The sequence below is a fragment of the Variovorax sp. VaC1 genome, from assembly GCF_043658315.1.
GTDB lineage: Bacteria > Pseudomonadota > Gammaproteobacteria > Burkholderiales > Burkholderiaceae_C > Variovorax.
Genome location: NZ_JBIGLT010000005.1, coordinates 493,332 through 547,403 on the forward strand (window position 1 = coordinate 493,332; position 54,072 = coordinate 547,403).

54 protein-coding genes and 1 tRNA gene (2 of these 55 running past the window's edge) are annotated in these 54,072 nt (G+C 68.0%); 23 read left to right on the forward strand and 32 right to left on the reverse strand.

What is annotated here, in order from left to right:
• Window positions 1-38: the beginning of a hotdog fold thioesterase gene (locus tag ACGLHS_RS22345; RefSeq protein ID WP_093242088.1), read on the reverse strand. It extends 385 nt beyond the left edge of the window; only the first 38 of its 423 coding nucleotides appear in the window; its start codon is at window positions 36-38; its stop codon lies off the left edge, out of view.
• Between the two features lie 85 nt (window positions 39-123).
• Between ACGLHS_RS22345 and ACGLHS_RS22350 the strand changes: the two genes are divergently transcribed.
• Window positions 124-1,461, forward strand: coding sequence for a hypothetical protein (locus ACGLHS_RS22350; protein WP_394483299.1), 1,338 nt, complete (start codon window positions 124-126; stop codon window positions 1,459-1,461).
• Here the strand turns inward: ACGLHS_RS22350 and ACGLHS_RS22355 are convergent.
• From ACGLHS_RS22355 to ACGLHS_RS22365, 3 genes are all read right to left on the reverse strand, one after another.
• The gene (locus tag ACGLHS_RS22355) at window positions 1,445-2,830 is read right to left on the reverse strand and encodes a tripartite tricarboxylate transporter permease (protein WP_371126695.1); all 1,386 of its coding nucleotides are present in this window, start codon (window positions 2,828-2,830) and stop codon (window positions 1,445-1,447) included. The genes ACGLHS_RS22350 and ACGLHS_RS22355 overlap by 17 nt on opposite strands.
• Window positions 2,830-3,282 (reverse strand): hypothetical protein, encoded by a 453-nt coding sequence (locus ACGLHS_RS22360; protein WP_394483301.1) that lies wholly within the window; start codon window positions 3,280-3,282, stop codon window positions 2,830-2,832. The genes ACGLHS_RS22355 and ACGLHS_RS22360 overlap by 1 nt, the downstream gene beginning before the upstream one ends.
• 106 nt (window positions 3,283-3,388) lie before the next feature.
• Entirely contained in the window at window positions 3,389-4,675 is a 1,287-nt protein-coding gene (locus ACGLHS_RS22365) for a hydroxymethylglutaryl-CoA reductase, degradative (protein WP_394483303.1), read from the reverse strand.
• Between the two features lie 137 nt (window positions 4,676-4,812).
• On the opposite strand from ACGLHS_RS22365, the gene ACGLHS_RS22370 reads away from it, so the two are divergent.
• Window positions 4,813-6,201, forward strand: coding sequence for a PLP-dependent aminotransferase family protein (locus ACGLHS_RS22370; RefSeq protein ID WP_394483305.1), 1,389 nt, complete (start codon window positions 4,813-4,815; stop codon window positions 6,199-6,201).
• A 10-nt stretch (window positions 6,202-6,211) separates the two neighbouring features.
• Here ACGLHS_RS22370 and ACGLHS_RS22375 read toward each other — a convergent pair whose 3' ends face one another.
• The gene (locus ACGLHS_RS22375; RefSeq protein ID WP_394483307.1) at window positions 6,212-7,768 is read right to left on the reverse strand and encodes a class I adenylate-forming enzyme family protein; all 1,557 of its coding nucleotides are present in this window, start codon (window positions 7,766-7,768) and stop codon (window positions 6,212-6,214) included.
• 44 nt (window positions 7,769-7,812) lie between these two features.
• Window positions 7,813-8,595 (reverse strand): crotonase/enoyl-CoA hydratase family protein, encoded by a 783-nt coding sequence (locus ACGLHS_RS22380; protein WP_394483309.1) that lies wholly within the window; start codon window positions 8,593-8,595, stop codon window positions 7,813-7,815.
• Window positions 8,596-8,673: 78 nt separating this feature from the next.
• On the opposite strand from ACGLHS_RS22380, the gene ACGLHS_RS22385 reads away from it, so the two are divergent.
• Complete coding sequence (locus ACGLHS_RS22385) at window positions 8,674-9,486, forward strand: PaaX family transcriptional regulator (protein ID WP_394483311.1); 813 nt, start codon at window positions 8,674-8,676, stop codon at window positions 9,484-9,486.
• A gap of 18 nt (window positions 9,487-9,504) precedes the next feature.
• Here ACGLHS_RS22385 and ACGLHS_RS22390 read toward each other — a convergent pair whose 3' ends face one another.
• The 4 genes from ACGLHS_RS22390 to ACGLHS_RS22405 all read right to left on the reverse strand — a co-directional run bounded on the left by ACGLHS_RS22390 (window position 9,505) and on the right by ACGLHS_RS22405 (window position 14,768).
• Window positions 9,505-11,313 carry a feruloyl-CoA synthase gene (locus tag ACGLHS_RS22390; protein ID WP_394483313.1) on the reverse strand — a complete coding sequence of 603 codons (1,809 nt, stop codon included), beginning with the start codon at window positions 11,311-11,313 and terminating at the stop codon, window positions 9,505-9,507.
• A 328-nt stretch (window positions 11,314-11,641) separates the two neighbouring features.
• The gene (locus ACGLHS_RS22395) at window positions 11,642-12,607 is read right to left on the reverse strand and encodes a 3-hydroxyacyl-CoA dehydrogenase NAD-binding domain-containing protein (protein ID WP_394483315.1); all 966 of its coding nucleotides are present in this window, start codon (window positions 12,605-12,607) and stop codon (window positions 11,642-11,644) included.
• The gene (locus ACGLHS_RS22400) at window positions 12,604-13,812 is read right to left on the reverse strand and encodes an ABC transporter substrate-binding protein (RefSeq protein ID WP_394483317.1); all 1,209 of its coding nucleotides are present in this window, start codon (window positions 13,810-13,812) and stop codon (window positions 12,604-12,606) included. The genes ACGLHS_RS22395 and ACGLHS_RS22400 overlap by 4 nt, the downstream gene beginning before the upstream one ends.
• A gap of 35 nt (window positions 13,813-13,847) precedes the next feature.
• Window positions 13,848-14,768: a 3-keto-5-aminohexanoate cleavage protein gene (locus tag ACGLHS_RS22405; RefSeq protein ID WP_394483319.1), complete on the reverse strand. Its 921-nt coding sequence runs from the start codon at window positions 14,766-14,768 to the stop codon at window positions 13,848-13,850.
• Window positions 14,769-14,922: 154 nt separating this feature from the next.
• On the opposite strand from ACGLHS_RS22405, the gene ACGLHS_RS22410 reads away from it, so the two are divergent.
• Genes ACGLHS_RS22410 through ACGLHS_RS22425 form a run of 4 tightly spaced genes read left to right on the forward strand, consistent with a single transcriptional unit; the run spans window position 14,923 to window position 17,991 of the window.
• Window positions 14,923-15,306 (forward strand): DUF1090 domain-containing protein, encoded by a 384-nt coding sequence (locus ACGLHS_RS22410; RefSeq protein WP_394483321.1) that lies wholly within the window; start codon window positions 14,923-14,925, stop codon window positions 15,304-15,306.
• Window positions 15,307-15,361: 55 nt separating this feature from the next.
• Window positions 15,362-16,069, forward strand: coding sequence for a Crp/Fnr family transcriptional regulator (locus ACGLHS_RS22415; protein ID WP_394483323.1), 708 nt, complete (start codon window positions 15,362-15,364; stop codon window positions 16,067-16,069).
• Between the two features lie 48 nt (window positions 16,070-16,117).
• Complete coding sequence (locus ACGLHS_RS22420; RefSeq protein ID WP_394483325.1) at window positions 16,118-16,774, forward strand: TetR/AcrR family transcriptional regulator; 657 nt, start codon at window positions 16,118-16,120, stop codon at window positions 16,772-16,774.
• Window positions 16,771-17,991: a glycosyltransferase gene (locus tag ACGLHS_RS22425; RefSeq protein ID WP_394483327.1), complete on the forward strand. Its 1,221-nt coding sequence runs from the start codon at window positions 16,771-16,773 to the stop codon at window positions 17,989-17,991. Before ACGLHS_RS22420 ends, ACGLHS_RS22425 begins: the two co-directional genes overlap by 4 nt.
• 16 nt (window positions 17,992-18,007) lie before the next feature.
• Here ACGLHS_RS22425 and ACGLHS_RS22430 read toward each other — a convergent pair whose 3' ends face one another.
• The 9 genes from ACGLHS_RS22430 to ACGLHS_RS22470 form a co-directional block, all read right to left on the reverse strand.
• The gene (locus ACGLHS_RS22430) at window positions 18,008-18,709 is read right to left on the reverse strand and encodes an ABC transporter ATP-binding protein (protein ID WP_394483329.1); all 702 of its coding nucleotides are present in this window, start codon (window positions 18,707-18,709) and stop codon (window positions 18,008-18,010) included.
• A gap of 1 nt (window position 18,710) precedes the next feature.
• On the reverse strand, window positions 18,711-19,460 hold the full coding sequence (locus ACGLHS_RS22435; RefSeq protein WP_394483331.1) for an ABC transporter ATP-binding protein: 750 nt from the start codon (window positions 19,458-19,460) through the stop codon (window positions 18,711-18,713).
• 139 nt (window positions 19,461-19,599) lie between these two features.
• Window positions 19,600-20,550 carry a branched-chain amino acid ABC transporter permease gene (locus tag ACGLHS_RS22440; protein WP_394483333.1) on the reverse strand — a complete coding sequence of 317 codons (951 nt, stop codon included), beginning with the start codon at window positions 20,548-20,550 and terminating at the stop codon, window positions 19,600-19,602.
• Window positions 20,547-21,419 carry a branched-chain amino acid ABC transporter permease gene (locus ACGLHS_RS22445; protein WP_394483335.1) on the reverse strand — a complete coding sequence of 291 codons (873 nt, stop codon included), beginning with the start codon at window positions 21,417-21,419 and terminating at the stop codon, window positions 20,547-20,549. The genes ACGLHS_RS22440 and ACGLHS_RS22445 overlap by 4 nt, the downstream gene beginning before the upstream one ends.
• Window positions 21,420-21,563: 144 nt before the next feature.
• Entirely contained in the window at window positions 21,564-22,751 is a 1,188-nt protein-coding gene (locus tag ACGLHS_RS22450; protein ID WP_093242038.1) for an ABC transporter substrate-binding protein, read from the reverse strand.
• A complete protein-coding gene (locus tag ACGLHS_RS22455) occupies window positions 22,748-23,557 on the reverse strand; it encodes an alpha/beta fold hydrolase (protein WP_394483337.1) in 810 nt (269 codons plus the stop codon). The genes ACGLHS_RS22450 and ACGLHS_RS22455 overlap by 4 nt, the downstream gene beginning before the upstream one ends.
• Window positions 23,558-23,702: 145 nt before the next feature.
• Window positions 23,703-25,250: a benzoate-CoA ligase family protein gene (locus ACGLHS_RS22460; protein WP_394483339.1), complete on the reverse strand. Its 1,548-nt coding sequence runs from the start codon at window positions 25,248-25,250 to the stop codon at window positions 23,703-23,705.
• 35 nt (window positions 25,251-25,285) lie between these two features.
• Complete coding sequence (locus ACGLHS_RS22465) at window positions 25,286-26,836, reverse strand: 3,4-dehydroadipyl-CoA semialdehyde dehydrogenase (RefSeq protein WP_394483341.1); 1,551 nt, start codon at window positions 26,834-26,836, stop codon at window positions 25,286-25,288.
• Window positions 26,833-27,336: a DUF4863 family protein gene (locus ACGLHS_RS22470; protein ID WP_394483343.1), complete on the reverse strand. Its 504-nt coding sequence runs from the start codon at window positions 27,334-27,336 to the stop codon at window positions 26,833-26,835. The genes ACGLHS_RS22465 and ACGLHS_RS22470 overlap by 4 nt, the downstream gene beginning before the upstream one ends.
• 213 nt (window positions 27,337-27,549) lie before the next feature.
• Between ACGLHS_RS22470 and ACGLHS_RS22475 the strand changes: the two genes are divergently transcribed.
• The 5 genes from ACGLHS_RS22475 (at window position 27,550) to ACGLHS_RS22495 (ending at window position 33,991) form a co-directional block, all read left to right on the forward strand.
• Window positions 27,550-28,500, forward strand: a complete 951-nt coding sequence (locus ACGLHS_RS22475; RefSeq protein ID WP_394483345.1) for a helix-turn-helix transcriptional regulator — start codon at window positions 27,550-27,552, stop codon at window positions 28,498-28,500.
• A 472-nt stretch (window positions 28,501-28,972) separates the two neighbouring features.
• Entirely contained in the window at window positions 28,973-30,649 is a 1,677-nt protein-coding gene (gene boxC / locus ACGLHS_RS22480) for a 2,3-epoxybenzoyl-CoA dihydrolase (protein ID WP_394483347.1), read from the forward strand.
• Between the two features lie 33 nt (window positions 30,650-30,682).
• The gene (gene boxB, locus ACGLHS_RS22485) at window positions 30,683-32,110 is read left to right on the forward strand and encodes a benzoyl-CoA 2,3-epoxidase subunit BoxB (RefSeq protein WP_093242023.1); all 1,428 of its coding nucleotides are present in this window, start codon (window positions 30,683-30,685) and stop codon (window positions 32,108-32,110) included.
• Window positions 32,111-32,241: 131 nt separating this feature from the next.
• The gene (boxA, locus tag ACGLHS_RS22490; protein ID WP_394483349.1) at window positions 32,242-33,537 is read left to right on the forward strand and encodes a benzoyl-CoA 2,3-epoxidase subunit BoxA; all 1,296 of its coding nucleotides are present in this window, start codon (window positions 32,242-32,244) and stop codon (window positions 33,535-33,537) included.
• A gap of 10 nt (window positions 33,538-33,547) precedes the next feature.
• The gene (locus ACGLHS_RS22495) at window positions 33,548-33,991 is read left to right on the forward strand and encodes a MaoC family dehydratase (protein ID WP_394483351.1); all 444 of its coding nucleotides are present in this window, start codon (window positions 33,548-33,550) and stop codon (window positions 33,989-33,991) included.
• A 61-nt stretch (window positions 33,992-34,052) separates the two neighbouring features.
• Here ACGLHS_RS22495 and ACGLHS_RS22500 read toward each other — a convergent pair whose 3' ends face one another.
• The 3 genes from ACGLHS_RS22500 to ACGLHS_RS22510 all read right to left on the reverse strand — a co-directional run bounded on the left by ACGLHS_RS22500 (window position 34,053) and on the right by ACGLHS_RS22510 (window position 37,108).
• Window positions 34,053-34,562: an adhesin gene (locus ACGLHS_RS22500; protein ID WP_394483353.1), complete on the reverse strand. Its 510-nt coding sequence runs from the start codon at window positions 34,560-34,562 to the stop codon at window positions 34,053-34,055.
• A gap of 178 nt (window positions 34,563-34,740) precedes the next feature.
• On the reverse strand, window positions 34,741-35,784 hold the full coding sequence (locus tag ACGLHS_RS22505) for an alpha/beta hydrolase family protein (protein ID WP_394483355.1): 1,044 nt from the start codon (window positions 35,782-35,784) through the stop codon (window positions 34,741-34,743).
• 115 nt (window positions 35,785-35,899) lie between these two features.
• Entirely contained in the window at window positions 35,900-37,108 is a 1,209-nt protein-coding gene (locus ACGLHS_RS22510; RefSeq protein ID WP_394483357.1) for a helix-turn-helix domain-containing protein, read from the reverse strand.
• Between the two features lie 113 nt (window positions 37,109-37,221).
• On the opposite strand from ACGLHS_RS22510, the gene ACGLHS_RS22515 reads away from it, so the two are divergent.
• The 3 genes from ACGLHS_RS22515 to ACGLHS_RS22525 all read left to right on the forward strand — a co-directional run bounded on the left by ACGLHS_RS22515 (window position 37,222) and on the right by ACGLHS_RS22525 (window position 38,781).
• Window positions 37,222-37,683 (forward strand): RrF2 family transcriptional regulator, encoded by a 462-nt coding sequence (locus tag ACGLHS_RS22515; RefSeq protein WP_394483359.1) that lies wholly within the window; start codon window positions 37,222-37,224, stop codon window positions 37,681-37,683.
• Window positions 37,673-38,581: an NAD(P)/FAD-dependent oxidoreductase gene (locus ACGLHS_RS22520; RefSeq protein ID WP_394483361.1), complete on the forward strand. Its 909-nt coding sequence runs from the start codon at window positions 37,673-37,675 to the stop codon at window positions 38,579-38,581. Before ACGLHS_RS22515 ends, ACGLHS_RS22520 begins: the two co-directional genes overlap by 11 nt.
• Window positions 38,582-38,705: 124 nt before the next feature.
• Window positions 38,706-38,781 (forward strand) — tRNA-Gly (locus ACGLHS_RS22525).
• Window positions 38,782-38,852: 71 nt separating this feature from the next.
• Here the strand turns inward: ACGLHS_RS22525 and ACGLHS_RS22530 are convergent.
• From ACGLHS_RS22530 to ACGLHS_RS22565, 8 genes are all read right to left on the reverse strand, one after another.
• The gene (locus ACGLHS_RS22530) at window positions 38,853-39,893 is read right to left on the reverse strand and encodes an RNA ligase (ATP) (protein ID WP_394483363.1); all 1,041 of its coding nucleotides are present in this window, start codon (window positions 39,891-39,893) and stop codon (window positions 38,853-38,855) included.
• Between the two features lie 367 nt (window positions 39,894-40,260).
• A complete protein-coding gene (gene fahA / locus ACGLHS_RS22535; RefSeq protein ID WP_394483365.1) occupies window positions 40,261-41,586 on the reverse strand; it encodes a fumarylacetoacetase in 1,326 nt (441 codons plus the stop codon).
• Window positions 41,587-41,638: 52 nt separating this feature from the next.
• The gene (locus tag ACGLHS_RS22540) at window positions 41,639-42,445 is read right to left on the reverse strand and encodes a cyclase family protein (protein WP_093241999.1); all 807 of its coding nucleotides are present in this window, start codon (window positions 42,443-42,445) and stop codon (window positions 41,639-41,641) included.
• 43 nt (window positions 42,446-42,488) lie between these two features.
• The gene (locus ACGLHS_RS22545) at window positions 42,489-43,280 is read right to left on the reverse strand and encodes an ABC transporter permease (RefSeq protein WP_394483367.1); all 792 of its coding nucleotides are present in this window, start codon (window positions 43,278-43,280) and stop codon (window positions 42,489-42,491) included.
• Window positions 43,277-44,047 carry an ABC transporter permease gene (locus ACGLHS_RS22550; protein ID WP_394483369.1) on the reverse strand — a complete coding sequence of 257 codons (771 nt, stop codon included), beginning with the start codon at window positions 44,045-44,047 and terminating at the stop codon, window positions 43,277-43,279. The genes ACGLHS_RS22545 and ACGLHS_RS22550 overlap by 4 nt, the downstream gene beginning before the upstream one ends.
• Window positions 44,040-44,897, reverse strand: coding sequence for an ABC transporter ATP-binding protein (locus tag ACGLHS_RS22555; RefSeq protein WP_394483371.1), 858 nt, complete (start codon window positions 44,895-44,897; stop codon window positions 44,040-44,042). The genes ACGLHS_RS22550 and ACGLHS_RS22555 overlap by 8 nt, the downstream gene beginning before the upstream one ends.
• Window positions 44,894-45,841: an ABC transporter substrate-binding protein gene (locus ACGLHS_RS22560; RefSeq protein ID WP_394483373.1), complete on the reverse strand. Its 948-nt coding sequence runs from the start codon at window positions 45,839-45,841 to the stop codon at window positions 44,894-44,896. The genes ACGLHS_RS22555 and ACGLHS_RS22560 overlap by 4 nt, the downstream gene beginning before the upstream one ends.
• A complete protein-coding gene (locus ACGLHS_RS22565; RefSeq protein WP_394483375.1) occupies window positions 45,838-46,569 on the reverse strand; it encodes a TetR family transcriptional regulator in 732 nt (243 codons plus the stop codon). The genes ACGLHS_RS22560 and ACGLHS_RS22565 overlap by 4 nt, the downstream gene beginning before the upstream one ends.
• 100 nt (window positions 46,570-46,669) lie before the next feature.
• Between ACGLHS_RS22565 and ACGLHS_RS22570 the strand changes: the two genes are divergently transcribed.
• Entirely contained in the window at window positions 46,670-48,664 is a 1,995-nt protein-coding gene (locus ACGLHS_RS22570; protein ID WP_394483377.1) for an acetoacetate--CoA ligase, read from the forward strand.
• Between the two features lie 8 nt (window positions 48,665-48,672).
• A complete protein-coding gene (locus ACGLHS_RS22575; RefSeq protein ID WP_256327345.1) occupies window positions 48,673-49,122 on the forward strand; it encodes a YbaY family lipoprotein in 450 nt (149 codons plus the stop codon).
• 12 nt (window positions 49,123-49,134) lie between these two features.
• On the opposite strand, the gene ACGLHS_RS22580 is transcribed toward ACGLHS_RS22575, so the two are convergent.
• On the reverse strand, window positions 49,135-51,093 hold the full coding sequence (locus ACGLHS_RS22580) for an adenylate/guanylate cyclase domain-containing protein (RefSeq protein WP_093241979.1): 1,959 nt from the start codon (window positions 51,091-51,093) through the stop codon (window positions 49,135-49,137).
• A 359-nt stretch (window positions 51,094-51,452) separates the two neighbouring features.
• On the opposite strand from ACGLHS_RS22580, the gene ACGLHS_RS22585 reads away from it, so the two are divergent.
• From ACGLHS_RS22585 to ACGLHS_RS22610, 6 genes are read left to right on the forward strand one after another with little or no spacing between them, the layout of a single operon-like run.
• Window positions 51,453-51,680, forward strand: coding sequence for a hypothetical protein (locus tag ACGLHS_RS22585; RefSeq protein WP_093243385.1), 228 nt, complete (start codon window positions 51,453-51,455; stop codon window positions 51,678-51,680).
• 53 nt (window positions 51,681-51,733) lie between these two features.
• Window positions 51,734-52,042 carry a hypothetical protein gene (locus ACGLHS_RS22590; protein WP_394483380.1) on the forward strand — a complete coding sequence of 103 codons (309 nt, stop codon included), beginning with the start codon at window positions 51,734-51,736 and terminating at the stop codon, window positions 52,040-52,042.
• A 43-nt stretch (window positions 52,043-52,085) separates the two neighbouring features.
• Complete coding sequence (locus ACGLHS_RS22595; RefSeq protein ID WP_394483382.1) at window positions 52,086-52,295, forward strand: hypothetical protein; 210 nt, start codon at window positions 52,086-52,088, stop codon at window positions 52,293-52,295.
• Between the two features lie 48 nt (window positions 52,296-52,343).
• Window positions 52,344-52,907, forward strand: coding sequence for an RNA polymerase sigma factor (locus ACGLHS_RS22600; RefSeq protein WP_394483384.1), 564 nt, complete (start codon window positions 52,344-52,346; stop codon window positions 52,905-52,907).
• Window positions 52,904-53,350: a hypothetical protein gene (locus tag ACGLHS_RS22605; protein ID WP_176801153.1), complete on the forward strand. Its 447-nt coding sequence runs from the start codon at window positions 52,904-52,906 to the stop codon at window positions 53,348-53,350. Before ACGLHS_RS22600 ends, ACGLHS_RS22605 begins: the two co-directional genes overlap by 4 nt.
• Window positions 53,347-53,871 (forward strand): periplasmic heavy metal sensor, encoded by a 525-nt coding sequence (locus ACGLHS_RS22610; RefSeq protein WP_394483387.1) that lies wholly within the window; start codon window positions 53,347-53,349, stop codon window positions 53,869-53,871. Before ACGLHS_RS22605 ends, ACGLHS_RS22610 begins: the two co-directional genes overlap by 4 nt.
• Window positions 53,872-53,937: 66 nt before the next feature.
• On the opposite strand, the gene ACGLHS_RS22615 is transcribed toward ACGLHS_RS22610, so the two are convergent.
• A protein-coding gene (locus ACGLHS_RS22615; RefSeq protein ID WP_394483389.1) for a 2OG-Fe(II) oxygenase crosses the window boundary here: on the reverse strand, window positions 53,938-54,072 show its 3' end. The gene runs 576 nt beyond the window's last position; 135 of the gene's 711 nt are visible here — the last part of the coding sequence; its start codon lies beyond the right edge, outside the window; its stop codon occupies window positions 53,938-53,940.

Sequence of the window (54,072 nt, forward strand, 5' to 3'; positions counted from 1 at the left end):
AGTTCTTCGACGGTGATTTCTTTTTTCCAGATACGCATTCGGTTCTCTCCGGTACAGGGTGTCGGGAAACTATAGCGATGGCGGCTGACAACGGCAGTCGCCTTTGCGTGCTACCTTGGGCCGATGAAGCACCCGGCCCGACCTTGGCTCATCGGCATCGCCGCCGTGCTGGTGCTGGGCGTCGGGGTGCTGGTGCTCGTGGTGCGCGCCAAGTTGCCCACCGGCGCCGAGGTGGCCGCGCAGGTTGCCGCCAGCTTCGAAAAGCGCTTCGGCGTCGCGCTCAAGGTCGGCGGTGCTCACTGGTCGTTGCTGCCGGCGCCCGTGCTGGTGCTGACCGACATCGCCACCGAGCAGCCGCGCCCCATCACCCTGCGCCGCATCGCGCTGCAGCTCAAGTTGGCGCCGCTGCTGCACCGCGTCATTGCCGTCGACGACGTCGAGATCGACAGCCTCGTGCTGCCGCGCACCTCCGTGCAGGCCTTTCGCGGCAAGGGCCCCAAGCCGGCGGAGGGCGACGGCAACCTCGTCGCGCTGCCCACGCCCTGGACGCTGGCGCCCGTCCCCGTGGAACTGCTGCGCTGGCGCGACGTGGTCTGGATCGACCGGCGCGACATCTCACTGGCCTACGACGGCGAGATCGCCTTCGACCCCGAATGGCGTCCGCGCCAGGCCCGCATCGAGCGGGCCGGCGTGTCGCCGCCGGTGCGCCTGCGGCTGGACCGCGAGGCCGGGCAGGACCGCTGGCGCACCCGCATCGACGCGGGCGGCGGCACCTGGAACGGCGTCGCGCGCTTCGAGACACTGGCCGACGGCAAGCTGCGCGCGTCGGCCGAACTCGATCCGCACCAGATCGACATCGAAAGCCTGGTGCAGGCCTTCGGCCGCAGCACCCCGGTGGCGGGCAAGGTCTCGGGCCATTCCACGCTGGAGGCGCAGACCGACAAGGCGCAGGACCTGGGCGCGCTGATGCGCAGCCTGCACACCCGCACCACCTTTTCGGTCCAGCCCGCCACGCTCACCAAGCTGGACATCGCCAAGGCCGTGAGCACCGCCGGCATCAGCCGCGGCGGCCGCACGGCACTGGACGAACTTACCGGCACGCTCGACACCCAGTCCACCGACGACGGCGTGGTGATGCAGTACAGCAACCTCCAGGCGCGCTCGGGCGTGCTCAGCGCGAGCGGCAAGCTGCGCCTGTTCAACCGCAAGATCGATGGCGAAGTGGCGGTCGATCTGGTCGACGGCGTGGTCGGCGTGCCGCTCAAGATCGGCGGCACGGTGAGCGACCCCGAGCTGTCGTTGACCGGCGCCGCGCTCACGGGCGCGGCCATCGGCAGCGCGGTGCTGCCGGGCGTGGGCACCGCCATCGGCGCGCGCGTGGGGCAGCAGGTCGAAAAGCTGTTCGGCGGCGGCAAGCCGGCACCCGCCAAACCGCAGCCCAGACCTAGCCGAAAGCCTTGAGCACCGCCGGCACCGTCAGCACCGCCGTGTAGTAGCCCATGAACTGCACGCCGGTGTTGAAGCCGATGGCACGCGAGAGCAGCCCGCCGAGCAGGCCCATCGTCAAGATCACCAGCAGGCCGAGCAACTGGCCTTCCCACACGCTGATCACCACGATCAGCCCGACGAAGGTCGCGATGATCGCCTCGTGGCTCACCTTGCGCGACACGAACAGCGCCGCGCGGCGCGCGAAGTTCATCGTGAACGGATACGCCACCAATGCCGCGAGCACCACCGCCAGCATGCCGTAGCCCAGAAACTCCCAGTGGTTCAGCAGGTTGTGCAGGTTGTGCGTCTGGCCCGTGGCCGAGTCGATGGTGAACACCGGCGGCGCATTGAAGAGCGGCGCCGCCGGGCCGGCCGCCACCGGGCTCAGCGGCAGGCCGATGGCGATCAGCGGGATCAGCGCCTCGGCGATGTAGGTCGCCTCGGTCACGCCGTTGCGCGCGGCCAGCGTGGTCGTGAGGCGGTGGTACGCATGCTTGATGCGCGAGCCCACCAGTTCGCCCAGCACCACCGTCATCGCGACCGGGCTGAACACGAAGGTGGCGCTGGAGATCGCGGCGGTGGCAAAGGTCCACTTCACCTGGCCCCGGTCGAGCACCTTGAACGGATTGGGAAAGTAGCCCGACCAGCCCTTCACGTCCGGCGCGAGCGAAAAGGTGCGGACCTTGTCGCGCTTCATGCGCGCACGCGCGGCCGGCGAGATCACCGAGAACAGGTCGGCCACCAGCGGCCCGATCGCAATGCCCAAAAAGTAGCTGATGCTCAGCTTCACGCCGTACTTGCCGGTGAGCGCCTGCAGCGCCACGATCACCATCACGAACGGCACCAGCGTGGCCACCGAGGCCCAGCGCCCGCTCGAAAAATAGGCAATGGCCACGGCCGCCACCACGAAGATCCACGGCGCCGCCTTGGTGATGGCCGCGCCGTAGGGCGCCAGCAGCACCGCGAACAGCACGGCCAGCGGCACGGCGATGAAGGCCGCGATGATCGCGCCCGACACCATCTTGCGCAGCGCGATGTGCGGCACGCCCAGGTTGCGCAGCACGTTCGCGTCCTGCAGCAGCGGCGTGGCCATGGTGTCGCCCGGAATGCCGAGCAGGGCGGTGGGCACCGCGTGCGTCATGTGCTTGGCCACGGCGGCCGCCAGGAAGAAGGTGAACACGCCTTCGGGCGGCACGCCGAGCAGCACCACCAGCAGCGTGAGCGGTGCGAGCGTGGTGGTTTCGTCGGTGCCCGAGACAAGGCCGATGGCCGCGAACACGACGGCGCCCACGAGGCCCATGCCCGTGGCGACGAGGATCTGGTTGAGGAGCGCGGCTTCGATCACGGTGCGGCTCCTTCGGTATTGCGAGCACGGGGCTTGTACGACGCGAACAGGCCGTAGATCTCCAGCTCCTTCATCTCGCGCACCACCGACGGCGGCAGGTCGTCCACCGAGCCCAGGTCGCCGTGCTCGCCGGCCAGTTCGGCCAGTACCTCTTCGCGCCAGCGCGGATCGGCCTCGGCGCCTTCGACCACCTCGCGCTTCGGCGTGAAGAGCTTCGCGCAGAGCAGGCCTGACACCACGCAGCCGCCCAGGCCGGCGAGCATGGCGTAGGCGCGCGCCAGCTCGGGCGTGCTCACGGTGCTCATGAGCACGCGGCTCGCCGCGAGATAGCCCGCCAGGCTCACCACGACGCCGATGACGATCGACCACGCGAGATGGCCCAGGTCGGCCGTGTCGCCCCATATCTCCACCAGCCGCCAGCGGGTGGGCGTTGCACTGTCTGCGCTCATTTTTCGATGTCTCCGTCTGTGGTTATCCGACGGCCGCGTGTGCGGCCGCCGCGGTATCGGCCGCGGTCCGTTGCGCGGGGCTCTCCCGCTTGGTTTTCTGGTGTGCCTACTTCTTGCGCAGCGCGTCGAGCAGCGCCACGGCGCGGTCGGTGCGCACGTCGTGCTCGGCCGCCATCTGCTTGGCGATGCTGTCGATCTCGTCGCCCGTGGCGCCCGCGACCAGTGCGATGTTGCGGGCATGCAGCGCCATGTGGCCGCGCTGGATGCCTTCGGTGGCGAGGGCGCGCAACGCGCCCAGGTTCTGCGCGAGGCCCACGGCCACGGCGACTTCGCCGAGTTCCTGCGCCGACTTCACGTCGAGGATCTTCAGCGCGAGCCTTGCGAGCGGGTGCGTCTTGGTGGCGCCGCCGACCAGGCCCACCGGCATCGGCATCTCGATGGTGCCGACCAGCGCGCCGCTCGTGTCCTTCTCCCACGTGGTCAGCGAGGTGTAGCGCCCGCTGCGGCAGGCGTAAGCGTGTGCGCCGGCTTCGACCGCGCGCCAGTCGTTGCCGGTCGCGACGATCACCGGATCGACGCCGTTCATGATGCCCTTGTTGTGCGTGGCTGCGCGGTACGGGTCGATGGCCGCGAAGGTGTAGGCATCGATCACGCCCTCGACCACTTCTTCGCCGCTGCGCTCGCGCGTGGCCAACACGGAAGGCGCGAGCCGCACGCGTGCACGCGCCAGCCGCAGGTCCGCCAGATTCGAGAGGATGCGAAGGCGCACCGTGCCGCCCGTGAGCTTCTCGACCAGCGGCGACACCGCCTCGGCCATCGTGTTGACGGTGTTCGCGCCCATCGCGTCGCGCACGTCGACGACGAGGTGCATCACCACCATCGCGCCGCGCGGCGTGTCGCCGAACACATGCACCTCGATGTCGCGGCAACCGCCGCCCAGGCCGATCAGCACCTTGTCGCGGCTGTTCGCCACGGCCAGGATTTCGTCGCGCGCACGCAGCAATGCGAGCCGCGCGCCGTACGGGTCGGTGATGCCGATTACCTGCACCTGCGCGCGCATCAGCGGTCCGGTGCTCGACGCCTCGAAGCCGCCGCCTTCGCGCGCCAGCTTGGCCATGAACGATGCGGCCGCCACCACCGAGGGTTCTTCCACCGCCATCGGCACGAGGTAGTCGCGCCCATTGACGGTGAAGTTGCCGGCCACGCCCAGCGGCAGCTCGAAGGTGCCGATCACGTTCTCGACCATGCCGTTGGCTCGGTCCACGCTCAATGCGCCGGGTTGTGCGAGCAGCGCCACCTCGTCGTCGGTGAGCGACGCGGCCTGTGCAATGTGGGCGAAGCGCTGCACGGGCGTGAGCGCGCGAAAGTTGGGAATGCGGGAGTCGGCGACCATCGTTGCTTGTCTCTTCGGAAGATGAATTCGGGAGCAGGCAATTTAGGTCGGCTGTACCGCCGGCGGAAGGCACAGTTTGGCGGGACAGTGCGGACAGTGGTGCGCGAAGGCAGGGCGCTGTGTCACAGTCGGCGCCCATGACTTCCATTGCCGATTCGCTCGCCGACACCCTTGCGCGCCAGATCGCCAGCGGTGCCTACAAGGCCGGCGACAAGCTGCCTTCGTTGCGTGAACTCGCGCAGCTGCACCGTTATGCCAAGAACACCGTCGTGGCCGCCTTCGAGCTGCTGGTGTCGCGCGGGCTGGTCGAGCCGCGCCGTGGCTCGGGCTACTTCGTGCTGCCGCAGAAACAGGCGACCAGGCCGATGGAAGAAGACGCGGGCAGCCTTGGCCGCGCCATGGACATCGTGTGGCTCATGCGCGAGCAACTGAAAACGCAGCCCGACGCCATCGCCGTGGGCGATGGTTTTCCACCGGTCGAATGGCTGGCCGACGTGCGCCTGGACAAGTACCACCCGAAGGTGGTGCGCACCGGGCTCGGCGCCTTGTTCCGTTATGGCAGCCGCTTCGGCTACGGGCCGCTGCGCGATCACCTCGTGCGCAAGCTCGCCGACTTCGGCATCGGCGCCGAGCCGAGGCAGATCGTGCTGACGCATGGCGCCAACGAGGCGATGGACATCGTCATCCGCTACTTCGTGCCGCCGGGCGGCAAGGTGCTGGTGGACGACCCTGGCTACTACCCGCTGTTCGGCAAGCTCAAGCTCGCGGGTGCGCAGATGCTCGCCGTGCCGCGGCTGGCCGACGGCCCCGACCTCGACGTGCTCGAGCAGCTGCTGATCGCCGAGCGGCCGCGCCTCTTCTTCACGCAGTCGCTGGCGCACAACCCCACGGGCTCCGACATCTCGCCGGCCAAGGCGTTTCGCGTGCTGCAGCTGGCGCAGAAGTACGACCTGCTGATCGTCGAGAACGACCCGCTGGCGGACTTCAAGCCCACGGCCTTGCCCCGGCTCTCGGCGCTGGACCAGCTCGAACGCACCATCTACATCGGCAGCTTCTCGAAGTCGTTCTCGGCCGCGCTGCGCGTCGGCTTCATCGCCTGCGGTGCCGATCTGGCGAGCGACCTTGCGGACCTGAAGGCGCTGATCCACGTGAGCAGCTCGGAGTACAGCGAGCGCACGGTCGACGTGATCCTTCGCGAAGGTCATTACCAGCGGCACCTGAACCGTTTGCAGAACCGGCTCGGCGAAGCGACGCGCAATGCGCTCAAGCTGTTCGACGCGGTGGATGCCGAAGTCTTCGCGCGCAGCCCGCAGTCGCTCTACGTCTGGGCCGCGCTGCCGGGCGTGGACGATTCGCTGGCCTTCGCCAAGGCGCTGCTGCCGCGCAAGATCGTCATGGCGCCGGGTCGCATCTTCAGTGTCGATTCGACGCAGGTGTCGCGCTGGTCGCGCTTCAACGTGGGCGCCATGGCCGACCCGCGTTTCGCGAAGGCACTGCGCACCGCGTTGCGGCGGCGCGGCGGCTGATCGACCCCAATCAACCCCGGAAGCGCTCGCGCAACTGCTTGCGGTTGAGCTTGCCCACGGCCGTCTTCGGAATTTCGTCGGCGAACAGCACGCGCTGCGGCTTCTTGTACGAGGCGAGCTGGTCGGCCACATGCGCGATCAGCTCGGCTTCGCTCGCCTGTTGCCCCGCGCGCAGCACCACCACGGCGGTGACGATCTCGACCCACTTCTCGTGCGGCAGGCCGATCACCGCGCATTCGCGCACGGCCGTGTGCGTCATCAAGGCGTTCTCGACCTCGCGCGGATAGACGTTGTAGCCGCCGCTGATGATCATGTCCGAGGTGCGGTCCTTCAGGTGCAGGAAGCCGCGTTCGTCGAACACGCCCACGTCGCGCGTGCGCACCCAGCCGCCTTCGACGAAGGTCTCGGCATTGAGCGCGGCCGCGTTGTAGTAGCCCGCCACGGCGGAGGGCGCGCGCACCGCGATCTCGCCGGGCGTGCCCGGTGGCACGTCGTTGCCTGCTTCGTCGATCAGCCGCATCTCGATGTCGAGCGCCGGCTGGCCGCAGGCGTCGAGCAGGTCGTCGGTGTGGTCCTCGGGCCGCAGCACCGCCAGGCACAGCGGCGCCTCGGTCTGGCCGTAGTACTGCCAGAAGCGGTGCCGGCCCCACGCCGCCATGGCGCGCTGGATCACCGTGCGCGGCATCGGCGAGGCGCCGTAGATCACGTAGCGCAGGGCCTCGACGTCGGTGGTGGCGATGTCGGCGTGCTCGAACAGCATCTGCAGCATCGTCGGCACCAGGTTGATGGCGGTGATGCGCTCGGCCTGCAGCGTGCGCAGGAACAGGCCCGGCTCGAAGCCCGGCAGGATGACCGTGCGCCCGCCGCGCAGCCAGAAGGGCAGCACGAACACGCCGCTGGCGTGGATCAGCGAAGCCGCATGCAGCATCGCGTCGTCGGGCGTGGCCGGCAACAGGTTCAGCAGCACGTTGCGGCAGATCGCGGCGTAAGAAGCCTGCGTGTGCTGCGCCGCCTTCAGCGTGCCGGTGGTGCCCGAGGTGAAGAGCGTGAGCACCACGTCGTCGTGCGAAGGCGTGAAGGCGGGCGCTTCAGCAGGACACGACGCAGCCTGCGCGAGCAGGTCGGCGGCGCCGGGCAGGGCCGCGCCCATGCCCATGCACACCAGCGTGGGCACGGCCTCGCGCAGGGCGGCCGCGCGTTCGGCGAGGTCGGCGCCGAACACCAGGTGCGTGCTGCCGGTTTCCGCGAGCATGCGCGCGTGTTCCGCCAGCGACAGCCGCGAATTGAGCGGCACGCGGTTGATGCCGGCCTTCACGCAGGCGAAGTCCAGCGGCACGCTGTGCAGGCCGTTGTTCAGCAGCAGCGCCACGCGCGTGTGCGGCGCCGCACCGGCCGCGTGCAGCGCATGCGCGAGCTGGCTGCTGAGGCGATCGACCTCGGTGAAAGTCAGCGTCTTGTCGCCGAACACGATGGCCGTGCGCGGACCGTGCTGCAGCGCGCCGCGCCGGATCAGGTCGAGGTAGGTCGGGCCACGGGCGGGTGGGGTGGCGGACGGCGTGGAATGCAAGAGGAGTCTCCTGTCGTTTCTATGGAGGGGGAGGGCGGTGCGGCTCAGCGCCTGAACTCGCCATGGCGCCCGGCGCCGCCGGCGAAGCGCGCGGCACCGGCCTGGCCTTCGGCAAAGACGATCGGCACGCCCTGCGCGCCTTCGCGGCGCAGGGCCTCGGCCAGCGGCAGGTCCCACTGGCCGTAGGCGGAGTCGCGGTCGGTCAGCATGCATTGCTGCGGGAAGCCGGCGATCTGGCGCGCCAGTTCCTGCGCGGCCGCGAGCGCGCCACCCGGTGGCGTGACGCGGTTGACCAAGCCCATCGCCAGCGCCTCGGCGGCGCCGACCGGGCGGCCCGTGAGGATCATGTCGAGCGCACGGCCCATGCCCACGATGCGCGGCAGGCGCACCGTGCCGCCGTCGATCAGCGGCACGCCCCAGCGGCGGCAGAACACGCCGAGCACGGCGTCGTCGTCGGCCACGCGCAGGTCGGCGAGCAGCGCCAGCTCGAGCCCGCCCGCCACCGCATAGCCGTTCAGCGCCGCGATCAGCGGCTTCGACAGCGCCATGCGGGTCGGCCCCATCGGCCCGCTGCCACCGCCATCGGGGTCGAGTTCGTTGCGGCGCGCGGGGTCGCCCACGGCGGTGAGGTCGGCGCCCGCGCAGAAGTTGCCGCCCGCGCCGGTCAGCACCGCCACGCGCAGCGCATCATCGGCCTCGAAGCGCTCGAAGGCTTCGCGCAGCCCGACGGCCACGGTGCCGTCGACCGCATTGCGCTTGTCGGGGCGGTTCAGCGTGATGGTGCAGACCGTGCCGTCCGCGTCGTAGTTCACATAGGGGGAGACCATGAGGGTTTCCTTTCGGGGCAAAATTACATGCTCAATTGTTCGTGGCCATCGTAGGAAATATTTCAAAATTACGCAAACATGGACAAGATATGTAATGTTCCGGTCGATGTTCCGAGCGCGTCCGACCTGATTCTCGACCTGCTGGTGGCCCACGGCGACACGCTGACTTCGCAGGCCCTGTGCCGGGCCGGGGCGCTCATGGGCATCGGCGAGACGACGCTGCGCGTGGGACTGACGCGCCTGGCAAGCGACGGCAAGATCGGGCGCGGCGAGCGCGGCAGCTACAGCCTCAACCGCGCGGGGCCGGCCTTGTCGCGCGCGGTCGACGACTGGCAGCACAAGCAGGCGCAGGCCATCGCATGGCAGGGCGACTGGCTCGCGGTGCATGACGCCAGCGTGCCGCGCACCGAAAAGACGGCCTGGCGCCACCACAGCCTGGCGCTCACCTTGCGCGGCTTTGCCCCGCTGCGCGAGCGCCTGCACATCCGGCCCGACAACCTCGCGGGCGGGCTCGCGGCCGAACGCGTGCATCTGCAGGCACTGGGCCTGTCGACGCAGGCGCTGGTGTTCCGGCTGGCCGATCTCGACGACGCGGCGCAGGCCGCCTCGCGCAAGCTGTGGGACGTGCGCACGCTGGCGGCCAACTACCGGCGCCTACAGACGGGGCTCGAACGCAGCGAGAAGCGCCTGCGCACCCAGCCGCTCGAAGTCGCGGTGCGCGAATCTTTGTTGCTGGGGCGCGCCGTCATCGCGCACCTGATCCGCGATCCGCTGCTGCCGGCCGAACTCATGTCCCCCGAGCCGCGTGCCGCGCTGCTGGTGGCGACGCGGCGCTACCAGGCCAAGGCGCTGCAGTTGTGGCGCCAGTGGCTGGCACAGCCCACTGCCTGAAGCGCGCGGCAGCCGGCTTCAGCGCAGCCGCACCACCTGCGCATCGCCGGGCACGCGCGCATGCAGCCGCGCTACCTCGGCCGCACGCCGGGTCAGCACCGCGCGCTGGTTGATGTAGCCCTTGTCGGTGATCTCGCCCGCGTCCAGGCTCGGCGGTTCGGCCAGCACCAGCGCGCAAGCCGGGTATTGCGACGAACCCGCGCCTTCGTCGCGCAGCGCGCGCAGCACCTCGACGATGCGCGTGCCCATTGCCTCAGAAGACAGCGCGGCGCCTTGCGGGCTGGCGAACACCAGCATGCCGATCTCGTCGCGGTCGTGGCCGGTCAGCACCACGTCTTGCACGTGCGGCGCGAGCAGCGACACCAGCTTCACGCGCAGCGTGCCCACCGACACCCAGGTGCCGGTCGAGAGCTTGAAGTCTTCGGCCACGCGGCCGTTGAAGATCACGCCGTGCGTCGGTTCCGCAGGGTTCGCGAGAAAGCCGGCATCGCCGATGCGGTAGTAGCCTTCCTCGTCGAAAGCCTCGGCGGTTTCACGTGGTGCATCGCGGTAGCCGGGGAACACCGAGACGCCTTTCACCCGCATCTCCAGCTTCTCGCCGTTGGGCACGAACTTGAGTTCGAGCCCCGGCAGCGGCGCACCGATGCAGCCGGCACCGTCGAGCTTCCAGTGCGCGGAGGTGATGGCGGGCGAGGTCTCGGTCGCGCCCCACGAGGTGGTGAGCCACAGCGGCCGCGTGGGCCGCACACGCTGCGCCACGGCTTCGAGCCGTTGCCACGTGGAAGGCGCGAGCGCCGCCGCCGCATAGAAGGCCAGCCGCAGCCGCGAGAACACCTCGGTGGCCAGCGCGTCGTCGGCTTCGAGAAAAGGCAGCAGCATGTCGAAGCCGCGCGGCACGTTGAACAGCAGCGTGGGCTTCACCTCGCGCAGGTTGCGCACCGTCTTCTCGATGAGGCCCGGCGCGGGCCGTCCTTCGTCGATGTAGAGCGCACCGCCGTGGCACAGCACCATGTGCAGGTTGTGGTTGGCGCCGAAGGTATGGCTCCATGGCAGCCAGTCGACCAGCACCGGCTTTTCGTGCGACAGGAAGCGCCAGGTTTGCGCCATCATCTGCTGGTTGGCGCACAGCATGCGGTGCGTGTTGATGACCACCTTGGGCTTGCCGGTGGAGCCGGAGGTCAGCAGGTACTTGGCGTGGGTGTCGGGCAGGACGGCGGCGAAGGCTTCCATCACCGCCGGCGTTTCGTGCGTGGCGAGAAGTTGCTCGAAGGCCATTGCACCGGGGTGCGATTCCGCATTGCGGCTGAACACCGTGACCGCCTCGACACCACAGCCTGCGAGTGCACCGCCGTAGACCTTCGCATCCGATGCATAGATCAGCGAAGGCCCAAGTGCCTTCAGCATGCCGTGCAGCCGCGACGGGTCCTTGGCCATGCGCGAGTACGCGCTCGACAGCGAGCAGGCGGTGCGGCCGATGTGCATGGTTGCCAGCATCAGCACCGCGTGGTCGATGGCGTTGTCCGAGAGGATCACGACCGGCTTGCCCGTTGGCAGGTTCAGGTCGAGCAGGCCTTGCGCGACCGCGCCGACGGCCTGGCGCAGGGCGCGGTAGTCGAGCTTGCGCCAGCCTTCGCCGCTGTCGTCGCGTTCCGCGAAGGCCAGCGCATCGGGGGTTTCGCGTGCCCAGCGCTCCAGCCATTCGCCGATGCAACGCGCATAAGGCTTGAGCGCCATCGGCGAGCGCAGCGCGAAGGAGCCGTCGTCGAAATCGATGCGCACCGTGCGGGGTGGGGCGATCAGGTTTTCATCGAGGAGGAAGTCGGTCATTTCAATGTTCCATGGGGGCGTTGCTGTTCCTGCGACGCTTTTGTTCGGGGTGCGTGCGAATGACACCGGGTACTCCCCTCCGCGAATGTCCCCCGCTTCGCTCCTCCTTTATTTCGCTGCGGGGAGCACCCGATGCCATTCGCACATGAGCGCGGTTGTTGTGCTGGCCGATCAACCGCCGCGTCTATCGATCACGTCGATGGTGTGTTCTGCGCAGCGAAATAAAGGAGGAGGCCGCAGGCCGGGGGACATTCGCGGAGCAGAGCACGCCGTCGGCGTGAGCACACCCCGAACGCACTGCGCAACGAATCGAAGAAGCAGGTTGCATCTAGTCGAGCTTGCCCGTATCGGCCTTGGCGCGAATCAGGTCTAACAGCAGGGTGTCGCGTGCGGCTTCGAGGTCGGCCGTCTTGCGTTGACCCAATTCCTCAGCCACGCCTTGTGCCACCTTCTGCTTGAGTTCATCCGTCATCGACGGAGCCCCAAGGTCCTTCCACCAATCCTCGATCGGCCCACCCAGATGCGCAAGCACATGCGCGATGCCACCCGCGCCACCCGAGAGATGCAGGTTCATGAACGGCCCCATCACCGCCCAGCGCAAACCCGGACCGTGCGCGATGGCCGTGTCGATGTCGGCCACGCTTGCCACGCCCTCGTTGACGAGATGGAAGGCCTCGCGCCACAGCGCAGCCTGCAGGCGGTTCGCGATGTGGCCCTTGACCTCGCGCTTCACGTGGATCGGCCGCTTGCCGATGGCCGCATAGAACGCCATCGTGCGTTCGATGGCTTCGGTGGAAGTCTTCTCTCCGCCGATCACTTCCACCAGCGGAATCAGGTGCGGCGGGTTGAACGGATGCCCCAGCACCACGCGCTGCGGATGCGCGCAGCCCGACTGCACGCCGCTGATCGCCAGCCCCGACGAACTCGATGCGAGGATGGTGTCGGGCGGCGCGGCCGCATCCATGCGGCGGAACAGGTCGATCTTGAAATCCATGCGCTCGGGGCCGTTCTCTTGCACGAAGTCGGCGACCGACACGGCGTCTTCCAGGCTGTCGTGAAAGCGCAGGCGATCGACCGACGCACCTTCGGCCAGGCCGAAACGCTCCAGCGTCGACCAGTGCTGCGCCACCGCTTCGCGCAGCCGATCTTCCGCGCCCGGCGACGGGTCGGTCGCATTCACGTCGAGCCCGTGCGCCAGGAAGTACGCGGCCCAGCTCGCGCCGATCACGCCGGTGCCGACGACGGCGACGCGCTTCACGTCGGTGGAGGTGATGGGAGTAGATGCAGGGTTCATGACGACTTCCATCGCGTGCAGCGGCTCTCGGCCCGGGTGGTCCATGCGGCCTCGCCGGGAATCGGCTCGACGACCTTGTAGTAGTCCCACGGCTCCTTCGATTCGGCCGGCGTCTTCACCTGCATCAGGTGCATGTCGTGCACCATCAGCCCGTCGTCGCGCAGCCAGCCGCCCTTGACGAACATGTCGTTGAACTTCGTCTTGCGCAGCTGCGCCATCACCTTGTCGGCATCGTCGCTGCCCGCGGCCTTGACCGCCAGCAGGTACTGCAACGCGGCCGAGTAGTCGCCGGCGTGGAAGGACGAGGGCATGCGCTTGTGCTTGTCGAAGAAGCGGCGCGCCCAGGTGCGCGATTCGGGGCTCTGGTTCCAGTACCAGCTGTCGGTGAGGTACATGCCCTGCGAGGCCTTCAGGCCCAGCGCGTGCACGTCGTTGATCGTGATGATCATGCCCGCGAGCTTCATGTTCTTGCTGATGCCGAACTCGGCCGCCGACTTGATGGCGTTCACCGTGTCGCCGCCTGCATTCGCGAGCGCCAGCACCTGCGCCTTCGAGTTCTGCGCCTGCAGCATGAACGACGAGAAATCGCTCGCGCCCAGCGGATGCTTGACCGAGCCCGCCACCGTGCCGCCGTTGGCCTGGATGACCTTGACCGCATCGCTTTGCAGCGCGGCGCCGAAGGCGTAGTCGGCCGCCACGAAGTACCAGCTCTTGCCGCCGGCCTTGACCACCGCGCTCGCGGTGCCGCGCGCCATGGCCACGGTGTCGTAGGCGTAGTGCACGGTGTAGGGCGAGCAGTATTCGTTGGTCAGGCTCGACGCGCCCGATCCCACCACGAAGTACGGCTTTTTCTTGTCCGCCGCCACGCCCGCCATGGCAATGGCCGCGCCCGAGTTGACGCCGCCGATCAGCATGTCGACCTTTTGCACGTCAAACCATTCGCGCGCCTTGGCGGCCGCGATGTCGGGCTTGTTCTGGTGGTCGGCCGTGACCAGCTCGATCTTCTTGCCGTCGATGGCGCCACCCATGTCGGCGATGGCCATGCGGATGGCCTCGGCGCCGGCCGGGCCGTCGTAGTCGCGGTACAGGCCCGACATGTCGCTGATGAAGCCGATGCGGATCACGTCGTCCGACACCTGGGCCGAGGCGCTCGCTGCGAAGGCCGCGCCTAGCGCCATGGCCAGTGCGGTGCGGAAAATGTTCATGTGCTCTTGTCTCCGTTCGTTGTTCTCGTCGGCCGTCAGCCCAGCGCGAATTCGGGGCGTGGCAAGCCCGCGCGCGGCAGGCCCATCATCTGCCGCGCCTCGGCGGGCGTGGCCACTTCCATGTCCAGCTCGCGGATCACGCGCACGATGCGCTCGGTGAGCTGCACGTTGGTGGCCAGCTCGCCGTGGCGAAAGTACAGGTTGTCTTCCAGCCCCACGCGCGCATGGCCGCCCAGCAGCAGCGCCGCCACGTTGGCTTCGAGCTGCGACATGCCGATGCCGCTCACGCCGAAGATGCTGCCCTTGGGCAGCGTGTCGACCATCATCTGCAGGTTGCGCGGCGAGTACGGCATCGCGTTCTGGAAGTTGCGGTGCACGTTCATCACGAGGTTGATGAAGTAGGGCTCGTCGTCATGCCCTTCTTCGATCAGCGTGGTCGTGTCCTGCAGGATGTGCGTGGGACTGAACACCTCCCACTCGGGCTTGATGCCGCGCGCCTTCATGCCGGCGGCCAGCTCGCGCCCGCGCGTGAGAGGCGTGTCCATCAGGATCTGCTTGCCTTCGAAGCTCAGGTTGAGCGTGGTCGCGTCCAGCGTGCACATCTCGGCGCCGGCGTCCATGCCCTTGATGCGCTCTTCCCACGCGATCTCCCAGCGATCGCCCGCCAGTGGCTTGACCATGTCGCCGTGCACGCCACCGCCGGTGGAGTTGTTGATGACGATGTCGCAGCCGCCCGCGCGGATGCGGCTGTTGATGTCGCGGTACACGTCGGCGTTGCAGGTGGCGCCGTCGTCGGGGCGACGTGCATGGATCGCCGCCACGCTGGCGCCGGCGTTCCAGCAGCGCAGCACGTCGGCGGCGATTTCGGCGGGCTGCGTGGGCAGGTGGGGGTTCTGCGATTTGTGCGCCATGCCGCCGGTGGGGGCGATGGTCACGATCACTTTGCGCTTCGACATGCTCGGGGACTCCTGGTGTCTTTCGTGGGGGCGTGCCATTATTTTTTTGAAGGGCCTTCGCACTCAGTCATCGCGACGACATTTGGGGGCAGGGTTTACGCTGCGCCAGCCGCTAAAGTCGGCGGTGCGCCGTCGCGCATCCGAAGGAAAACCGATGAAACCATTGCCCCTTTTGCTGGCCGTCGCAGCCGCGCTGACCTCGACCTGGACGCTCGCGCAACCGGCGAGCGCCGCCACCACCTGCGAAGCCAAGCGCGAGGCCATCGGCCGCGACATCGAGGCGGCCAAGGCGCAGGGCCAGGAATACCGCGTGCGCGGCCTCGAAACCGCGCTGGCCGAGGTGCGCCGCAACTGCAGCGACGCAAAGCTGGCGGCGGAACACCAACGGCGCATCCGCAACCAGGAGCGCAAGGTGGCGGAACGCGAGCGCGACCTGCGTGAAGCCCAGCGCAAGGGGCGCGCCGACAAGATCGCCGACCGCGAAGAAAAGCTGCGCGCAGCGCAGTCGGCGCTGCAGCAGCTCAAGGGCGTGCAGTAGTCGACGAGCAAATAGATAAACAAACAAGCAAGCACACACGCAAGCAAGAAAGAAGATGCCAGCGGCCAAGCCCGTCGTTCAGGCGGCCTCTCTCACGATCCCGCAACTGCTGCGGGGATCGGCCTGGTTCCCGTTGCTCGACGTGAGCGCGGGCGAGCGCGTGCTCGACGAGATGCGCGAGGTCGAGGTGGCCGCCGGGGCCGCGCTGTGCCGGCGCGGCGACACGCCCGCGCACTGGTACGGCACGCTGGAGGGCTTGCTCAAGTGGTCGATCACCTCCAGCGACGGGCGCTCGGTGACGCTGGGCGGCCTGTCGGTGGGCAGCTGGTTCGGCGAAGGCACGCTGCTGCGCGCGCTGCCGCGCTCGGCCGACATCATCGCGCTGCGGCCGAGCCGCGTTGCCCAACTGCCGCTGGAAACCTTCGAGTGGCTGCACCGCACGCAGCGCGGGTTCGATCACTTCCTGCTGCAGCAGATCAACGAGCGGCTGCACTGGTTCATGGGCAGCTACGCGGCGCACCGGCTGCTCGATGCCGACAGCCAGGTGGCGCGCGCACTGGCGGGCCTGTTCCATCCGTGGCTGCATCCGGGCAGCGAGCCGCACCTGCAGACCTCGCAGGAAGAGATCGCGAACCTCTCGGGCGTGTCGCGGCAGCGGTGCAATGCGGCGCTGAACCGGTTGAAGGAGGCGGGCTTTCTGCGCATCGAATACGGGGGCATCACCGTGATCGATCTTGAAGGGCTGCGGCGGTTCATCGAGTAATTGAACGTCGTATAAACTTGTACGACGTTCAAACTTGAGGGCTGAACCTTGCCGGAACCCGAACTCCCAGGCCGCCGCGAACGGCGGCGCGTCCAGACGCTCGACCACGTGGCCGCCACGGCCATGCGGCTCTTCGAGGCGCAGGGCTACGACGCGACCACGATGGAGCAGATCGCCCAGCAGTCGGACCTTGCCAAGGGCACGCTCTACAACCACTTCCCCACCAAGGACGCGATCCTTGCGCACTGGGTTCATCTGGCGCTTGCGGCCGACACGCAGCGCCTGCATGCCACGATCGACTGGCACGCCGGTTTCGCTGCCCAGCTCGCCCACCTTCTCGAAGCGTCCGCCGAGTGGACCGAGAGCCATCGCAGCTACCTGCTCGATTACTTCCGCTTCAGGTTCCTCAACATCGAGAGCGAACTTCGCGGCGGCGGTGACAGCGACGGCGAAACGCCGCGCGATCTCTCGGGGCTCTTCGAGACGCTGATCGCAGCGGCCCAGCAAGACGGCACCTTGCGCACCGACGTGTCGGCGGCGCACTTCGCTTCGCTGTTGCATCACCTGTACTTCGGCGCCCTGATGCGCTGGCTCACGCTGCCCGGCCTGGTGCTGCGCGACGAGTTCGCGGTGATCGCCGATCTCTTCATCGCCGGTGCACGCGCAGGCGCAGGCGCGAAGTCCCCGCGCAAGAGGCAGCCATGAAGATCGCCGTCGTCACCTACGGCACCGAAGGCGATGCGCGTCCGCTCGCGGCGCTGTGCCGTTCGCTCGACGAAGCCGGCCATGCATCGGTCCTGCTGGCGGACGCATCGACGCTCGGTGCCGCGCAACGGCTCGGCGTGCGCTCCCAGGCGCTGGCGGGCGACATGCAAGGCGCGCTCGCCAACGTGATCGCGCTCGGCGACCGCCCCTCGGCCGCCATGAACGCGCTGGCCGCCATCGCCAACACCCACGCGGCAGCGTGGCTGCGCCAGACCGTCGATGCTGCGAAGGGCTGCAATGCCATCGTGTGTTCCGGCCTCGCGGCGTTCGTCGGCCTCTCGGCAGCCGAGGCGCTGCGCGTGCCGGCCATCGGGGCGGGGATGTTTCCGCTCACGCCGACGGCCGAGTTCGCATCTCCCTTTCTGCCGCCGGCCCGCGTGCCGCGCTTTCTGCGCCGCGCGAGCCACCACTTCGTCAATGCCATGCTGTGGCGCGCGTTCCGGCCGGCGGTCAATGCCGCGCGCGCCGAGGTCTGCGGGCTGCCGGCGCGGCGCGCGATGTGGAACACGCATCCGATGCTCTACGGCGTTTCCCCCAGCCTGGTGCCGCAACCGGCCGATTGGCCCGACAACGCCATGGTCTGCGGCCAATGGATTCCGGGTGCGGAAGAAAGCTGGCGCGCACCGCCCGCGCTGAGCGAATTTCTTGCGGCGGGCGAGCCGCCGGTCTACGTGGGCTTCGGCAGCATGACGGGCTTCGACAAAGACCGCTTGCGCGCCGCCGTCATCGAAGGCGTCGCGGGGCGTCGTGCCCTGCTCAACCCGGGGTGGGGCGGCTTTGACACGCAGGGCCTGCCGTCCAACTTCCATGTCGTGGGCGACACGCCGCACGACTGGTTGTTTCCGCGCACTGCGCTGGTCGTGCATCACGGCGGTTCCGGCACCAGCCATTCGGCCGCGCGCGCGGGAGTGCCGTCGGTGGTGGTGCCGTTCGCGGGCGACCAGTTCTTCTGGGCGCATCGTCTCGCCGAAGCCGGGGTGGCGCCGACAGCGGTGGCGGCTTCGCGCTTGCGGGCGGACGATCTCGCGCGCGGCATCGCCTTCGCCGGCGATGCGCAGGTCCGTGCGCGTGCCCAGGCGCTCGGCCAGCGTATGCGTTCGGAAGACGGCCTCGGGCAAGCGGTGCGCGCCATCGAGCGCAGCGTGGCGACGGCCTGAGGGGCGGGCGCCAGCGCTAGACGCCCAGCAGTTCTTCCAGCGTGTGCGGCTCGGCCAACAGATCGGCCGACGCCCCATGCCGCACGATCTGCCCCTTCTCCATCACCACCGCCAAATCGGTATGCGCCAATACCTTGCGGTAGTCGCGGTCCACGATCAGCGTCGCGATGCCGGTGCTGCGGATCTCGCTGATCACGCGCCAGATCTCGGCCACGATCAGCGGCGCCAAGCCTTCGGTGGCTTCATCGAGGATCAGCAGACGCGGGTTGGTCATCAGCGCGCGGCCGATGGACAGCATCTGCTGCTCGCCGCCCGACAGTTGCTGCCCACCATGCGAGAGCCGTTCGGACAGCCGCGGAAAAGTCGCCATCACGCGGTCGAAGGTCCATTCGCGCTTGCCGTCGATGCCCGCGCGCTCGCTTATCACGAGGTTCTCGCGCACCGACAGGTTCGGGAAGATGCCGCGCCCTTCGGGCACGTAGCCGATGCCCAGACGCGCCATCTTCTCGGGTGGCAGGCCAGTGACGGTGCGGCCGTCGACCTGCACTTCGCCCGAAGCGGGGCGCACATAGCCCATCACCGTGCGGATCAGCGTGGTCTTGCCCATGCCGTTGCGTCCGAGCAGGCCGACCGAGGTGGCCGCCGGAATGCCGGCGTGCACGCCGCGCAGGATGTGGCTGTTGCCGTAGTAGGTGTTGAGGTCGCGAACGAGCAGCATGTCAGTGTTTCTCTTCGCCCAGGTAGGCGGTGCGCACTTCGGGGTTCTCGCGGATCGAGGCCGGGTCGCCGGTGGCGATGACGGTGCCGTTCACCATCACGGTGATGCGGTCGGCAATACGGAACACCGCGTCCATGTCGTGCTCCACCAGCAGGATGGCGTGCGTGGCCTTCAGCCGCACGAGCAATGTGAGCATGCGGTCGGTTTCTTCGGCGCCCATGCCGGCGAGCGGCTCGTCGAGCAGCAGCACGCGCGGGTGGGTGGCCAGGCACATCGCCACTTCGAGCTGGCGCTGTGCGCCGTGGCTGAGCGTGCCGGCGATGCGCAGTGCCTCGTTCGACAGGCCTGCGGCTTCGAGTGCCGCATCGGCCGATGCATTGCTGGTGGCACAGCGCTGCGACGACTGCCAGATCGCCCACGGCTTCGCGGTGGCGGCCTGCGCGGCGAGGCGGCAGTTCTCGTGCACGCTGAATTCCGGAAAGATGGTGGTGCGCTGGTAGCTGCGGCCCACGCCGTCGCGGGCGCGGCGCGATTGCGCGCGGCCGGTGATGTCGACGCCATCGAGCGCGATGCGGCCTTCGGAGGCTTCGATCTCGCCCGAGAGCATGTTGATGAGCGTGGACTTGCCGGCGCCGTTGGTGCCGATCACTGCGTGGACTTCGCCGACGTGCAGGTCGAGCGTGACGGCGTTGACGGCGGTGAGGCCGCCGAAGCGGCGGGTGAGGCCTTCGACAGAGAGCAGTGCGTTCATGGTCTTGCTCCTTCCCCTTCCGGGGGAAGGTTGGGATGGGGGCAAGCGGCCCTGGATGCTGTGCGGCGTTGGAGGCCGCTTGCCCCCACCCCGGCCCTCCCCCAGAGGGGGAGGGAGAAAGACAGGCAGAGGGAGCAGGTCATGCAGCCCCCTTCGGCGACAGCCGCTGCACCAGCCCGATCAAGCCCTTCGGCAGCAAGGCCACGAACACGATGATCGCGATGCCCAGCGTCAGTTGCCAGTGGTCGGCCAGCGGCCCCATCACCGCATGCGTCGAGAAGATTTCCTTCAGCAGCGTGAAGGCGATCGCGCCGATCACCGCGCCGCGCAGGTGGCCGAGACCGCCGAGGATCACCATCAGCAGCACCTCGCCCGAGTTGTGCCAGGCCATCAGCTCGGGGTTGACCACGCCGTCGCGCGAAGCCAGCAGAAAGCCCGCGAGCCCGGCCAACGCACCCGCCAGCACGAAGGCCGCGAGCTTGTAGCCGTACACCGCGAAGCCCGCCGCGCGCATGCGCTGCTCGTTCACGCGGATGCCCGCAAGCGCCGCGCCGAAGCGCGAGCGGCGAACGAGCGCGAGCAGGCCGTAGGTGAACACCAGCGAAGCCAGCACCACGTAGAACAGCGCCGTGCGGTTCTCCAGGTCGAGCGCGCCGATGGCGGGGCGCACGTACATGTAGATGCCGTCGCTGCCGCCGCCGACCTTGGTGTCGTGGAACACGAAGAAGGCCATCTGCGCAAAGGCCAGCGTCACCATGATGAAGTACACGCCGCGCGTGCGCAGGCTCAAGGCGCCGACGAACAGCGCATACAGCGCCGCGGCGCCCATGGCCAGCGGCAGCAGCAGCGCGAAGTTGCCGCCCTCGCTGCCCGAGGCCAGCACGGTGACATACGCGCCGATGCCGTAGAAGGCCGCATGGCCCAGGCTCACGAGGCCGGTCATGCCGACCAGCAGTTCGAGGCTCAACGCGAAGATCGACAGGATCATGATCTTCACGACGAAGTCGGACACGTAGTTGCCCATGAACGGGCCCGCCACGCCGATGAGCACGGCGCACAGCAGCGGCACGAGAAGCGCGCTCTTTTTCATGGCCGCCTCCCCATCAGCCCTTCGGGCTTCCAGATGAGCACGATGGCCATCAGCAGGTAGATGCCGATGCCGCTCAGGTCCGCGAAGAACACCTTGCCGAAGGTGTCGACGAAGCCCACCAGCAGCGAGGCCAGCAGCGCACCGGTAATAGAGCCGATGCCGCCGATCACCACCAACACGAAGCAGATGATGAGCACGCTGGCCCCCATGTTCGGATACACCGAAGACATCGGCGCCGCGATCATGCCGGCCAGCGCCGCGAGCGCCACGCCGGCCGCGAACACGATGCGGTACAGGCGCTTCACGTCGATACCCAGGCCCCGCACCATGTCGCGGTTGCTGGCGCCGGCGCGGATCATCATGCCCAGGCGCGTGCGGTTGACCACGAAGTACAGGCCCACCGCCAGCACGATGCAGGCGGCCGACGCGAACAGGCGATACCACGGGTAGCTCATGACGTTGCCCAGCGCGAAGCTGCCGTCGAGCCATGCCGGCACCTTCACGCCGTGCACGTCGTTGCCCACGAGGATGGAGCGCAGCTCCTCGAACACCAGGATGAGCCCGTAGGTCATCAGCACCTGCTGCAGGTGGTCGCGCTGGTAGAGGTAGCTGAAGAAGGCCCATTCGAGCAGGTAGCCGAAGATGGCCGCCAGCACCACGCCGGCCACCAGCATCAGCAAAAACTGGTCGCCGAACAGCGGCGCGAGCGCGAACGCCATGTACGCGCCGATCATGTAGAAGCTGCCATGGGCAAGGTTGATGACGCCCATGATCCCGAAGATCAGCGTCAGCCCCGAGGCCACGAGAAATAGCAGCAGTCCGTACTGAACCGAGTTCAGGCACTGGACGAGGAAGGTTCCGAAATCCACGTTGGAGGTTCTCTCAGGGCGGGATCGTCAAGAAGGAGATGCACTGCGGGAGACACCGCGGAACCGGCTTTGCCGGGCCGCAGGTGTCGCCCCTGCAAAGGGGTTGGCGCAGCGAAACGAAGTGCGCGAAGCCTGGAGGCGTGCTTACATCCGGCAGCCGCGCGCGGGGTCGGCCAGACCCTTGATCGCGGTGCTCACCAGCTTGTTCTCTTTGCCTTCGACCTTGCGCAGGTAGATATCCTGCACCGGGTTGTGCGACTTGCTCACCGTGAACGCGCCGCGCGGGCTGTCGATCTTCGCCTTCTCGATGGCGCTGGTGAACTCGGCCTTCTTCGAGATGTCGCCCTTGGTCGCGTTCAGGCCCACGCCCAGCATCTGTGCCGCGTCGTAGCCCTGCACCGCGTACACGTCGGGCTGCAGCTTGAACGACTTGGCATAGGCCACGCGGAAGGCGTTGTCGCGCGCGGTGTTCAAGCCGTCGGCGTAGTGCAGCGTGGTCAGCATGCCTTGTGCCGATTCGCCCTGTGCGTCGAGCGTGCCGTCGGTCAGGAAGCCCGGGCCGTACAGCGGAATGGTCTTGTTCAGGCCCGCGGCCTGGTAGTCCTTGACGAACTTCACCGCGCCGCCGCCCGCGAAGAAGGCATACACCGCATCGGGCTTGGCCGCCGCGATCTCGGTCAGCAGCGCCTGGAACTCCACGTTGGGAAAGGGCAGCGTGAGCTGCTTGTCGACCTTGCCGCCGGCCTTCTCGAAGCCTTCCTTGAAGCCGTTGACCGACTCCTCGCCGGCCGCGTACTTCCAGGTGATCGTCATGACCTTCTTCTTGCCCTGCTGCTTGGCCGCGACTTCGCCCATGGCGTAGGCCGGCTGCCAGTTGCTGAACGAGCTGCGGAAGATGTTGGGCGCGCACATCGGGCCCGTGACGGCGTCGGCGCCGGCGTTGGGCACGATCAGCACGGTGCCGCTTTCCTTGGCGGCCTTGGCCATGGCCATCGCCACGCCCGAGTGCACGGTGCCGACGATCACGTCGACGTTGTCGCGCTTGATGAGCTTGTTGACGTTGTCGGTGGCCTTGGCCGGGTCGGACTCGTCATCGACCTTGAAGTACTCGATCTCGCGGCCGGCCAGCTTGCCGCCCTGCTCGTCGACATAGAGCTTGAAGCCGTTCTCGATGGCCACGCCCAGCGCGGTGTAGGTGCCGCTGTAGGGCAGCATCAGGCCGACCTTGAGCTTGCCGGTGCCTTGCGCGCCGGCCGTGCCGCACAGGGCGGCCGCGAAGGCGAGGGCGGTCAGCGCAAGGCGCGCGGTGCGAACCGGGGTGGGGGTGGTCATGGTGTTTGTCTCCTGTTTTTGGTGATGAAAGAAGCGGTTGCGACGGTGACACGTTCCGGCTGATCGCGATGTGGGGAATGCCCGCATTCAGGGATTTCGAGCAGCTCGCAAGTACCACCCACGCGCGCCGCGATGCCGCGGATCTGCGCCAGCGTGCCGTACTCGTCGTCGATGCCCTGCACGGCCAGCACCGGGCAGCGGATGGCATCGAGTTCGGCCTCGATGTTCCATTGGCGAAAGGGCGGATGCAGCCAGATGCGGTTCCAGCCCCAGAAGGCGGAATCGGCGTTGTCGTGGTAGCGGCCGAGCTTCTTCGGCAGGTCGGTGTTCAGGTACGCGGTGCGGGCGATCTCGATGTTCGCGACGGTCTTGTCTTCCACGAAGATGTGCGGCGCGAGCACCACGAGGCCTTCGACCTGATCCGGAAAGCGCGAGGCATACAGCAGCGCGATGGAGCCGCCGTCGCTGTGGCCGAAGAGCCAAGGCTTTTCGTCGCCGAGCTTCAATGCGGTGAAGAGCGCGGGCAGCACTTCGTGCGCCTGGCGGTGCATGAAGTCGACGTCCCAGATTTCATCGTCGGCGCGCGGGGTGGAGCGGCCGTAGCCGGGGCGCGAGAAGACAAGGCCGCGCGCGTTGGCGGCGTTGCAGACCTGTGCGGGGAAGTCCTTCCACATGGCGATGGAGCCGAGGCCTTCGTGGAGGAAGACGATCAGCGGCGCGCCGGTGCGCTCGGGGGAGAGCCATTGGCATTCGATCTGCACGGGGCGGTCGCGCCAGGTGATGGTGGCGAAGTCCGTTGTGCTCATCGCGTGGCTCCCGGCCGTTGCTCCTTCCCCCTTTGGGGGAAGGCTGGGATGGGGGCAAGCGGCGCTTGAAAAGGCTGTGCGTGTGCGAAGGCCGATGCCCCCACCCCGACCCTCCCCCAGAGGGGGAGGGAGAAAGACGGGAACCTCATGCCTGCTTCTCCCGTTCGCGCAACCTGAACCGCTGGATCTTCCCCGTCGCCGTCTTCGGCAGCTCCGCCACGAACTCCAGGAACCGCGGGTACTTGTACGGCGCCAGGCGTTCCTTCACGAAGGCCTTCAGCTCTTCCTCCGTCACTACGCCGCCGTCCTTCAACACCACGAACGCCTTGGTCTTCGTCAGGCCCTCGCCGTCTTCCTTGCCGATCACCGCGGCTTCGAGCACGGCCGGGTGCTGCATCAGCGTGGCCTCGACCTCGAACGGCGAGACATAAATGCCGCTGACCTTCAGCATGTCGTCGCTGCGGCCCGCATAGGTGAAGTAGCCGTCGGCGTCGCGCGTGTACTTGTCGCCGCTCTTGGTCCAGCCGCCCTGGAAGGTCTCGCGCGACTTTTCGCGGTTGGTCCAGTACATCAGCGCCGAGCTGGGGCCGCGGATGTAGAGGTCGCCCACTTCGCCATCGGGCACCGGGCGGCCGTCTTCGCCGCGCAGCTCGACCTCGTAGCCGTCCACCGGCTTGCCGGTGGTGCCGTAGCGAATGTCGCCGGGCCGGTTGGAAATGAAGATGTGCAGCATCTCGGTCGAGCCGATGCCATCGATGATCTCGCAGCCGAACTGAGCCTTGAAGCGTTGCGCGATCTCGCCGGGCAGCGCCTCGCCGGCCGACGAGCACATGCGCAGCGCCACCGCATCGCGTGCCGGCAGCTTCGGCGATGCGAGCATGCCCGCGAAGCCCGTGGGCGCACCGAAGAAGACGGTGGGCTTGTGTTCGGTCCAGCGGCGGAAGGTGGCGTCGGGCGTGGGCCGCTCGGCCATCAGCACGACCGTAGCGCCGACCGACAGCGGAAAGGTCAGCGCATTGCCCAGGCCATACGCGAAGTACATCTTGGCGGCCGAGAAGCACACGTCGTCTTCGGTCAGCGCCAGCACCGGCTTGCCGTACAGCTCGGCCGTCCACCACAGGTTGGCGTGCGTGTGCACGGTGCCCTTGGGCTTGCCGGTGGAGCCGGAGGAATACAGCCAGAAGCCCGGGTCGTCCGATGCCGTGGTGACGGGCGCGGCCAGCGGCTCGGCGGCGGCGAGCGCGGCCTCGAACTCCTTGGCGCCCTCGGGCAGCGGGCCGGTGGGTTGCGACACGATCAGCGTGTGCACTTCATGGCCGCCGCGCGCCATCGCGTCCTGCAGCGTCGGCAGCAGCGCGCCCGACACCAGCACGGCCTGCGCGCGGCTGTGGTCGAGCATGTAGGCGTAGTCGTCGGGCGTGAGCAGCGTGTTGACGGCCACCGGCACGATGCCGGCGTAGAGGCAGCCGAGAAAGCTCACCGGCCAGTCGCTGCTGTCGAGCATCAGCAGCAGCACGCGTTCTTCGCGGCGCACGCCGGCCGCCTTCAGCGCGGCGGCGAGGCGGCGCGCGCGGTCTTCGAGCTGGCCGTAGCCCAGCGTGCCGCGATCGTCGATGTAGGCGGTGCGTTCGGCGCGGCCACGGTTGAGGGCGAACAGGTGTTCGGCGAAGTTGAATCGTGCGGGCAGGGTCATGGTTCTTGTCTCCTTCGGCCGTGTCTTCGTTCGTTCTAGAGGCCGAGCGCGGCGAGCACGCCGGGGCTCGCCTGCACGGCGCTGCGGCGGTGATAGAAGTCCAGCGCGCGCAGGCCGCCGAGTTCGGCGCCGCCGCCTGCGCGGCCGGGGCCGCCATGCATCGACATCGGCATCACGTTGCCGTGGCCGGTGTGGGCCTGTGCCACTTCGGGCGAGATCACGTGCACGCGGCCGTGGCTTGGCGCGACGGCCAGCGCGGCCTGGGCCAGCGCCGCGTCGTCGCTGCCATAGAGAGAGGTCACGAGCGAACCCTGGCCGCGATGCGCTAGCGCAATGCCGTGCGCGAGATCGCGGTACGGCAGCAGCGCGGCGACGGGGCCGAACACTTCCACGTCGTGCACGCGCTGCGCCGCATCGGCATCGCGCGCGCCCAGCAGCACCGGGCCGATGCAGGCGGCGATGGCCGGGTCGGCATCGACCAGCGGCTTGTTGCGGCTGTCGTGCAGCACGGTGGTTTGCGCAGCCAGCGCGTCGAGCCCTTCGCGCACTGCGTTCAGTTGCGCGCGGCTCACCAGCGAACCCATGCGCACGCTCTCGTTGCGCGGGTTGCCGACGGTGACGCCCGCGAGCTTGGCGCCGATGGCTTCGGCGGCCGCGTCGTACACCTCGGCCGGCACCAGGATGCGGCGGATGGCGGTGCACTTCTGGCCCGACTTCACCGTCATCTCGCGCACCACTTCGCGCACGAGCAGGTTGAAGGCGTCGCTGCCGGGCGCGGCACCGGGCAGCAGCAGGGCGCTGTTGAGGCTGTCGGCCTCGATGTTCGCGCGCACCGAATGCCGGGCCACGGCAGGGTGCGAGCGGATCACCGCGGCCGTTTCGGCCGAGCCGGTGAACGAGACCACGTCGAAGGGCTGCAACGCATCCATCAATCCGGCCGAACTGCCGCAGATGACCGAGAGCGCGCCGGCAGGCAGCACGCCCGCATCGACCACGTCCTTGACCATGCGCTGCGTGAGCCACGCGGTGGCCGTGGCGGGTTTCACGATCACAGGCACGCCCGACAGCAGCGCCGGCGCGGCCTTTTCCCACAGGCCCCACGAAGGGAAGTTGAAGGCGTTGATGAAGAGCGCGACGCCGTGCGTCGGCACCTGCAGGTGCTGCGACTGGAACACCGGTTCCTTGCCGAGCTTGACCGCGTCGCCATCGCGCAGCGCACGCACGTCGCCGAGCGCATCGCCCCACTTGGCGTACTGGCCGAGCGTGAAGATCGCGCCGTCGATGTCGACGGCCGAGTCGTTCTTCACCGTGCCGGAGTTGGCCGTGGCGATCTCGTAGTACGCATCGCGGTTGGCCTGCAGCACTTTGACGATCGCGCCGAGCAGGCCGGCGCGTTGGCGGTAGGTGAGGGCGCGCAGCGCATTGCCGCCCTGTTCGCGCGCAAAGGCGAAGGCGGCGGGCAGGTCGAGGCCGGTGGCGTCGACGCGAACGAGTTCGGTGCCGAGCACCGGGTCGAACAAGGGCGTGCCGGCGCCCGATCCGCTTTGCCAGCGGCCGGCGACGTAATTGGAAAGAAGCTCGGTCATGGGGTGAACTTGATCTGCCCTTCGGGCAGGAGATAGAGAACGAGCGCGCGGCCGTGCGCCACGGTCGGGCGATGCGCGGTGCCGGGGCCGTAGACGCACCAGCCCGCAGGGCGGCCGTCGAAGGTGGCGGCGCTGTCGTCGAGCGGCATGATCAGATCGATCTCGCCGTTCGGATGGGTGTGGTGCGGGCCCGCGATGTCCTGCATGTCGACCACGTCGACCGAGAAACGGTGCAGCGCGTCTTCGGCCTTGAAGACCCGGCCGTACTTGATGCCGCCGCCTTCGCGGTCGCACAGCCAGCCTTCGGCCACGCCGCCGATGCAGGCCTGGCGCAGCTGCTCGAAGCGCGCACTGCCCGCGCCGTGCGTGGCGTTGAGCCACTGGTCGAGCGCGGCGTCCAGCGACTTGCCGGCGATCTCGGCGGTCAGGCCGGCAATCAACTGGTGAAATGCGGGCTTGCCGTTCGTGGTGGCGGTGGGGCTGCTGCTGCTGTCGGACATCGTGGCGGGCTTCTTGGTGGAGGCTGGCTGGGCGAACATCCAGGGCCCTGTGGCGGGCCATGAACTTATGAACTACCTTGCAGGATCGCTGCGCGTGCAGTATCTTGCTTGTGGCCGAACAATAAGCAGCGAGACAATCAGTGTCAAGCAATATAGTGCATCTATGGTGTTTACCCTGAGCGCGCACAATCCCGGCGAAGAACGAGGAATTGCATGAATGAGCATGTAGCGGTGCTGGCCACCGCGCCAGAAGACGGCAATGGCGGCAACGCCGGCGCCACCGCACCGGCCGGGGAGGCCAGGAACCCGCTGCTCGCGGCGCTGGGCGATCGCGTGCGCAACCTGCGCGCGCAGCGCGGCCTCACGCGCAAGGCGGTGGCCATTGCGGCCGACGTGTCGGAGCGTCACCTGGCTAACCTCGAATACGGCATCGGCAATGCCTCGATCCTGGTGCTGCAGCAGGTGGCCGGCGCGCTGCATTGCTCGCTGGCCGAGCTGGTGGGCGACGTCACGACCAGTTCGCCCGAGTGGCTGCTGATCCGCGAGCTGCTCGAGAACCGCAGCGAAACCGACCTGCGCCGCGTGCGCGTGGCGCTCGGCGAACTGTTGGGCACGGCCTCGGTCGATCCGGCGCGGCACCGCCGCATCGCGCTCGTGGGGTTGCGCGGTGCGGGCAAGTCGACGCTGGGGCAGATGCTGGCCGAAGACCTGGAGATTCCCTTCATCGAACTGAGCCGCGAGATCGAAAAGCTCGCCGGCTGCAGCGTTCGCGAGATTCACGACCTGTACGGCACCAATGCCTACCGCCGCTACGAGCGCCGCGCGCTCGAAGAGGCCGTGCAGATCTACAGCGAGGTGGTGATCGCCACGCCGGGCGGCATCGTCTCCGACCCGGCCACCTTCAACGAACTGCTCGCGCACTGCACTACCGTGTGGCTGCAGGCAGCGCCCGAAGAGCACATGGGCCGCGTCGCCGCGCAGGGCGACACGCGCCCGATGGCGGCCAGCAAGGAAGCGATGGAAGACCTGCGCCGCATCCTGAATGGCCGTGCAGCCTTCTATTCAAAGGCCGATCTGTCGGTGGACACCAGCGGCAAGACGCTGGCGCAGAGCTTCCAGGCCTTGCGCGGTGTGGCTCGCCAGTCGATGGGGTTGGGCGCCTGACTGTCTGCTCTGTTTGTCGTTGAGGTGCTGCTGTTCGGGGCGGCGCTCACGCCGACGGGGTGCCTTGCTCCGCGAATGTCCCCCGGGGCTTCGCCCCTCCTCCTTTATTTCGCTGCGCAAGGCACCCCGCCAGCGTGAGCGTTGTTCAGAGCGCAGGTTGATCGGCCAGCACGACAGCCGCGCCCACTGTGCACAGGGCACTGGGTGCTCCCCGCAGCGAAATAAAGGAGGAGGCCGCAGGCCGGGGGACATTCGCGGAGGGGAGTACCCGGTGTCCTGTGCACGCACCCCGAATGACCCCGCATCAAAACCCCGAGCCCTCGTGCCCAGAGCACCAGCGAAATCTGAAAAAAAGCGCTACAGGCATTGACTTGCCTGTTTGCATGCAGTATGATGCATGTCATCGGAGCAAGAAAGTGCATTATCTTTCCTGTTCACGGTTTCCGAACACTGCCCCACAGGAGACTTCCGCATGACCGACACCACCACGCTCCAGGCGCCCCCGCGCGTCGACTACCGCACCGAGCCCGGCCAGTACCGTCACTGGTCGCTGAGCTTCGACGGCGCCATTGCACGCCTCGTGCTCGACATCGCGGAAGACGGCGGCATTCGCCCCGGCTACAAGCTCAAGCTCAACAGCTACGACCTGGGCGTGGACATCGAGCTGAACGACGCACTCAACCGCGTGCGCTTCGAGCACCCCGAAGTGCGCAGCGTGATCGTCACCAGCGGCAAGGATCGCATCTTCTGCTCGGGCGCCAACATCTTCATGCTCGGCGTCTCGGGCCATGCGTGGAAGGTCAACTTCTGCAAGTTCACCAACGAAACGCGCAACGGCATCGAAGACTCGTCGAAGCACTCGGGCCTGAAGTTCCTCGCGGCCGTGAACGGCGCCTGCGCCGGCGGCGGCTACGAACTGGCACTGGCCTGCGACGAGATCTTGCTGGTGGACGACCGCTCCTCCGCCGTCTCGCTGCCCGAAGTGCCGCTGCTTGGCGTGCTGCCCGGCACCGGCGGCCTGACCCGCGTGACCGACAAGCGCCACGTGCGCCACGACCTCGCCGACATCTTCTGCACCAGCGTCGAAGGCGTTCGCGGCCAGCGCGCGGTCGACTGGCGCCTGGTCGATGCCGTGGCCAAGCCCGCGCAGTTCGCTGCCGCCGTGCAGGACCGTGCTTCGCAACTCGCCGCCGGCAGCGACCGACCCGCGAGCGGCAAGGGCGTGGCGCTCACGCGCCTCGAACGCACTGACAGCGCCGACGGCATCGCCTACTCGCACGTCAACGTGCAGATCGACCGCAGCAAGCGCACTGCCACGATCACCGTGAAGGCGCCCACCGGCACGCAGCCGGCCGACATCGCCGCCATCGAAGCCGCGGGCGCCGCATGGTGGCCGCTCGCGATGTGCCGCGAGCTCGACGATGCGATCCTCAACCTGCGCACCAACGAACTCGACATCGGCACCTGGCTGCTCAAGACCGAAGGCGATGCCGCTGCCGTGCTCGCATCCGACGCCGTGATGATCGCCAACAAAGACCACTGGCTGGTGCGCGAAACCATCGGCGCGCTGCGCCGCACACTGGCGCGCCTCGATGTTTCTTCGCGCAGCCTCTTTGCGCTGGTCGAAGCGGGTTCGTGCTTTGCCGGCACGCTGGCCGAACTGGCCTTTGCCGCCGATCGCAGCTACATGCTTGCGCTGCCCGACGACGCCGAGCGCGCGCCGAAGCTCACGCTCAACGAATTCAACTTCGGCTTCTTCCCGATGGTGAACGACCAGAGCCGCCTGCAACGCCGCTTCTATGAAGAAGCCGCGCCGCTCGAAGCCGCACGCGCGGCGGCCGGCAAGCCACTCGACGCCGACGAAGCCCTGAAGCTCGGCCTCGTCACTGCCGCACCCGACGACATCGACTGGGACGACGAGATCCGCATCGCCATTGAAGAGCGTGCCGCCATGTCGCCCGACGCGCTCACCGGCCTCGAAGCCAACCTGCGCTTTGCCAGCAAGGAAAACATGGCCACCCGCATCTTCGGCCGGCTCACCGCCTGGCAGAACTGGATCTTCAACCGCCCGAACGCCGTCGGCGAGAAGGGCGCGCTCAAGGTCTACGGCACCGGCGAGAAAGCCGGCTTCGACATGAACCGCGTCTGAGAACTGGCAGTCCGCACAACCCAAGGAACAACGATGAGCACGATCAACTACAGCGAGAAGATCCCCAACAACGTCAACCTCGGCGAAGACCGCACGCTGCAGCGCGCGCTCGAAGGCTGGCAGCCCAACTTCATCAACTGGTGGGACGACGTGGGCCCCGAAGGCTCCATCAACCACGAGGTGTACCTGCGCACGGCCGTGAGTGTCGATCCGCAGGGCTGGGCCCAGTTCGGCCACGTGAAGATGCGCGACTACCGCTGGGGCATCTTCCTGAACCCGGGCGATGCCAACCGCGAGATCCACTTCGGCGACCACAAGGGAGAGAAGGCCTGGCAGGACGTGCCCGGCGAGCACCGCGCCAACCTGCGCCGCATCATCGTGACGCAGGGCGACACCGAGCCCGCGTCGGTCGAGCAGCAGCGCCACCTGGGCCTCACGGCGCCGTCGATGTACGACCTGCGCAACCTGTTCCAGATCAACGTCGAAGAGGGCCGCCACCTGTGGGCGATGGTCTACCTGCTGCACAAGCACTTCGGCCGCGATGGCCGCGAAGAAGCCGAGGCGCTGCTGCAGCGCACCTCGGGCGACGAGAACAACCCGCGCATCCTGGGCGCTTTCAACGAACGCACGCCCGACTGGCTCGCGTTTTTCATGTTCACGTACTTCACCGATCGCGACGGCAAGTTCCAGCTCTCGGCGCTGGCCGAGAGCGCGTTCGATCCGCTGGCGCGCACGACGAAGTTCATGCTGACCGAAGAGGCGCACCACATGTTCGTGGGCGAGAGCGGTGTGTCGCGCGTCATCGCGCGCACCGCGCAGGTCATGAACGAGCTGAAGACCGACGACGTGCAGAAGATCCGCGCGGCGGGCTGCATCGACCTGGGCACGATCCAGCGCTACCTGAACTTCCACTACAGCGTGACCATCGACCTGTTCGGTGCCGACCAGTCGAGCAACGCCGCCATCTTCTACAGCTCGGGCCTGAAGGGCCGCTATGAAGAAGGCAAGCGCACCGACGACCACATCCTCAAGGGCCAGACCTACAAGGTGCTCGAGGTGAAGGACGGCCAGCTCGTCGAAAAAGACGTGCCGATGCTCAACGCGCTGAACGAAGTGCTGCGCGACGACTTCATCAAGGACTCGGTGGCCGGCGTCGGCCGCTGGAACAAGGTGCTGGAAAAGGCCGGCATCCCGACCCGCCTGGTCGTGCCGCACAAGGCCTTCAACCGCCAGATCGGCGCGCTCGCCGGCATCAAGATGTCGCCCGAAGGCCGCGTGGTGAACGAGGTCGAATGGGCCGCCAAGCGCGACGAATGGCTGCCGAGCGCCGAAGACTTCGCTTTCGTGGCATCGTTGATGGGCCGCGTGGTGGAGCCGGGCAAGTTCGCCGGCTGGATCTCGCCGCCGGTGATGGGCATCAACCGCCAGCCGGTCGATTTCGAGTACGTGCGTTTCGGTTGATGGGTATCGAGGTATTGCTCCTTCCCCCTCTGGGGGAAGGCAGGGATGGGGGCACCGCAGCGTGACCACGACAAGCGCCGCTTGCCCCCACCCAACCCTCCCCCAGAGGGGGAGGGCTCTAGGAGAACAACATGGACATGGCCGTTGAAGCCGGAGTCATCAAGCAGCACCTGATCGACCCCGAGATCTGCATCCGCTGCAACACCTGCGAGGCCACCTGCCCCGTCAACGCGATCACGCACGATGACAACAACTATGTTGTGCGTGCCGACATCTGCAACGGCTGCATGGCCTGCATCTCGCCGTGCCCGACAGGCTCGATCGACAACTGGCGCACCATGCCGCTGGTGCGTGCGTACACCATCGAAGAACAGCTCACCTGGGACGAACTGCCCGCCGAGCTGACGCCCGAACAGCTCGAAGCCGCGGGCGTTTCCGCCGCGGCGGCCGGCGACCCGGCAGCGGCCGCGCCCGCACTGACGCAGGCGCAAGCCCAGGCGGCCATCGAGCCCGCCGAAGCCGTCTTCTTCAATTCCGCGCAGTACGGCGCCACCGTGCCGCCGTGGTCGGCCGCGCACGCGTACACCAATCTCTTTCCGCCGAAGACCCCGACGACCGCCACCGTGGTCGGCAATTTCAATTGCACCGAGGCTGGCTTCGACAGCGAGACGCACCACATCGTGCTCGACTTCGGCGTGGTGCCGTTCCCGGTGCTCGAAGGCCAGTCCATCGGCATCGTGCCGCCGGGCGTCGACGCCATCGGCAAGCGCCACCATGCACGCCAGTACTCGGTGGCCAGCCCGCGCAACGGCGAGCGGCCCGGCTACAACAACGTCTCGCTCACCGTGAAGCGCGTGACCGAGGACCACGAGGGCGACCCGGTGCGCGGCGTGTGCTCCAACTACGTCTGCGACCTGAAGGTGGGCGACACGGTGCAGGTGGTGGGGCCCTTCGGTGCCTCCTTCCTGATGCCGAACCACCCCAAGTCGCACATCGTGATGATCTGCACCGGCACCGGCAGCGCCCCCATGCGCGCGATGACCGAATGGCGTCGCCGCCTGCGCAAGAGCGGCAAGTTCGAAGGCGGCAAGCTGATGCTGTTCTTCGGCGCGCGCACGCAGCAGGAGCTGCCGTACTTCGGCCCGCTGCAGTCGTTGCCGAAAGACTTCATCGACATCAACCTTGCCTTCTCGCGCACGCCGGGCCAACCCAAGCGCTATGTGCAGGACCTCATGCGCGAGCGCGCCGCCGACCTGGCCGCCTTGCTGAAAGACGGCAGCAGCCACTTCTATGTGTGCGGCCTCAAGAGCATGGAAGAAGGCGTGGTGCTTGCGCTGCGCGATGTGGCGAAGGATGCGGGGCTCGATTGGGACACCGTGGGCGCAGCTCTCAAACGCGAAGGCCGCCTGCACCTCGAAACGTACTAAGCTGCGGCGGATGAAGTTCGCCGACTTCCACGCGGGCCAGGTCATCGAGGCCGGCCCCTACGTGCTCACCGAAGCCGAGCTGCTGCAATTCGCGCGGGCCTACGACCCGCAGTGGTTTCACACCGACCCCGAAGCCGCTGCCGAAAGCCCTTTCGGCGGTTTGATCGCCAGCGGCTGGCACACCTGTTCCATCGCGATGCGGCTCGTGGTCGAGGCGGCGCTCGCGGGCTCGGAATCTTTCGCATCGCCGGGGCTCGAGCACGTGCGCTGGCCGAATCCCGTGCGGCCTGGCGACGCCTTGCGGCTCGTGGCCGATGTCATCGAGGTGCGGCGCTCCGAGAAGCGGCCCACGCTGGGCATATTGCTGTGGCGCTGGCGGCTCTTCAATCAGCGCGAGCTGATGGTGCTGGACGTGGAAGTCACCAGTCTCTTCAGGCTGCAGGCCACGGCCTGACGCAAAGCAGAAAACCCGCAACGCGCGAGCGCTGCGGGTTTTCTTTTTTTGCCGACGGGGATTACTTCGTGATGTCCACGGCGCTCGAGCCCTTGGCCTTGGCGCCAACGCCGGTGCCCGCTGGCTTCACGGCGCCGCCGACCGAGCCCACGGCACCGGTCGCGCTGTTCAGGGTGCCACCCACGGTGTTCGTGAGACCGCTGGCCGCGCCGGTCGCGCCACCCACGGCACCCGTTGCGCCGTTGACGGCCCCGGTGGCCCCGCTGACGGTGTTGGTGGCATTGCCCACGGCACCTGTTGCGCCGCCGACCACGCCGCCCACTGTGCCGCCGAGCCCGCTCGCCGCGTTGCCCGCGCCGCCATTGGTATGGGTGGATGCGCCCGCGGCTGCCCCGGCACCCGCGCCTGCGTTGCCTTGGGCTGGTGCGGCCTTGACGGCACCCGATGCGTTGACATCGGCGTTCACGCCGACGCCCACGCTGGCGTTCTGCGCCTGGGCGGCGCCGCTCATGGCCAGAAGGCCTGCGAGCAAGGCGCTGGAGACGATCGATGCAATGTGTTGTTGCTTCATGTGTGACGGTTCCTTTCGTTGAATGGTCACTGATCAACGAACCGGCTTGGGGCCAGTTCGGGTCTCACCCTGAGGGGTTCGGCGCATGTCGCCGTGTGCGCGACTGTCGTCCACGCGTGTGGGACAGGTCCGTCGTCCGGAACGCGGGCTCGCGCGTTCGTTCCGCGCCTTTTCCGGCTCAGGGCAGCAGGTGCGCGCTGAAGAACGCGGTGGTCTTGCGATTCACCTCCGGCAGCACGCTGGCACGGTCGAAGCCCGGCTGGTCATTGAGCATGTCGCCGATCAGCCCCGTGAGCCCGGGTGGCGGTGGCGACAGCAACGCGCCATGCCCGCCCGTCGGCATGTCGGCGATCAGCTCGCAGCGCGGCAGGCAGGCCGCGAGCACGCGGTCGCTGTGAAAGCGCGGGATCAGCCAGCGGTCTTGCCGCGCGGTGATCAGGCCCAGCGGCACGCGCGGTGCGGCCAGCGAGGCCATGTCGAAATCCGCCGCAGCGGGCACGCCCGCCACGATGGCCGCGATGCGCGGGTCGTCGTGTTCGCGTGGCGTGGCGTCCTGGAAGCGGTGGCCGATCACGAGCAGCGCGCCCCATTTCTTGATGCCGTCGAGCATGCCGCCCGTCAGCCGCGTGATGAGGCCGACGCAGGATTGAAAGTCCGCCTCCAGATCCTCTTCGCAGTGCTGCTTGAACGCGGCGGGCGACCAGCGTCCACCGGCCAGGCTCAACGCCGTGTGGCCGCCGGCCGACATGCCGTACATGCCGACCTTCTCGAGCTGGAGCAGCGGCGCGAAGCGCGCATCGCGCCCCACCGCATCGATGGCGCGCGATACCTCGGCCGGCCGCATCGTCCAGCTGTCGGGGCCGGGGTCGCTGTCGTCCTTGTAGTTGTCGGCGCGGTGCTCGGGCATGGCGACGATGAAGCCGGCATCGACCAGGCTGCGTGCCAGGTCGGCATGCACCCACGGCGCGCCGCCCGAACCGTGCGAGACCACGACCAGCCGGCCGTTGCCGCGAACGGGCGTGCCCTGCACCGCCACGTCCAGCATGAAGCGCGCGCGCCGGGTCGGCTGCGCCGCGTCGCTCGATGGGTAGAAGACCGTGACCGGGCCGTCGGCAGCGGTCGCGGGAATTTCCGCCAGCCCCATCGCCGCCCGCGCCGGGCCCGAAAGAAAGGCCAGCAGCAGCACCACGGGCCAGAAGAAGAGAAAAGAAAAGCGTCGCATGGCGGATCGAACTCCTTGTCATCGAAGGCCCATGCCCCCGGCGACACGGACGATGCCGCGGCGTGTCCGCCACGTCTTGCCGAAAGCCGCAAACGCGGTTTTCGGCTGGCCGATTTCAGGATTCGGCCAGCTTTTGCCTGCGGAATTCGGTGGGCGTGAGGCCGGTGGCGGTCTTGAAGGCGCGGTTGAACGGGCCGATGGACTGGAAGCCCGCCGTCAGCGCGATGGTCAGGACGGGCAGTTCGCGCTTGAGCGGATCGGCCAGCGCGGCCGTTGCCTCGGCCAACCGGAAGCCGTTGACGAAGGCGTTGAAATTGCGATGGCCCAGGCGCTGGTTGATGAGCCGCCGCAGCCGGTACTCGGGCACCGCCAGCCGCGCGGCGAGGCTGGCGATGCTCAGGTCTTCGCTGCGGTAGGCGCGGTCGACGGCCATCGCGCGCTGCAGGGATTCGGCGAGGCGGTCTTCGGCGGGGTCGGGTTCGGCGTCGGGGCTTGGCGTGGGTGCTGGTTCGGGGGCGGGATGCGGTGGGGGCGAAGGCTCGGCCGCGGCGGGCGTGGCAGCTTCTTCGGGCGGCATGCGTTCATCGGCCATCGGGATCGGAACCGGTGGCGCGTCCGGCGCGGCGAGCGGAATCGCCACGTGCCCAAGCGCAGCCGGGAACAGCTCCGACCCCGCCAGCCGCAGCATCCGCCACGCGACGACTGCCACGATCAGCAGCAGCATCGCCGCATCCGCCGTGGCCGAGAGTTGTGACAACTGCCCGCGCGGCGATGCCAGGCGAACGACCAGCATCCCGATGCTGTAGCCGACGCCCGTCACCACGATGAACACGCGCAACCGCCGGCGCCCCTCCACCAGGTCGGCGCGCCACTGCGCCGCCGCGGCCATCGCGGCGAGCACCGCAAACACCAGCGGCACCGCGCGCTGCAGGCCCATCGTGACCGGCGCCAGCACCGAGGCGCTGCCGGCCACGACCGCGCAATTGAGCGCCGCCAGCGCCGCGACCGCGAGCCACGCGATCACGTGCCGGGGGCGCAGCACGAAGTCGTCGTCGAACAGCGCCTGCACGAACACCCAGAACAGCACCGCATTGCCGACCGAGACGGCGACCAGCGGCGCCTGCCAGAGGCGCGGCACCAGCGCCTCGAACAACGGCGTGGCACCGATGACCTGGATGCCCAGGCCCAAGGTCAGCGCCACGCCCGCACGCGCGGCCGGCAGGCGCGGGCGGTCGCGCGCCAGCACCACGGCGAGCACGAAAAGCAATGCCAGCAGGACGCCGCGCAGGGCAGCGTCGAGCAGGGTGGCGGGGGCAGATGTCATGGCGTTGAGTGACGGGCGACCGGATGGATTCTCGTAGCAGCGGGGCGACTTGAGGCGGAAGCGGAAAAACCCCGCGAGTCGCCATGTCAAACACACGCAACTCATAATGTTGCATGAAACGAGACAGCAAGCTTTCAGCCGTTCTCCACGTGCTGCTGCACATGGCCGAGATGGATGGCCCCGTCACTTCCGAAACACTGGCCAAGGCAATGCACACGAACCCCGTCGTCGTGCGCCGGGTCATGGCCGGCCTGCGGCAGGCCGGGTTCGTGAGTTCGGCCAAGGGCCACGGCGGCGGCTGGGTGCTGTCGTGCACCTTGTCCCGCGTGACGCTGGGCGACATCCACAACGCGGTCGGCGCGCCTGCGCTGCTGGCCATGGGCAACCGCACCGAAAACCCGGGGTGTGTGGTCGAGCAGGCCGTGAACGCGGCGCTCGACGGCGTCTGCGACGAGGCCGAGGCCCTGCTGCTCAAGCGCTTCAACAGCATCACGCTGGCCGATCTTTCCAAAGACTTTCATCGCCGCATGACGGGCGGCGGCCTCACCTTGAAGGACATTGAACATGCGCTATGACGCTCTTGTCGTGGGCGGCAGCTTTGCCGGCCTTTCCGCTGCGATGCAACTCGCCCGCGCGCGCAAGAAGGTGTGCGTGGTGGACGCCGGCGCGCCGCGCAACCGCTTCACCGCGCAGTCGCACGGCTTCTTCGGGCAGGACGGCGTGCCGCCGCTGCAGATGATTGCCCAGGCGCGCGCCAAGGTGCTGGCCTATCCGTCCGTCACTTTCGTCGAGGGCAGCGTCGTTGCCGCGAAGGCCGACGCCGCGGGCGGCTTCACGGTGTCGCTGCAGGGCCGCGACGCGCCGCTGTCGGCCGACCGCCTGTTGCTGGCCTTCGGCGTGCAGGACGGCCTGCCCGACATCGACGGTGTGCGCGAGCGCTGGGGCACGAGCGTGCTGCACTGTCCCTATTGCCACGGCTACGAGTTCAGCGACCGGCGACTGGGCGTGCTCTTCGCCGCCCCGATGCCGCCCGACCATGCGCTGCTCATCGCCGAATGGGGGCCGACCACGCTCTTCCTGAATGGCAACGCCGATGCAATCGACGGCGAGACGCGCCAGAAGCTGCAGTCGCGCGGCGTGACCATCGAGCCGGGGCGCGTGGTCGGTCTCGAAGGTTCGGCGCCCGATCTTGCGGGTGTGCGCATCGACGACGGCCGGCTGCTGCCCATCGACGCGCTGTATGTGGCGCCGCAGCCGCGCATGGGCAGCCCGCTCGCGGAGCAGCTCGGTTGCGCAATCGACGACGGCCCCTTCGGCCCGATGGTCCGCACCGATGCGTTCAAGGCGACCACGGTGCCGGGCGTGTACGCCGCGGGCGACATCGCGATGCCGTTCCAGAACGCCACGCGCGCGTCTTCCGACGGCGTGCTCGCGGGCGTGGCGGTGCATCGTTCGCTGGTGTTCGGCGCCTGATTTCCAGAGGGCAAGATCGAGCCCACGTGCCCTCAAGACGGGCAGGACATCGCCACAAAACGCCTTTGATGTGCGGGGTCGGAAAAATGAGCCAAAAATTCCCCTATAATTCGAGGCTTGTCACGCGGGAATAGCTCAGTTGGTAGAGCGCAACCTTGCCAAGGTTGAGGTCGAGAGTTCGAGACTCTTTTCCCGCTCCAAATCGCATGAAAAAGGCCACCTCACCGGTGGCCTTTTTCTTTGGGCGCCTTGCACGCCCATGGCGCATGGCTCAACGGTCCGAATGCTTCAGCAGGTAGCTGTTCGAGATCGCCTTGAAAGACAACCCGCCGTCCAGCCGCTTGAACACCAGGCCTTCGCGGGCGCAGGCCGGGTTGAGCGACGGCCCCTCGGCGAACGCCAGCACCTCGGCCATCGATCCGCCGAAGCGATCAAGCGTGGTCACTTCGAGCAGCGGAACGGTGCGAACCGTTGCGCCCAGCTCGCGCAGGAGGTCGAGGAGGGCACTGCGCTCTTCCATGCCGCAGTAGCGGCTCCGGTCGATGTCGAACACGTCGAAGACGTGGAACGCCTGGCCGCGCAGCTTTTCCGGGTTGCCCTGGATGCCCTCGCCAATGATCTCGCCCTGCAGCGCCACGTTGCGACCCAGCGTCGCCAAGGCTTCGAGCAGGCGGTCTTGCCGCGCCACGCGCCACAGGCTGTTGCCGGCCGTTTCGCGAAGCTGCCAGTTGCGGCCGCAGACCCCGAGCGCGCCTGCGTTGTGGAACACGGTCATGCTCGATCCATCGAGCTTGACCGTGACTTCGAACGCGTGCCCGCCATCGGCGGCAAGAACCTCGGGCAGGTTCTGGATCCGTTCCTGGTCGGTCTTGGCGATGAAGGACGGGAATGCGCCTTCCACCTCGCCCGACAGGCAGGCGGGGATCACGGGCTCCCATTTCTCGACGCCGAAAAGCGCGGCCCAATCACGTTGACGCAGCGCCGGATCGGCCAGTGCCAGCGCGTCGATCTCGGCGAACTGCGACAGCGGCAGGATCAGTCCTTGCGAGATCTGGCCGCGCAGCTTCATCGTGCGAAGCCGCATGCCGCGTCGCTCGTTCCAGGTGATCGCGGACTTCTCCAGAAAGGCGAAGCGTGGATCGTCGAGCGGCAGGAATGCGTCGATCTCGAAGAAGAGGCCCCGGTCGCCGACGGCGAACTCGCCCTTCTTGATGACGACGGTCCAGCCTTCGACAACCGCGCATTCGATCGCATCGGCGCCGGGGATCGGGCGGATGGTGTCGACAGTGCGGACGGTGGCAAGTTTGCGCATGGTTGTTTTCTCCCTGTGGTGATGAATGATGGTGACGAAAAATGAAAAGAGGCCCGGAACCATTAGGTTGCCGGGCCTCTGAAGAAAGAGAGTCGAAGAGGTGTGCGCGCTACGCGCCGCCTCCGCCCGGTATGGCGTGATGGTCCTGCTGATTGATCGCGCCCTGATAGGCCGCGCCGCGCGCGAACGCTCTGCCCGATGTGGGGCAGGCGTTGTGGGCGATGGCGATGACCGGCGTGGGGTTCACGATGAAGACGGCAGGTGTGGGTGAATGGGTGTCGAATCTGTGTGGACAGATTCGCGAAGGAGTCGGACTGTAAATAGTGTTTACGGCGGCGTCAACCGCCTGTGTGGTTTTGCGGCTGCGTCAGCCCTTCGCCGCCAACACCGTCCCCCGGCTTTCCCCGAACCCGATGCGCGCATGTCCGGGTTTTTCGCACCAGCCGCGCAACAGCACGGCGTCGCCGTCTTCCAGAAATCCGCGCTGCTCGCCGTTCGCCAACGCGACGGGGGTCTGCCCCGCGCGCGTCAGCTCGATGATCGCGCCGGCTTCACCGGGCCCCGGGCCCGAGATCGTGCCGCTGCCGAACAGGTCGCCCGCGTTCAGCTTGCAGCCGCCCATGGTGTGGTGCGTCACCATCTGCGCCACGCTCCAGTACTGGTGCCTGAAGCTGGTGCCCGACAGGCGCGAAGGGCCGCTCTTGTCCTGCCGCGCCTTCTCGCTTTCGAGCCAGACTTCGAGCCGGATGTCGATCGCGCCGCTCTCGCGGTTTTCAGCGTTCTCCAGATAGGCCAGCGGCTGGGGCTCATCGGCCGGCCGGGTCCAGGCCTGGCGATAGGGCGCGAGCGCTTCCATCGTCACGATCCACGGCGAGATCGTGGTCGCGAAGTTCTTCGCAAGGAAGGGCCCGAGCGGCGCCATCTCCCAGAACTGGATGTCGCGCGCCGACCAGTCGTTGAGCAGGCAGATGCCGAAGATGTGTTCCTCCGCGCGTTCGAGCGGAATCGGCTCGCCGGCCGCATTGCCTTCGCCGATCCACACGCCGAGTTCGAGCTCGTAGTCGAGCCGCGCGCAGGCGTGGTACGTGGGCGCCTTGGCGCCGGGCGCCATCGTCTGCCCCATCGGCCGGTGAAAGCGCTGCCCGCTCACGCCGATGGTCGACACGCGCCCGTGGTACGCGGTCGGAATCCAGCGGAAGTTCGGCGTCACGTCGCCTTCTGGGTTGAACAGCCGCGTGATGTTCAGTGCATGGTCGATCGACGTGTAGAAGTCGGTGTAGTCGCCGATGCGCGCGGGCACGGTGTATTCGACCTCGGCCTGCGACACGAGGCATCGGCTGCGCAGGTCGTGCACCGCGGCCGCCGGTGCGTCGCTTCGCAGCAGCGCGAAGACCGCGTGGCGCAGCGCCTGCCATGCGGGCGCACCGAGCGCGAAGAAGTCGTTCAGCGCCGGCTGCGCGGCCGCGCGCGCCGCATCGAGTGCGAGCCCGTCGACATGCGCGCTCGTGGCCAGCCCCGCCAGGTCGAGCACCTGGTCGCCGATGGCCACGCCGCCGCGAAACGGCTCGGGGCTGCCGACGCGGCGGAACATCGCATAGGGCAGGTTCTGGATCGGAAAGTCGGTGCCTGCGGCGTTGGCCGATTCGACCCAGCTGCGGGCGCTGGCGTCGTGCGTGTGGTTGAGCGCGATCATGGGCGGTGTCTTTCGCTGTTCGATTCGTTCATTCGTTCGTGTGTTCGTGCGTTCAGACCGACGCCATCAGCGCGTCGTCGAAGATCGCGACCGCGCGCGTCCAGCCCGCCGATGCGCCGCGGATCTTGTGCGGAAAGCAGCTGATGAAGAAGCCCGTGGGCGGCAGCACTTCGAGGTTGTGCAGCTTCTCGATGTGGCAGTAGCCGATGTCGCGGCCGGCCTTGTGGCCCTCCCAGATCAGCGAGGCATCGTGCGTCTCGCCGTACTTCTTCGCGGTGTGCACGAAGGGCGCGTCCCAGCTCCACGCGTCGGTGCCGGTGAGGCGCACGCCGCGCTCCAGCAGGTACATGGTGGCTTCGTAGCCCATGCCGGCACCGGCCGATACGTAGTCGGGGTTGCCATAGCGCGAGCCGGCACGCGTGTTGACCACCACGATTTCCAATGGGCTCAGCGTGTGGCCGATGCGCTTGAGTTCAGCCTCGACGTCGTCGGCCGTGACCACGTAGCCGTCGGCGAAGTGGCGAAAGTCGAGCTTCACGCCCGGCTGGAAGCACCATTCGAGCGGCACGTCGTGGATGGCGATGGCGGGCTTCTTCTCGCCCAGCGCCTTGTCCATGGTCGAGTGGAAGTGATAGGGCGCATCGAGGTGCGTGCCGTTGTGCGTCGACAACTGCACCAGCTCCACCGCCCAGCCTTCGCCATCGGGCAGGTCTTCTTTCTTCAGGCCCGGAAAGAAGGGCTCGATCTGCTCGTAGGTCTGCTCGTGCGTGAAGTACTGGATCTTCGGCGCGAAGGCGGGCGGGTCGGACAGCACATCGTTTTCGAGAAAGATCGAGAGGTCGACGAACTTGCGTGGCATGGCGGGGCTCCTTGTGGGGTGTGTGGTTGTCGGTGTGAAGGAATCAGGGGTGCTGCCAGCGCAGCAGCCGCTTTTCTGCAAAGGCCAGCAGTGCATTGCTCGCGAAGCCGATGAGCCCGAGCAGCACGATGCCGGCAAAGAGATCGCTGGCGCGGAAGGCGCGCGCCGCCAGCAGGATGGCCTGCCCCAGCCCGTTCTGCGAGGCGATCATTTCGCCCACCACCGCGACGATCAGCGCAATGGTCAGCGCGAGCCGCATGCCGGCCAGGATGTCGGGCATGGCATTGGGCAGGCCCATCTTCCAGATGTACGCGGCGCGCGACATCTGCAGGCAGCGCGCCACTTCGGACAGGCGCGGCTCCACCGCCGCGAAGCCGTGCACCGTGGCCAGCAGCACCGGCCACATCGCGCCGAAGGCCACCACGAACAGCACCATGCCAGGGTTCAGGCCGAAGATCGAAATGGCGAGCGGCAGCAGCGCCGACGCAGGCAACGGGCGAATGAACTCGAGCGTGGGTTGCACCCACGCGCGCACCGCCGGCGACACGCCGATGGCCGCGCCCAGCACCACGCCGAACAGCGAAGCCAGCAGCCAGCCCTCGACCATGCGGCCCACCGTTGCCTGCGTGAAGGCGAGCAGTTCGCCGTTGCCAGAATCGCCAGCAAGGTTGAGCCCTTCGAGCAGGCTCGCGAAGGTGGCTTGCGGCGTCGGCAGGAACACGCGGCTGACCCACCCGGCATTGCTCGCAACCCACCAGAGCGCAACCAGCGTGCACAGCACGGCGAACGAGCCGAGCCAGTGGATGCCGAAGCGGCTGCGGTCGTTGCCGTTCATGACAACACCCCCATGCGCCGCGCGACCACGCGCTGCAAAAGCAGCATGCCCGCGTTGACCGCGAAGCCCACCACGCCGATCCAGCCCAGCCACGCGAGCATCAGCGCGGGGTCGAAGCTCTGCTGCGCAATCATCATCGCGTAGCCCATGCCGTTGGGGTTGGCCGCGATCTCCACCGTGACCGCGACCACCAGCGCCACCGCCACGCCAAGCCGCAGCGCGACGAACAGGCGCGGCACGATGGCCGGCAGCACGATCTTGAAGGCCCGCTCGCGTGCCGACAGGCCGAGCACGCGGCTCACTTCGAGCAAGCGGGGCTCGATCTGCTGCACGGCCGATTGCACCAGCACCAGCAGCGGCCAGAAGGTGGCGAAGGCGACGATGGCCAGTTCCATGCGCACGCCGAAACCGAAGCCGAGCATCGCCAGCGGAATCAATGCAACAGAGGGCACGGGCCGCAGCACCTCGATCGACATCGCGCCGAGTTGCGCCGCGCGGCGCGAGAGGCCGAGCAGCAACCCCAGCGCAATGCCGAGTACCGCACCCAGCAGCAGGCCGAGCGCAGCCGTGCCAAGCGTGAAGCCTGTTGCCTGCCACAGCGAGCCGTCGAGCGCCGCACCGGCAAAGGCCTTGACGGCAGCGCTCGGCGGCGCGATCGCATCGCTGCCCAATGCGGCCGCACGCCGCGCGTACCACTCGAAGGCACCGACCAGCAGGGCAGGGAACACCCACGGCCGCAGCCAGCGCAGGAGGCGGTTGTCAGTCATGGCCTTGCTCGATGAAGGCGAACAGCTCGCGCCGCAACTGCAGGTATTCCGGATGCTCCTTCGTCGTGAGCTGGTCGCGCGGGCGCGGGATCTTCACGTCGATCATTCGCGCGAGGCTGGGCCGGCCCGGCCCGGGGTTGGCCTGCAGCGCGATCACGCGGTCGCCCAGGTAGATGGCCTCTTCCAGGTCGTGCGTGACGAACAGCACCGTGAGCCCGTCGTCGCGCACCAGCCGCGCCAGCTCGTCCTGCAGGCTCTGGCGCGTGAGCGCATCGAGCGCGCCGAAGGGCTCGTCCATCATCATCAGCTCGGGCTTCTGCGCGAGGCAGCGGGCGATCTGCGCGCGCTGCTGCATGCCACCCGACAGCTGCACCGGAAACTTGTGCGCGTGCTTCGCAAGGCCCACCTTGCCCAGCACATCGGCAATGCGCGGCGCGCGTTCGGCCACGGGCACGCCGGCGGCTTCGAGCGCCAGGCTCACGTTGCCTTCCACCGTGCGCCACGGCAGCAGCGCGCGGCCGTAGTCCTGGAACACGAAGGCGACTTCGCGCGAAGGCTCGGTCATCTTCACGCCGTTGCGCCGCACCTCGCCGGCGCTGGCCGTGACGAGGCCGCTGGCCGCGCGCAGCAGCGTGGTCTTGCCGCAGCCGCTGGGGCCGACGATGCAGACGAACTCGCCGCGCGCCACGTCGAAGGAAGTGGGCGACAGGATCTCGCGGCCGCCCAGGCGGATGGTCACGCCGTCGAAGCGCAGGAAGGGTGTGGCTTGCATCGTGGGACTTGTCGGCGAACGCGCAACGCTTGCGGAAAGCGCGGCGCGCGCGGTGATCGGGGCGGGAGCTGAAATCACTTGGCGATCAGCTTCGCAACGTCGATGGAGGTCTTGAGCATGTCCTGCTCCTTCATCAGCCCGGTCCAGTAGCCCAGCTGCTTGTCGGTGACGACCGGGCCGGGCGGCGAGACCTGCACCTTGGCCAGCACTTCGGGCGGCAGCTTGATGTACTTGCCGATGCTTGCGCGCACCTTCGCGTCGTTCTTCGGCTGCTGCATGAAGGCGGCCGATTCGACCAGCGCCTCACGGAAGGCGCGTGCGGTCGCCGGGTTCTTCGCGACCCACTCGCGCTTGGCCGCATGCACGATGGTCTGGTTGTTCTCGGGCAGGAAGGTCGAGTAGTACGAGGCCACATAGCCCGCGCCGCTCTCGGTGATGCGGCTCATGAACGGGTCGGCCGACACCACCGCATCGACCGAACCGCCGCGCAGCAGGTCGGCATGCTGCGGGAATGCGGCCTCGACGAAGTTGACCTTGCGGTAGTCCACGCCGCTGTCTTTCAGCCACGCGCGAAAGGTCACGTGCAGGAAGGCGCCCAGGCCCGGCACGCCGATCTTCTTGCCGACGCAGTCCTGTGCGCTCTTGATGCCAGAGCCCGCACGCGCCACGAGGCCGAAGCCGGTGATCGTCTTCGAGGTGAGGCCGCCGCCGGCCACCAGCACCAGGTCGAGCCCGCCGTCGACCGCCTGCAGGAAGACCGAAGGCGTGGGCCCGCCGATCTGCAGCGAGTCGGACTGCAGCGCCGCGGGAATGGTGGAGTTGAGCGGAATGAACTTGAGCTCGACGTCGAGGTTGCGCTTCTTGAAGTAGCCCTCTTCGGCCGCCACGAAGACAGAGGCGAAGTCGGTCACCGCCGTGTAGCCGAACACGATCTTCGGGTTGGACGGCTGCGCGCGCGAGGGCAGTGCGGCGCCGGCCGATGCGGCCGCGAGCACCGACAGCAGGGTGCGTCTTTTCATCATGGCTTTTGTCTCCTGGGGGTGGTTTTGTTCGCGCGTGGGGTCTTGGGCCGTGGCAGCGCGGCGCGCAGGCCGCCGACGATGAAGTTCACCAGCATCGGCGCCACGGCGGGGTCGCCGGGCGTGTTCTCGCCGCGCGACAGGCGCGCGATGCGACTGCTGTTCAGGTGGTTCATCAGCACGCCGAGCGCGAACTGGTAGCCCCAGGCGACCTCGCCGCGCGTGGCATGCGGCAGCACGACGTGCAGCGCATCGATGTAGGCCTCGGCCAGCGGATCGAAATAGGCGCGCAGCACGCGGTCGGCCTCTTCGGTGGTGTTGGCGAGTTCGCGCGCCACCAGAAGCGCGTAGTACTCGCCCTCGGAACTCGCGCGCAGCGCCAGCACGGGCGCGATGAAGGCGTCGATGATGTGCTGCAGCGTGCGCGGGTCGTCGGGGTCGATGTCCACCGCGGCCAGGCCCGCGAGCCGCGCGTCGATCGAGTGGGACCAGTGTTCGAAGATCGCGTGAAACAGCTCGTGCTTCTGGCCGTAGTAGTAGCCCACCAGCGCCAGCGGCACGCCGGCTTCTTCGGCGATCTGGCGGATCGTCACCGCGTGGTAGCCGTGCTGTGCGAAGAGCTTCTCGGCCGCCAGCAGGATGGCCTGCTTGCGGTCGGGCCGTGCGGCCTCGGCGGTGATGGCCGCGGCGCGGGAGGCGGCGCGTTTGACGGTCGGCGTGCGGACGTTCATGGGGGCGTATTGAACGCTTGTACAAAATTATTGAACACACGTACAAACCCTGAGGTCAACCCCGATTGAGCACGGTCGTTCGCAGCGCTACGCTCGGTGCATGTCCGCCCCCAACATCCCCCAGATCCGCCTCTATCAAAACTGGCTGCGCGACACGCGCGGCCTCTCGTTCGACAGCTACGACGCCATGTGGCGCTGGTCGGTCACCGAGCTCGATGCCTTCTGGCAGAGCATCTGGGACTACGCCGGCCTGCGCTCGCCCACGCCGCACACCGCCGTGCTCGCACAGCCGCGCATGCCCACCGCACGCTGGTTCCCCGGTGCCCAGGTCAACTACGCGCGCGAAGTGCTGCGCCACGCCGACGCGGCCCACGCCGCCGGCATGCCGGCCATCGTGAGCGACAATGAACTCGGCGAAGTGCGCGAGCTGTCGTGGCCCGAGCTGCGCCGCCAGGTGGCCGCCGTGGCGCTCACGCTCAAGTCGCTCGGCGTGCAGCGCGGCGACCGCGTTGCGGCCTACATGCCGAACGTGCCCGAGACCATGGTGGCCTTTCTCGCGTGCTCCAGCATCGGCGCGATCTGGAGCGTGTGCGCGCCCGACATGGGCACCGCCGCCGTCACCGACCGCTTTCGCCAGATCGAGCCCAAGGTGCTGATCGCCGTCGACGGCGTGCACTACGGCGGCAAGCCGCTCGACCGCAGCGCGGTGCTGCAGGAGCTGCGCGGCCAGCTGCCCAGCGTGCAGAAGCTGCTGCTCGTGAAGTCGCCGTTCGCCGCGAGCGCGGTGCCGCACGATGTCGAGTGGACCCAGGCCATCGCACGCAACGACGCGCAGGTGGCCGCCTTCGAGCCCGAGTGGCTGCCCTTCGACCACCCGATCTGGATCGTCTATTCGAGCGGCACCACCGGCCTGCCCAAGCCCATCGTGCACGGGCAGGGCGGCATCATCCTCACCATGCATGCCTGCGGCCTGCACAACGACGTGGGCGCAAGCTATGGCGCCAACAACTTCGGCGAGCGCTACCACTGGTACAGCTCCACCGGCTGGGTGATGTGGAACTCGCAGCTCTCGGGCCTGGCCTTCGGCGCCACCATCTGCATTTATGACGGCAACCCGGCGGGCAGCAAGGAGAAGCCCGACTGGAGCGTGCTGTGGCGTTTCGTCGCGCGGCACAAGGTCACCTTCTTCGGCGCTGGGGCGGCCTACTTCACCAACTGCATGAAGGCGGGCCTTGTCGCGAAGGACTGCGGCGATCTCTCGCGCGTGCGCGCCCTCGGCAGCACCGGCTCGCCGCTGCCCGAAGAGGTGCAGCGCTGGGGCTCGAAGCAGATCCTCGATGCGGGCTCGAAGGAGGTGTGGTGGTGCAACATCTCCGGCGGCACCGACTTCTGCGGCGCCTTCGTCGGTGGCCATCGCGACCTGCCCGAAGTGCCCGGCCAGATGCAATGCCGCGAACTCGGCCATGCGGTCGAGGCCTGGAACGAACAGGGCCAGCCGGTCATTGGCGAGGTCGGCGAACTGGTGTGCACCAAGGCCATTCCGTCGATGCCGCTGTATTTCTGGGGCGATGAAGGCAACGCGCGCTACCTGTCGAGCTACTTCGACACCTACCCCGGCGTGTGGCGCCACGGCGACTGGATCAAGATCGGCGAAGACGGCGGCTGCATCATCTACGGCCGCAGCGACGCCACCATCAACCGCCAGGGCCTGCGCATGGGCACCAGCGAGATCTACAGCGCGGTCGAGGGCCTGCCCGAAGTGCTCGACTCAATGGTGGTCGATCTCGAATACCTGGGCCGCGACAGCTACATGCCGTTGTTCGTCGTGCTGCGCCCCGGCGTGACGCTCGACGACGCGATGCGCGCGCGGCTGAACAACGCGATCAAGACCTCGCTGTCGCCGCGCTTCGTGCCCAACGACATCTTCCAGGTGGCCGAGATCCCGCGCACGCTCTCGGGCAAGAAGCAGGAGCTGCCAATCAAGAAGCTGCTGCTGGGCCAGCCGATCGAGAAGGTGGTCAACCGCGAGGCCATGGCAAACCCCGGAAGCCTGGATTGGTATGTGGCTTTCGCCGCGCAGCGTGCCTCCGCATAATGGGGCGCATGAAAAGACGTACCAGCCTCCTGATGCTTTCCGCCGTTGCCGGCGCCTCCTTGTTGAGCGCCTGCGCATCGCCGTCGTCCACGCCGGCCCCATCGGCTGGCGCCGCGCCACTGCGCGTGACCGGCACGGTGGCCTACCGCGAGCGCATCGCGCTCGATCCTTCGGCCGAGGTCGTGGTGCAACTGCTCGACGTGTCGCGCATGGACGCACCGTCGGTGACCCTCGCCGAGCAACGCTTCAAGGCCAACGGCAAGCAGCCGCCCCTGGCCTACGAGCTGACCGTGGACCCCGCGCGCATCGATCCGCGCATGCGCTATGCGGTGTCGGCGCGCATCTCGCGTGGCGACCAACTGCTGTTCATCAACGACACGCAGTACTCGGTGCTCACGCAGGGCAACGGCACCACCGCCAACCTGATGCTGGTGCGCGTGACCCAGGCGCCGCGCTGATCGCGCGAGCGGCTATGAAGTTTGCAGCTCGTAGAGCACCATGCGCGTCTGCCGGCCGCGCAGTTCGACCAGCTCTTCGATGCGCCGCGTGCACAACCGGCCCTTCAGCCCCTCGAAGGTGACCTCCGACATCAGCATCTGCGTGCCCAGCTGCTTGTTGATGCCTTCGATGCGGCTGGCCACGTTGACCACGTCGCCGAACGCCGTGTAAGACAGCCGGTCGTTCGAGCCCAGGATCCCCGCGATCACCACGCCCGTGTGCATGCCGATGCGCGTGCGGAACTCGGGCAGGCCATCGGTGCGCCACTTGCGGTTGAGCTCGCTCATGCCCACGTGCAGTTCGAGCGCGGCAAGGCAGGCCTTGTACTCCGCGTCCTTCAGGTCCGCGGGCGCGCCCCACAGCACCATGATGCCGTCGCCGATGAACTTGTCGATCACGCCGCCGTGCCGCGTGAACACGCCCGCCGCCAGGTTGAAGTACTCGGTGAGCATGCCGACCAGCACGTCGGTGTCGAGCGACTCCGAGATCGAGGTGAAGCCCTCCACGTCGGTGAACATCACCGTCACGCGGCGCGGCGATCCGCTCGGCGCGAGCGCGTGCCCCTCGTCGATCAGCTGGTTGATCACGTCCACCGGCACGAACTTGCTGAAGGCCTTGAGGCTGCGCGCGGAATCGTCGAGCGCCTGGTCCAGGTGCTGGATCTCCAGCACGCGGCTGGGTTCGCGCGGCAGGTTGTCCAGCTCCAGCATGCCGATGCGGCGTGCGATGTGCGAGAGGTTCTCCACCGGCGACGTCACCAGCTTCGACAGCTTCAGCGACAGGAACAGCGCCAGCGCCAGGAACGCCAGCGCCAGCAGCAGCGACCACAGCACCGCGCGCCGCAGGCCGCCCAGCAGCATGTCTTCGGGCACCCAGCTCACCAGCTGCCAGCCGGTGGCGGGTATCCGCGAGGTCTGCACCAGGTAGTGCCGCCCGTCGTAGGAAAAGGCGAAGTCCGTGTCGGCGCCGGTGCCCGCCGTGCCTGCGGCCACCATGTGGTCGTGCAGCGCGCCGAGCACGCCCGTCGGCGCCTCCAGTCGATGCAGGACGCCGGGCATGTCGCTGCGCGCGAGCACCTGGAAGTCGGCGCTCAAGAGGGCGCTGTCGCCGGAGCCGTCGCTGCTGAAGAGCCGCACGAACTCCGACAGCCGGCCCAGCGACACGTCGCCGGCCACCACCAGCGCCTGCGAGCTGCCGCCGGCGTAGCTGCGGCGGCTGGGCTGCGCGTAGGTCACCCCCAGCTCCTGCGCGGCGGCGAACACGTAGGGCTTGGTCCACACCGGGCCCAGTGCCGCGCCGGCCTGCACGAACCAGCCGCGCTTCGTCGGGTCGTAGTTGCTGCGGTAGGCCTCGATGCGCTGCGTGGCGTAGCGGCTCTGCGCGTCGGCCTCGGCCTCCAGCGGCAGCTTGTAGTGCCAGGTCTCGGTCGTGAAATCGGGGCCGCGCGCGATGTGCCGCATGGCGGGGGTGGGGTAGCGCAGGGCCATCAGCATCTGGCCCGCGTCGTTGGCCACGTAGATGCTGTCGAGCTCGGGTGACTGCTCCAGCAGCGTCCACAGGAGCTCCGATGTCTTGTCGACCTGCTCGCCCGCGGGTTGCAGGCTGGGCGCGCTGGCCACCGCATCGACGACCGATTCGGCCTTTTTGAGGAAGGCCAGCACCTTGTCCTCGGTGCGGTCGTGGTTGGCCTTGTGCGCCGAGACCCCGATGCGCGACACCAGCCGCTGCGAGCCCCAATAGCCCAGCGAGACCAGCATCAGCGACTGGGCCAGGGCCACGGCACTGACGATGGTGCCCACGTCCACCCTGAAGCGGCGAGATCGCCCCGGCGGCACGGCCAGCGCCGCGATGGGTGACGAGGCCCCCGCGGCGGCAAATTCAAACGGCGGCTCTCCCGCCACACCCGGATTTCCGGACGAGTTGATGTTCATACAGCTCCCTGACGACCACTCGAACGCACCCGCTGCGGTACGGCCGCGGGTCGACATCCGGTGGGCCCACGGCCCCGATCGTTGGTGTCGGGGATCCTGGTGGGCGCCGGATGTGGGCGCGATTTTCGCTCGACTTCGGCTTTGTGTGCGGTATTGCACAGCCTGAAGGGGTTCCGGGCTTTTGCCGGGCACGCGGATGCGATGGGGTTGGCGCTCCTCCCGGCGCCTTGAGTTGCCGACGATCAGCACAGGCGTTCGGATCGGACTGCCCGAAAAAAATTTGCAGATCGAGCGACGGATTCCGGCGACTGGCCCCGTTCAAGCATTGCGCTGCTTCTGCGCTCCAAGGAGTTTTCCCGATGTTCCTCCGCTCGTCCCTTGTCGTCGCGACCGTCTCCGCGTTTGTATTGACCGGTTGCGTGGTCGCGCCCGCCACCATCCGCCCGGCCTACGTTGCGCCGGCCGGCGTGGCCTATGTCGCGCCGACCTACGCGATGCCTGCGCCCGGCTACGTGTGGCGCTACCACGTTCACTACGGCTGGGGCTGGCACCACCCGACCTACGGCTGGCATCGCGGGTGGTACTGATGGCCAGGCCGTCTTGTCTTGCGTTTGCTTCCCATGACCAACAGGGTTCATCCATGAAATCGAAAAGCCTTCTTCCGGCCCTCGGTGCCAGCCTGCTGGCCCTGATCGGCGTTCTTGCGACGGCGGTGCCCGCGCAGGCCCAGCCCGTCGTGGTCGTTCCGCCGCCCGTGGTCGTTGCCCGACCTGTCTACGTGGCGCCGCGCGTGGTGGTGGCCCGTCCCGTCTACGTCGCACCGGCGGGTGTGGTCTACGTCCGGCCGACCTATGCGATCCCGGGGCCTGGCTATGTGTGGCACTACCACGTCCACTATGGCTGGGGCTGGTATCACCCCCACTACGGTTGGCATCGCGGGTGGCGTTGATCCGGCGTGCTGTCGTGTTGTCTTCCTGTCGACGCAGACGCCCATGGACCCGAGATCCGTGATTCTTGTCATCGGCCTTGCCTGGCTGGCATCGGTCGGGCCGCTGCCCGTGCCGGTGTTCGCGCATCTCGCGCCCGGCATGGCCTTCCAACCGGTGCCGATCCTGCGCATCGCCATGGCCGGCCGCGTGCCGGTGCAGCGCGAGGCGAAGGCGGAGAATCCGCCGAACGGCCAACCGGGGCATCCGCCTTGAACCTGTTCGCCGCCCCGGAACGCCCCGATCTCCAACCGGTCTTGTCCAGTGGCTGATCCAGACTCACACGACCCCGACGAGGATCTGCTGCAGCGCCTCGGCCGCAACGAGCCGCAGGCGGCGCGCGAACTGGTGGCGCGCAAGCTGCCGCGCCTGCTGGCGCTGGCCCAGCGTCTGCTCGGGCGGCGTGGTGAAGCCGAGGAGGTCACGCAGGAGGCGTTTGTCCGCATCTGGAAGCAGGCCCCGAAATGGCGGCGCGGAGAAGCCCACTTCGACACCTGGCTGCACCGCGTCGTGCTCAATCTCTGTTATGACCGGCTGCGCGGAGGCGCGGCCCGTCACGAGCAGGCCGTGGATGCGCTGCCGGACCATGCCGATGCAGCCCCGACGCCGGAACAGCACTGGGGCCACGCCCAGCGCGACCAGCGTGTCGCATCCGCATTGGCGCGGCTGCCCGCCCGCCAGCGCGAAGCCATCGTGCTTCAGTACTACCAGGAACTGTCCCACGCGGACATCTCCGAGCTCATGTGCATTTCTATCGATGCGCTCGAGAGCCTGCTTGCGCGTGCGCGCCGCAACCTGCGCGCAGAACTGATGGAGACCCGACCATGACGCCCGAACGCTTTGAAGAACTCGCCGATGCCTGGGGGGCCGAGCTGCGCCGCTGGCCGGATGCCGAGCGTGCGGATGCGCAGGCGCTGCTCGAACGCGACGCCTCGGCCCGGACGATCCTGGCGCGCGCCGCGGAACTCGATGCGTTGCTGGACGCCAGCGCCGTCGCGTCTCCAAGCGCGGCTCTTATTCAGGCCGCGCTGGCCGGCGCGCCCGCCCACGGCGCGAAGCGCGGGCGCGTCGGGCGCTGGCTTGGCGAATGGTGGGGGGCTGGCGCGTGGGCCGCGGGCGTCGGCCTCGTGGGCACCGCCGCCGCCGGCGCGCTGGTGTTCGGCCTTGCCCTGTCGGCCATCGCGCCGCCAGGGCGCCCGACGGGAATGGACAGGGACTGGGCCGCCACGACTTTCGATGCCGGCAACACTGCAGACTGGAGCGACGAGTGAACGACGAACGACCCCAACGCGGGATCAACTGGACGCTGGTGTCCCTCCTGCTCAACGTATTCCTCGCCGGCGGCATCGCAAGCAGCGCCTGGTTCCTGTGGAGCGACCAGCACGCGCAGCACCATGACAGGCCGGCCGCGCAAGCCTCGGCGGACGGTGCCGCGCCGGCCAAGGCGCGGAGCCTGCCCGCCGCCGCAGATGGCCTGTCGTCCGCGCAGCGCCAGGCCTTCCGCAGCGGCCTGCGCGAACTGCTGCGCGACAACGCCGGGCTGACACGGTCCAGCCGCGAAGCCCGCCTGGAGGCCTCGCGCTTGTTGTCGGCGCCCGTGCCCAACCGTCCGGCAATCGATGCCGCGCTGGCGCGCACCCGTGCCGCCGACATCGAGTTCCGTGAACGGATCGAGGCCTACGTGACGGCCTATGCGGCCACGCTGCCCCCGGCCGACCGCGAGCGCTTTGCGCAGGCACTGCCCGCGCTGCAGGGGCCGTTCCACGTGAACGTTCCGCGCGCCAAGCCTTGATCGGGGCGTTGCGCGCAGTGGCCTTCACGGCTTGCGCGCACTGCTGTCTTCTGAAAAAAGCAGCGCTCAGCGCGCGTCGTGAAAGATGATGCCCAGCGTGTGCCGCCGCCCCGAGCGCACGCGGCTCACGCCGTGGCGCATCGTCACGCGGTAGGTGCCGCGCGTGCCCGTCACCGGCCGCTGGTTGACCGCGAAGATCAC

Excerpts from the sequence above, each read along its gene's own strand:
- ACGLHS_RS22350 (WP_394483299.1), top strand. The coding sequence starts at position 124 with ATGAAGCACCCGGCCCGACCTTGGCTCATCGGCATCGCCGCCGTGCTG.
- ACGLHS_RS22360 (WP_394483301.1), bottom strand. The coding sequence starts at position 3,282 with ATGAGCGCAGACAGTGCAACGCCCACCCGCTGGCGGCTGGTGGAGATA.
- ACGLHS_RS22365 (WP_394483303.1), bottom strand. The coding sequence starts at position 4,675 with ATGGTCGCCGACTCCCGCATTCCCAACTTTCGCGCGCTCACGCCCGTG.
- ACGLHS_RS22370 (WP_394483305.1), top strand. The coding sequence starts at position 4,813 with ATGACTTCCATTGCCGATTCGCTCGCCGACACCCTTGCGCGCCAGATC.
- ACGLHS_RS22380 (WP_394483309.1), bottom strand. The coding sequence starts at position 8,595 with ATGGTCTCCCCCTATGTGAACTACGACGCGGACGGCACGGTCTGCACC.
- ACGLHS_RS22385 (WP_394483311.1), top strand. The coding sequence starts at position 8,674 with ATGGACAAGATATGTAATGTTCCGGTCGATGTTCCGAGCGCGTCCGAC.
- ACGLHS_RS22390 (WP_394483313.1), bottom strand. The coding sequence starts at position 11,313 with ATGACCGACTTCCTCCTCGATGAAAACCTGATCGCCCCACCCCGCACG.
- ACGLHS_RS22395 (WP_394483315.1), bottom strand. The coding sequence starts at position 12,607 with ATGAACCCTGCATCTACTCCCATCACCTCCACCGACGTGAAGCGCGTC.
- ACGLHS_RS22400 (WP_394483317.1), bottom strand. The coding sequence starts at position 13,812 with ATGAACATTTTCCGCACCGCACTGGCCATGGCGCTAGGCGCGGCCTTC.
- ACGLHS_RS22405 (WP_394483319.1), bottom strand. The coding sequence starts at position 14,768 with ATGTCGAAGCGCAAAGTGATCGTGACCATCGCCCCCACCGGCGGCATG.
- ACGLHS_RS22410 (WP_394483321.1), top strand. The coding sequence starts at position 14,923 with ATGAAACCATTGCCCCTTTTGCTGGCCGTCGCAGCCGCGCTGACCTCG.
- ACGLHS_RS22415 (WP_394483323.1), top strand. The coding sequence starts at position 15,362 with ATGCCAGCGGCCAAGCCCGTCGTTCAGGCGGCCTCTCTCACGATCCCG.
- ACGLHS_RS22425 (WP_394483327.1), top strand. The coding sequence starts at position 16,771 with ATGAAGATCGCCGTCGTCACCTACGGCACCGAAGGCGATGCGCGTCCG.
- ACGLHS_RS22430 (WP_394483329.1), bottom strand. The coding sequence starts at position 18,709 with ATGCTGCTCGTTCGCGACCTCAACACCTACTACGGCAACAGCCACATC.
- ACGLHS_RS22435 (WP_394483331.1), bottom strand. The coding sequence starts at position 19,460 with ATGAACGCACTGCTCTCTGTCGAAGGCCTCACCCGCCGCTTCGGCGGC.
- ACGLHS_RS22440 (WP_394483333.1), bottom strand. The coding sequence starts at position 20,550 with ATGAAAAAGAGCGCGCTTCTCGTGCCGCTGCTGTGCGCCGTGCTCATC.
- ACGLHS_RS22450 (WP_093242038.1), bottom strand. The coding sequence starts at position 22,751 with ATGACCACCCCCACCCCGGTTCGCACCGCGCGCCTTGCGCTGACCGCC.
- ACGLHS_RS22455 (WP_394483337.1), bottom strand. The coding sequence starts at position 23,557 with ATGAGCACAACGGACTTCGCCACCATCACCTGGCGCGACCGCCCCGTG.
- ACGLHS_RS22460 (WP_394483339.1), bottom strand. The coding sequence starts at position 25,250 with ATGACCCTGCCCGCACGATTCAACTTCGCCGAACACCTGTTCGCCCTC.
- ACGLHS_RS22465 (WP_394483341.1), bottom strand. The coding sequence starts at position 26,836 with ATGACCGAGCTTCTTTCCAATTACGTCGCCGGCCGCTGGCAAAGCGGA.
- ACGLHS_RS22470 (WP_394483343.1), bottom strand. The coding sequence starts at position 27,336 with ATGTCCGACAGCAGCAGCAGCCCCACCGCCACCACGAACGGCAAGCCC.
- ACGLHS_RS22475 (WP_394483345.1), top strand. The coding sequence starts at position 27,550 with ATGAATGAGCATGTAGCGGTGCTGGCCACCGCGCCAGAAGACGGCAAT.
- boxC (WP_394483347.1), top strand. The coding sequence starts at position 28,973 with ATGACCGACACCACCACGCTCCAGGCGCCCCCGCGCGTCGACTACCGC.
- boxB (WP_093242023.1), top strand. The coding sequence starts at position 30,683 with ATGAGCACGATCAACTACAGCGAGAAGATCCCCAACAACGTCAACCTC.
- boxA (WP_394483349.1), top strand. The coding sequence starts at position 32,242 with ATGGACATGGCCGTTGAAGCCGGAGTCATCAAGCAGCACCTGATCGAC.
- ACGLHS_RS22495 (WP_394483351.1), top strand. The coding sequence starts at position 33,548 with ATGAAGTTCGCCGACTTCCACGCGGGCCAGGTCATCGAGGCCGGCCCC.
- ACGLHS_RS22500 (WP_394483353.1), bottom strand. The coding sequence starts at position 34,562 with ATGAAGCAACAACACATTGCATCGATCGTCTCCAGCGCCTTGCTCGCA.
- ACGLHS_RS22505 (WP_394483355.1), bottom strand. The coding sequence starts at position 35,784 with ATGCGACGCTTTTCTTTTCTCTTCTTCTGGCCCGTGGTGCTGCTGCTG.
- ACGLHS_RS22510 (WP_394483357.1), bottom strand. The coding sequence starts at position 37,108 with ATGACATCTGCCCCCGCCACCCTGCTCGACGCTGCCCTGCGCGGCGTC.
- ACGLHS_RS22515 (WP_394483359.1), top strand. The coding sequence starts at position 37,222 with ATGAAACGAGACAGCAAGCTTTCAGCCGTTCTCCACGTGCTGCTGCAC.
- ACGLHS_RS22520 (WP_394483361.1), top strand. The coding sequence starts at position 37,673 with ATGCGCTATGACGCTCTTGTCGTGGGCGGCAGCTTTGCCGGCCTTTCC.
- ACGLHS_RS22530 (WP_394483363.1), bottom strand. The coding sequence starts at position 39,893 with ATGCGCAAACTTGCCACCGTCCGCACTGTCGACACCATCCGCCCGATC.
- fahA (WP_394483365.1), bottom strand. The coding sequence starts at position 41,586 with ATGATCGCGCTCAACCACACGCACGACGCCAGCGCCCGCAGCTGGGTC.
- ACGLHS_RS22540 (WP_093241999.1), bottom strand. The coding sequence starts at position 42,445 with ATGCCACGCAAGTTCGTCGACCTCTCGATCTTTCTCGAAAACGATGTG.
- ACGLHS_RS22545 (WP_394483367.1), bottom strand. The coding sequence starts at position 43,280 with ATGAACGGCAACGACCGCAGCCGCTTCGGCATCCACTGGCTCGGCTCG.
- ACGLHS_RS22550 (WP_394483369.1), bottom strand. The coding sequence starts at position 44,047 with ATGACTGACAACCGCCTCCTGCGCTGGCTGCGGCCGTGGGTGTTCCCT.
- ACGLHS_RS22560 (WP_394483373.1), bottom strand. The coding sequence starts at position 45,841 with ATGATGAAAAGACGCACCCTGCTGTCGGTGCTCGCGGCCGCATCGGCC.
- ACGLHS_RS22565 (WP_394483375.1), bottom strand. The coding sequence starts at position 46,569 with ATGAACGTCCGCACGCCGACCGTCAAACGCGCCGCCTCCCGCGCCGCG.
- ACGLHS_RS22570 (WP_394483377.1), top strand. The coding sequence starts at position 46,670 with ATGTCCGCCCCCAACATCCCCCAGATCCGCCTCTATCAAAACTGGCTG.
- ACGLHS_RS22575 (WP_256327345.1), top strand. The coding sequence starts at position 48,673 with ATGAAAAGACGTACCAGCCTCCTGATGCTTTCCGCCGTTGCCGGCGCC.
- ACGLHS_RS22580 (WP_093241979.1), bottom strand. The coding sequence starts at position 51,093 with ATGAACATCAACTCGTCCGGAAATCCGGGTGTGGCGGGAGAGCCGCCG.
- ACGLHS_RS22585 (WP_093243385.1), top strand. The coding sequence starts at position 51,453 with ATGTTCCTCCGCTCGTCCCTTGTCGTCGCGACCGTCTCCGCGTTTGTA.
- ACGLHS_RS22590 (WP_394483380.1), top strand. The coding sequence starts at position 51,734 with ATGAAATCGAAAAGCCTTCTTCCGGCCCTCGGTGCCAGCCTGCTGGCC.
- ACGLHS_RS22595 (WP_394483382.1), top strand. The coding sequence starts at position 52,086 with ATGGACCCGAGATCCGTGATTCTTGTCATCGGCCTTGCCTGGCTGGCA.
- ACGLHS_RS22605 (WP_176801153.1), top strand. The coding sequence starts at position 52,904 with ATGACGCCCGAACGCTTTGAAGAACTCGCCGATGCCTGGGGGGCCGAG.